The sequence below is a fragment of the Biostraticola tofi genome (assembly GCF_004343195.1).
GTDB classification, from domain to species: Bacteria; Pseudomonadota; Gammaproteobacteria; order Enterobacterales; family Enterobacteriaceae; genus Biostraticola; species Biostraticola tofi.
The window spans coordinates 230686-288356 of the sequence record NZ_SMCR01000002.1 but is presented as its reverse complement, the minus strand read 5'-3'; the positions used below and the strand labels follow the sequence as shown (position 1 = coordinate 288356).

Genomic DNA, 57671 nt, shown 5'->3' with positions numbered 1-57671 from the left:
CCAGGAGTGCGGACGCATGGCGGAAATTACGCCGACAATAAGCGCGATAGCCCAATAAAATACCATCGCGACCATCGCCAGCAGAAATGAATTCCAAATGTAGTGATTCAACAAGGTGCTGACCGGAGTTTGGTATTGCAGCGAATAACCCAGATCGCCGCGCAATAACTGGGCCAGCCAGCGGCCATAACGCAACCACAACGGCTGATCCAATCCGTACAGCGCTTTTAACTCGGCGGCACGCTCGGCGGTAAGGGTGATATTGCCGTCAATAAAATCCCCGGGCGTCAATGCGAAAATAAAAAAAATCAGCATCGACGCCAGCAACATCATCGGAATGGTCGCCAATAGTCGGCGCAGTATAAAATTTCTCATGGTGGATCCTTGCAGCCTCTGACGAGACGCGCCCTGTCACTGGGCGAGTTTGACCCGCGGCAGGCTGCCTACCAGTCCGTTGTAGATGTCCGGTGTGAACCCGTTGACCCGGGCGCTGCTGGCCGAAAGGATATAGCGGTAGCCAAGCAGAATGACCGGCGGATCCTGCGCCAATACCTGATAAAGCTGATGATAAACCGGGCGCCGCTGGGCGGGATCAAGCACGGCGTTGCCCTGGGCCACCAGCCGATCGACCTCAGGATTGCTGTAGCCGATTTTGCTTTCGCGGGTTTGGAACTCTCGCACACCATCATGAGGATCATTCAAGGTACTGGTGCTGTAAGAAGCCAAGTCATAATTGCCGCTTTTTTGCCGCGCCAGCAGCGCATTGAAATCTAATACCTCAGGTTTGAGGATGATGCCGAGCTGGCGGTAGTTTTCTTTGGCAATCGGCACCAGGGCATCATTGATGAGCTTCTTGGTGACCAAGAGCGTCAGCTCAAGAGGATGACCGTCTTTTTCGCGAATGCCGTTGGCGCCTTTTTTCCAACCGGCCTCATCGAGCAACTGGCCAGCCTTTTGCCGGTCATAGGCATATTCATTAATGCCTTGGGTATCATAAGCCCATGAAATCGGCGCGATAGGCTCATTGGCTACTTTACCGTAGCCCTGATACACCACATGGATCAATTTCTGACGGTCGAGCCCATAAATCAGTGCCTGGCGCACGCGGGCATCTTTCAGCGCCGGCCGTTTATGGTTGAAGGCCACCATGCTGTAATCGCTGGAGCCGTAAAGATTAATATTGGCAAATTCCAGCAGCTTGAGCTGCTCGATATCATCTGGTTTTGAGGTAAAACCGTCATAATCCGTTTCACCGGTCTGGAACAGTTGGAAATTGGTGGCCGGATTGGTCACGCGATAAATAAAGCGCGCCATTGCCGGCTGGCCAGCAAAATAATGCGGGTTGGCATGAAAACGAATTTCCTGGCCCGGAATGTATTTATCATAAATATAAGGACCATTGCCCAGCGGCTTGCCGTGCAGGGTGCGGATATAATCCAGTTTGCCGCGCTGGTATCCTTTGCCATAGTAGGCTTTGGACAGTATCGGCCCGCCGATGGTCTGCAAGGTGGTGGCGCCAGGTTCGGTGGTGGTTATTCTGACCGTGCGATGGTCCAGCACCTCAATACCCGAGATGCTGTCGGCCTTGCCTGCTTTATATTCATCCCCGCCGGCGATATGGGCCAGTGAGATATCAAATTCACCGTCGTAGGCCGGGTCATATAGTAGCGTTAAAGTAAACGCGATATCGGCAGCCGTCACCGGCGAATTATCGCTATAGACCAACCCTGGACGCAGGGTAATGGTATAGGTTTTATTATCGTCGCTGACCTGCCATGACTCGGCCAATTCAGGCACCAGCTTGCCGTGACTGTCCCAGCCGATTAAGCGGGCAAAAATGACGCTGGTGACGTTCTCATCCCAGCCGTTAGTAAAGAAATACGGGTTGAATATCCCCTGGGGCTCGGAGATGCCGGCTACCAGGGTATCTTTTCGCTGTGTGGCCGCGGTGGGTACGGCCGCAGGATTAGTGGCCGGAGTGATGCCTTCCTGCAATGCTTGCCCATGGACCGGCGTTAAAGCCAGGGTGAGAAATAATGCTGCAAATACCTTGGAAAATAGAAAGTGATGTCTGCCAGATGAGGTGTTCAAATCCCTAACCCTTATCATTATTTGAGTATAAAACGCCGGGTGAGTGCCGCAGGTATTTTATGCTTAGAAATAAGTTTAATTATAAGAACTATTAATAACGCCGAGGACTATATCAAAATCCCACACAGTCGGAATGGATATATTGTCATATCTATTTTCGTTATTTGCATATAAGGCAGAAATGGATAAATACAGGGTCGAAGTCAAATGAATTGCCATAAAACGGCTTCTAATACCCGCTTAACACGATCTCCAGGCAATGGCTGCTGACCACCCATTGCCGAAATCCAGCAAAAGTTATCCCTATTCGTTCGTTTACTCGCCGGTTGCGCCGCGATAACGTAAAAATGAATTTTGAATTCAATTTGACATTTTGTAACAACTCCATTGACTTCACTTAAGGGATAACATGAAACGCTTTTCATCACTTGCGCTGACGCTGTTTATTACTGCCAATGCGGCCACAGCGGCCGTATTGCCCCTTACCCAACCGTTACCGGCAACCGTTCCGGCCGGGACACAACTCAATGTCGCCGATCAGGATGAAGTACTGCAGACGCTGTTCAACGCGTCCGGCCAGATAGACCGGTTATCGGCTAAAGTGCACTTTGGTAACTTCAGCGATGGTCCTGAAATCCTGGAGGCCTTTCGGGCGGGCGCGGTTGATGTCGCCGTGGTCGGCGATGCCCCGCCGATTCAGGCTCAGGCTAATGGCAATGACGTACTGATCGTGGGGGTCCAGCGAAACAGTGACCGTGAATACCAGCTGGCCATCGCGCCAGAGGGCCAGATCCGCAGCCTGGCGGATTTACGCGGCAAGCGCATTGCCAATGCACCGGGTACCGGACGTGAAGCCTACCTGTATCGCGTCCTGGAAAAGGCGGGATTGCAACCGACGGAGGTTAAACTGGTTACCCTGCAGACCGGCACCTTTACCGATGCGGTTCGTTCAAATGAGGTTGATGCCGCCGCGCTGAAAGAGCCCAATCTGACACAATATGTCAACGCGTATAAAGACAAGGGCGGCACCGTACTGGGTACCGAGGTGACCGCCGGCGGTTCGACCGGATTGCGATATCTCTATGCCCGCCGCAGCGCGGTGGAAGACCCGGCTAAAGCGGCGGCCCTGCGTGAGTTTGTAGCGCATTGGGTTAAAGGCTGGCAATGGGCTAATCAACATCCTGCCCAGTGGGTGACCGACTATTATGTCAAGAATCAGGGGCTGACGCAGTCTGAGGGTGAATTGATTAACCGGGTTGCCGGCCCTACCGCCTTTCCGCGCATCGACCAGGCACTGTTTGCCGTCCAGCAGCATACGGCAGACCTGCTGCTTAAATCGGGCAGTATCGACCATAAAGTCGATGCCAAGGCTGAGTTTGACTCCCGTTTTGATGCGGTAATCCAGCAGGCGGCTCATGCACAGTAAGGCTACTCAGACTGACCCACGCAGAGTCCGGCGCCTGACGCCGGCGCGTTCAACCTGGCCCTGGCGTACGCTGGGGCCATTGCTATTACTGATTTTATGGCAATTGGCTTCTGGCTTCGGCTGGGTGGACAGTATGACCCTGCCCTCGCCTGCCAGGGTATTAACCACCTTTGAGAAACTGATAGAAGACGGCAGGCTGGGCCCGAGTATCCAGATTTCGGCCTGGCGTGCTTTCACCGCCCTGGCGCTGGGCGCCTTGATTGGCGTGGTACTGGCATTATGCTCCGGGCTGAGCCGCATCGGTGAATCGCTGATTGATGGGCCGATGCAAATCAAACGCGCCATTCCCACGCTGGCGATGATCCCGCTGTTCATTATCTGGCTGGGTATTGGCGAAGCCACGAAAATCACCCTTATTATGCTCAGCGTTCTCATCCCGATTTATATCAATACCCATGCTGCACTGCGAGGGGTTGATGCCCGCTTTATCGAGCTGGCGGAAACCCTGAAGCTCCGCCGGTGGACCTTTATCCGCCGCGTCGCCCTGCCGGGTGCAATGCCTGGATTTTTTACCGGCTTACGGTTGGCGGTCGCCCATTCATGGACATCGTTAGTGGTGGTTGAACAAATCAATGCCACCTCCGGTATCGGCTATCTGATGACGCGCGCCCGCGCCTATGGGCAAACAGATATCATTATGGTCGGACTGGTGCTGTACGCGTTGTTTGGCCTGGTATCGGATGGCGCGGTGCGGGCAATCGAAAGGAGAGTGCTGTCATGGCGCAACAGCCTGGGCAATTGAGCCCGGAAAAAAGTGAACCGATCGTCAGCATCTCAAGACTGGCCCGCAGTTTTGACGGCCGGCAGGTGTTGAGCAATATCAATCTGACTATCAAGCCTGGTGAATTCGTGGCGCTGCTCGGCCGCAGCGGTTCTGGCAAAAGCACCTTGCTCAAGGCGCTGGCCCATCTTGATAGTCAGGTAGCCGGCAGCGGAGCATTACGGGTACCTGAGAATTGTGCGGTGGCGTTTCAGGATTCTAGGTTGCTGCCGTGGCTGCGGCTGCTGGATAATATCGTGCTGGGGGAAAGATCCCGCAATAGCCGCTCTCGCGGCCTGCAGGCGCTGGCGGAAGTCGGGCTGGGCGGGCGTGAAAATGACTGGCCCAACACCTTGTCAGGCGGTGAACAGCAGCGCGCTGCGCTGGCACGATGCCTGGTTCGACAGCCCGCCCTGCTGCTGGCCGACGAGCCGTTCGGCGCACTTGACGCGCTGACCCGCCTGAATATGCAGGCCTTGCTGCAACAACTTTGCCTGCAGCATCAGCCGGCCGTGCTGCTGGTGACCCATGACGTGGATGAAGCGATTTCACTGTCTCAACGGGTTATCGTATTGGAAAATGGCGAAATTGCCCTTGAGCTGGCGATAGAACCGGATATTCACCAATTGCCTGAGGTCCGCCAGCAGCACCGGCAACGCCTGCTGAGCGCGCTCGGGGTATACAGTGTCGGTTCCTCCCCACCTGCCCACTGACAGTCAATGGAGTTTTGCATGAGTAATACTGTTCCTTTACGGGTTGCCAGAACCAGCCTCCATCAACAGGTGGCGGAACGGATCCGTACCATGATCCTGAATCATCAGTTGCTGCCGGGCGATAAAATTGACGAGTCGGCGCTGTGTCAGCAGTTTGATGTCTCCCGTACGCCGTTGCGTGAAGCCTTGAAGGTGCTGAGCAACGAGGGGCTGATTGAATTATTGAATCACCGGGGCGCGCGCGTTGCCGTTACTCGGCCGCACGAGGTTCGCCAGTTGTTCCCGATCATCGGCGCGCTGGAGGCGCTGGCCGGAGAGTTGGCCTGCGCCCATGTCACAGCAGGCGATATCAGTTATCTGCAATCATTGCATGATGACATGCTCCGGTGTTACCGGCAGCAGGATGACGCTGGCTACGCCCGGTTAAACCGCGAGATCCATCTCGGATTCTTTCAGTTGGCGGATAACCCTGCGCTGATGGCGCTGTATCAGCAACTCACTGCACGTACCCATGCCGTGCGGCATGTAGCGCGTAAAAGCCAGGCCGAGTGGCTGGCGGCCATCGATGATCATGAAAAAATGCTGATTGCCCTTCGCCATCGTGATGGTGCCTTGATGGCGGATATTTTGCGTCGGCATTTGCAGCACAAAGCGGAAATGGTGCTGGCTTTCTTGGCCGCTGCCGAAGCCTGAACCTGAACCTGAACCTGAACCTGAACCTGAGCCTGAGCCTGAGCCTGAGCCTGAGCCTGAGCCTGAGCCTGAGCCAGGGTTAATAGTCGGACGTCAAAGCGAAAACAAAGGATGTTATTACCTTAATTTGTGCATAATATATGCAAATCGACTCAAACAGAGAGGCCGAGTATGAAAGCAGCAGTGGTGTTACAAGCAGGCCAGACGCCGGTTTACCAGGAGTTCCAACAGCCGGTGCCGCAAGCCGGGGTAAAACGGGTTTCGGTAACCGCTGCCGCATTAAGTCAGCTCACCAGGAGTCGTGCTTCCGGGCTGCACTACAGTTCGGCTACGCAATACCCGTTCGTGCCGGGAGTGGATGGCACCGGACGGTTTGACGATGGAAGACGGGTCTATTTCTTTATGCCCATCGCCCCGTTCGGCAGTATGGCGGAACAGACGCTGGTAGCGGAACAGCAATGTGTGCTATTGCCTGACGATCTGGATGACATTACCGCAGCGGCCATTGTTAATCCCGCCATGTCTTCCTGGGCGGCAATGACGGCGCGCGCACAGCTGGCAGCGGGAGAAACAGTATTAATCAATGGCGCAACCGGAACGTCCGGCAAGCTGGCGGTGCAGATCGCCCGCTTCCTGGGTGCCAAGAAGGTGATCGCCACCGGCCGTAACCCGGCATCGCTTCAGCTGCTGACCTCAATCGGTGCAGACGCTGTGATTTCCCTGACTGACGATGAGCAGACCCTGCAGGAGGTCTTTCGCCAACACTTCAGCGCGGGTGTTGATGTGGTGGTCGATTATCTTTGGGGCGATAGCGCACAGTTGCTGCTCAAGGCTGCCGCCGCCAGTGCCGGAACGGGTGTAGCGCTGCGTTTTGTCCAGGTGGGGGCCATGGGCGGCAAGGAAATAACACTGCCTGCCGCCGTGCTGCGTTCCAAAGCCATCACCCTGATGGGTAGCGGACTGGGTAGCATAACCAATGACCGATTGATGGATGTTATGCGCCAGGTACTTGATGCCACCCGACCTGGCGGGTTTAATATTGCAACGCGGGCGATTCCCTTGAGCGATGTTGAACAGGGGTGGTCGCTCGCTGATGGCTCGCGTACCGTGTTCACCCTGTAAAAGAAGGCCGCCTGCGGGTTAACTCAGGTCGACTGCCGGCACGCGTATTTGACATGCTTGATGGCATCCCGCTACCGGGCATGTCCACCTTGGCTATCGATCAGTTGGTTTAGCGATTTATTGTACAAGACCTCCAGGCGCGTCGCGCCAGCAAGGGACAATATGGTTATGGTTACGTATTGAACGCATCGATAAATGATGTCGTCTGCCACGGCGTTCCCGCCGAACTTGTTGTGCTCCAGGCCGGAGATATCGTCAATCTCGATATTACGCTTGAAAAGAACGGCTATATCGCCGACTCCAGTAAAACCTATCCGGTTGGCGAGGTCGGTCTGAGCATCAGGAAGCGGGTGCGTACTGCCTATGAAGCGATGTGGAAGGGTATTCAGTCCGTTTGTCCAGGGGCGCGATTAGGTGATATTGGCTGGGCCATTGAGCGTCATGCCACGCGAGGCCGACGGATGGGCGGTGACGACCAGAGACGGGTCGCTTTCCGTTAGCCGCGCTTTGATTGCCCAAGCCTTTGCCGGCATTTCGTTCATTACTTGACCAAAGCGGATAACAGGGTTAAGCCACTCAGGCCGGCCCTATCCCGGGCAGGCCCCTAAACGGATTCAGCCGCTATCGGCTCAAGGGTATGCTGCAGCAATTCCATCAGGCCGGGAAGCCCGGCTTCGATTTCATCCCAGCGCAGCACCGCGACGGCGTAATTCCCTTTATCAACCACCGAAATCAGCCCCGCTTCCCGCAGCGTCTTGAAGTGGTGCGATCGCGTCGCCTTGGTGACGGTCAGCCCGAAAGTCGAGCAATGTCGCTCAGATCCCCGCTTATCCCTTAGCAATTCCCCAACGATCCTTCGACGTATCGGATCGGCCAATGCCTTAAAAACTTTATTGATATCAAATAGTCGTGATGTATCAGGTCGGTTCGGCGCCATGGGAAAAACCTTTTCAATTGTTTATCGGCATGAATACCGATTGACAATGGTGAAAGAAAAAACAATGGTATAGCAAGTTCGATACTTATCGAACGTATGATACATTCATAACCACCAACGGTTTACTAACGTGCGGTATCCATGATACTACGCCGCCGAGGCGGATACCAATCGACTGATCAGAGTCACATCAACTCAGCAAAAGCGGGATAATGCATTATGGAAAATCAGTTTAACCAGCCGAGGCAGACAGCGGGCATGATTTTGTTTGGTGTTCTGCTGGCGGTGTTTGTCGTTCCCACGTCTATTTCAGGAACGGCGATTATACTTCCGGCGTTAAGCGCTGAACTGAATACCGATGCGGCGACGCTGCAATGGGCGGTCAACGCCTTTAACCTGACATTTGCCTGCTTTACGCTGGTCTGGGGCAGTCTGGCTGATATCTTTGGCTGCAAGAGATCGTTTTTAACCGGTGCCGCTCTCTATCTCCTGGCTTCTTTAGCCTCTTGGGCAGCGCCGAATATTTATATACTCGATATCTGCCGTGCCATTGCCGGTATGGGTGGAGCCGCCCTCTTTTCTTGCGGCAGCGCGGTTCTGGTCAAGGCATTCACCGGCCAACAACGCACTAAAGCCTTTGCCCTGTTCGGCACCACGGCTGGGCTTGGCATCACTTTCGGCCCGACTATCTCAGGTTGGGTTCTGGCGATGTCCGACTGGAGAAATATATTCCTTATCCATGCTATCGCCCTGTTTTTGGTGTTAATTATCTCCTCCGGCTTGCCCGATGACAGCAAAAATAACGTTGCCCGAAAACTGGATGCCACAGGGACGGTGCTGTTCATCCTGTTGCTGTCGTGCCTGATGCTGTCGATTACCTATGGCGCACACGCCGGCTGGCTGTCAACAACGACGGTAAGTTTATTGATCGCCGGATCAGTGCTGATGGCTGTTTTTTGCTATGTCGAACGACACGCCCAAAACCCTATCATCAATATGCGCTTGATAAAAAATAGACGCTTCCTGGGAATGATATTAATCCCAGTGGTTGCAAGCTTTGCCTTTGTCCCATTACTCACTTATTTTCCTACCTTCCTGATGGCAGTGGAAAGTCTCAGTCCGTTAAAGGCGGGGCTGGTTATGCTTGCCTTAACCGGTCCGGTACTGCTGTTTCCGCTGCTTGCAGCGAAATGGGTAGCCAAAGGGAGGTCAGCTGATGGGGTGCTAAAAATCAGCCTGTTGCTATTGCTGGCGGGTCTGACCTTGCTATGGACGTTCAGCCATCATCATCTAGGCCTAGAGGCGATGATGATAAGCCTGCTGCTGGTGGGTGCCGGTATGGGATTATCGGCAGGGCTGGTCGATGGCATCGCGCTCAGCCTGGTCGATGAGCATCAGGTGGGACAGGCCGCCGGTATTCTTAATACTTTCCGCCTGGGCAGTGAAGCCATTGCCGTTGCGGTATATGGTTCCTTACTTGCATCAGGCATAGCCAAGGCAGTCAACGGCTATCCTGAATTGCACTTCACTAACCAGACTGCCGAGCGTCGATTTATAGCCGACATCATGTCCGGCCATGCTGACGGTAATGCCATTGGCACAATCCCGCTTTCCGTAACGGCGATATATCAGCACGCTTTTGAATTCACCTTGTCTGCGCTATTGGCTGTCTCTGTCATCATTTCGTTGTTCATTGTCTGGCTTATCAAACAGCGCCCCTTCCTCAATGCCAAGGCGGTTTGATGGTATCGAGGCATTGACCGTCCAGTTGAAGTAGCGCTGTCATGTTGCTGTCATCTGATTGCTATATAGATCTGACACCTGACAAAAACGGATATATAACAATGAAAATCAAACGCCTTGCTTTGGCGCTGAGCTGCTGCCTTCCCCTGATCGCCCATGGCGCCGAACCCGAAGTCAGCCGGTATGTGGTGACATTTCCTGAGGGATCCAGAGTCCCTTACTCCGGCGCCTGGTCCAGCGCGTTTCCCCATGGCCTGCCGGTCGGCGTAGGATCTGGCCTGCAGTTTGTGCGCAAAGAAGGCAATGACCTGATATTTGCCACCGTCACCGACCGCGGCCCTAACGCTGATTCGCCCAAAGCCGGCAAGCGAGAGTCCAAAATATTCGCCAGTCCGACGTTTACGCCGCTGTTGATGACCCTTCGCGTTTCGGGCGACAAGGCGGTGGCCATCGATGCCCGCCCACTGCACGATAACCAAGGTCCGATCAATGGTCTGCCGCTGCCGGAAGGATTTATCGGCGCCACCAACGAACTGGCGTTGGACGATACTCTGAAAACGCTGACCGGCGACAAACGCGGCCTGGATACCGAAGGCATTACGCCGGACGGTAACGGCGGCTATTGGCTGTGTGATGAATACGGCCCTTTTATCATTCGCATTGATGCTAACGGCAAAATTCTGGAGCAGCACGGTCCCGAGGCGGCGCAAGGGGAACAGAGTGTGGCGGGTGGCCTGCCCAATATCATCAAATGGCGCCAGGCCAACCGTGGTTTTGAGGGACTGACGCGCATGCCGGACGGCAGGATCATCGCCGCGGTGCAAAGTACGCTGGATATTGAAGGAAAGACCAAAGGCACTGCGCTGTTTACCCGCCTGGTGAGCTTTGACCCCGCCACCGGTAAAACGGCCATGTACGCCTATCCGATTGATGCCGACGTGTATAAAAAAACCGGCGACGCTAAAATCGGCGATATCGTTGCGCTGGATAACCACCGTCTGCTGTTGATTGAACAGGGCGGCGATAAGAATAAGACCATGCGTAATCGGATATACCGCGTAGACCTGACCCAGGCCACCGATCTGACTGAATTCGATAAAGAGCGGCCGGCCGAATTTGATGATGCCGCCAGCCTGCAACGTCGCGGTATCCACCTGGCCAAGAAACAATTAGCCGTGGATCTGCGCAGCCTGGGCTGGCGGCAGGAAAAAGCCGAGGGGCTGGCGCTGATTGATAACCGTACCATCGCGGTTGTCAATGACAATGATTTCGGCCTGGAAGCCATGCTGGAAAATCCGGCGGCTAAGGCGAAGAAAGTCAAAGATTATCAGGTCGATGGCCAGGGTCATCTGCTGCTGGACGGCAAGGCCACCCCGACGCGCATCGGTCTGCAGCCGCTGGCAGAGCCGGAATCGCTTAACGAGCTATGGGTCATCAAGCTGGCGCAGGCTCAATAAGGTTCAAGGCCGTTCCCCGACGAGAAGTACGATGTCGCATTAAGGAAGAACATCTTATCGGGGAACCCATCAGAGGTTGTTAAGCACGATCTTGCCCTGGATACTGCCCCGGGAAGCGCGCTGATGCGCGGCCGATGCGTCGGCCAGCGGATAGGTGCTGTCAACGACAACCCGGATAATGCCGTTGTCGAGCAGGTGACCGGCCTGAGCCAGTTGCCTACCGCTGGATCGCACCTGTGCCGATGACACACTGATGCCGCGGCTGGCGGCTGCAGTGTGTCCCGTAAAGCCCAGGGGGTTAACCAGGAACAGTGAGCCACCCCGTTTGATGACGCTCAGAAAACGCGCCATATGCCGGCCGCCGACAGCATCAATCACCAGATCGATATCCTGTGCGACCGTTTCGGCCGACGCCTTGGTGTAATCGATAAATTCATCCGCCCCGAGATTACCCAGCAGTGCTTCGTGTTTGCCGGAGGCAACCGCGATCACGTGCGCGCCTTTCCACTTGGCGATCTGAACCGCCAGATGTCCCACGCCGCCGCCGGCGCCATTGACCAATATTGTTTTGCCGTCAAGCGGGACGGGTTCATGTTGGAATGACTGAAAGGGGTTAGGTTCATCATGGCCGGGATCGATCAAAAATTGCCAGGCAGTCAGCAGCGACATCGGCGCTCCGGCTGCCTGGACATGATCTATACCCTGAGGTTTCAACGCCAGCTCGTGGGCAGGGACGCGGACATATTCGGCATAGGCACCGCTGCCCTTCATCAAATCCTGGGGGAAACGCACCATCGCATAGACCGCGTCTCCGACATTGAACCCGGCAACCTCATCGCCAATGGCGGCAACCTCACCTGAAATGTCGGTTCCCAGGATCAATGGAAAGACTGGACTTGGCTGCCATACAGGCGGCAGCGCCCGATAGCCGTCACGCAGATAGAGGTCCGGTGGGTTGATACTCGCGGCATGTACGCGAACCAGTACTTCGCCGGCTTCTGCGATGGGTCGGGGGATGTCTTGGTAATGCAGAACCTCCGGGCCACCGAATTCATGCAATTGTACTGCTTTCATCATCTGGGTCATCATCACCTCGTTGTCAGAAAAGTCTGTTGACCACAGACTATGCCGGTTATGCAAGGTTGATAATGGGTCTGTATTTCGCTTTAATAGTGCCATGAAGGAACAAATAGGTTTCGATAGACTGAACGGGTTGATCGCATTCGCCCGCGCTGGCTCGATGGGCAGCTATACCGCCGCCGCCCGTTCGCTGTCTATCTCCCCCTCAGCGGTCAGCAAAAGCATTCAACGGCTGGAGCGGCATCTTGGCGTTTCACTTTTCACCCGCACCACACGCTCGCTGACCTTCACCGCTGAAGGCCGCGATATTCATGAACGCGTGCTGCGGCTGCTGCGCGACGCCGAGGATATTGGTCAGGCGGCGAAAGCTGCCCGAGCCGAACCCGCAGGCATATTACGCATTGCAGCCTCACTGCCGATCGGCGTGCATATGATCGCCCCAGCCATCGCGCAATTTCGTAAGCTCCATCCAAAGGTGATGATTGACTTGCGGCTGAGCGACCAAAGGGTCGGCCTGGTTGAAGAGAGTATTGATATTGCAGTGCGAATCGGCGATCTGCCGGATTCATCCCTCCTGTCGCGTCGGCTCTCACCCTACAGGCTTTGCTGTTATGCTTCGCCAGATTATCTGACCATGCACGGCACTCCTGGGCATCCGGATGAACTGATAAGACACCAAACGGTCAATCTGCGCTATCAAAGCACTGGCCAGGCGTTTCGCTGGCCGTTCCAATTAGGGGATAAGGAGATTGAGATATTGCCATCATCTCACATCATTGCTGATGCAAGCGAAGCTGTCCTGGCGGCGGTTGCTGGGGGTGCTGGCATCGGAATGGCCACAAGTTTCATGGCTGCTCCCTGGGTCCGGCGCCAGGAGTTGATGCCGATTCTGTCCGATTATGCCGTGGACCGACACAACATCACCGCCATTTGGCCTGAGAACCGTCGCACCAACCCGGCCGTACGCGCCTTCCTGGATATGTTGATCCAGCAGTTCTGAATAACTGTTTTAAACAATAGTTAGCCTTGCGTCTGCTCAGTCCACATTAACCGATCGGTTCAATGACCAGACGTTTTAACCTATTCAGCGGGACACGTTCACCCGCCAGATGCCGACACACACCAGTAGAAGTGCTATCAAGTAACGCCATTCCAGAATGCTTTCCTGCAGGAAAATCGCCGACAGCACCGCCCCCGAGACCGGGATCAGGAAATTAAACGGCGCTATCATTCCTACCCGGTTGAATTTGAGCAGCAGACTCCACAAAGCAAAGGCAACAGAAGACAGCAGCGCCAGATAGCTCAAAATTGCTGCTGACTCCCAGGAGTGAAATGTCAACGTTCCCCCGGTCAGCCACCCGCCTATTGTTAACGCAACGCCGCCGATGCCCAACTGCCAGCCGGTCATGATAGTCGGGTCTACCGTCTGAGAAATACGCTTGCCATAAAGGGAAGCGGCTGAAACGATAAAGGCGGCCAAGACGACAAATCCTTCCCCAAGCCAGGTAAAGCTGAAATCCAGCGATGCGCTGTTCACATTCACCACCATGACACCGGCAAAGCCAAGCACGCAGCCCAGCACTTTATTAATACTCAGTCTGTCATTCTGGTAAATAAAATGCGCCAGCAATACGCTGAAAAAGGTGCCGGTGGCATTCATAATCGACCCTTTAACACCCGTGGTAAATGCCAGGCCGATATAAAAAAAGATATATTGCAGCGCCGTCTGGGTCAGGCCCAACACGCTTAATTGAGTAAACTGGCGGCCGGACAAACGGCAAATCGGCTTGCCCTGCAGCAGGGCAAATATCAGCAGCAGCAGGCCGGCAAAAATAAAACGGTAGCCGGCGAAGACGATTTTGCCAGGCAAATCATCGGCGGCAATTTCAAATATGTCATAGCCGTTTTTAATCGCCGGATAAGCGCTGCCCCACAGCAGGCAGCACAATGCCGCGCCCAGCAAAACAAATTTTTTATGGGTAAACAGACTGTCCTGGTTTTTCACGCCGTCATCCTTAACAAAAATAAAATAACGTTTCAGAATGTTCCCATTATCCCCAAACAGGAAAAAAATGCCCGCTCTTTCGCCCTCAATGACGTGATCTCAGTCGTAAGCAGGGCATTGGTCGTTATGGCAGCGACGCTGGCCCGATTTAATCAGCCCATGCTCTCGGCCGATGAAAGCCGCAGATGTCTCCCCTGCCGATGACCAAAATCCCGCCAATGTCCTAAAGTGTGATCTGGATTGTAGTACAATAATTTTAAATAGTGCTACGATAACCTCCAGCATCTGCCTGGCGTAGCGCCGCAGCGTAATCGCGCCCCAGAACCTGGCAACGTAGCCAGGCTGCCAAGGTTTGACCAAGTCGTTAAAGGAACCTAATTATGAAAGTAACCAAACTCACTACCTACCGGCTGCCGCCGCGTTGGATGTTTTTAAAGATTGAGACTGACGAAGGCATTGTCGGTTGGGGCGAACCGGTAATAGAAGGCCGGGCAAAGAGCGTCGAAGCCGCGGTACACGAGCTTGGCGAATATGTGATTGGCAAAGATCCGGCCCGCATCAACGACATCTGGCAGACCTTGTATCGGGCCGGTTTCTACCGTGGCGGCCCGATACTGATGAGCGCGATTGCCGGTATCGATCAGGCATTGTGGGATATCAAAGGCAAAGCGCTGGGCGTACCGGTGTATCAACTGCTGGGCGGCCTGGTTCGCGACCGTATCAAGGCCTATAGCTGGGTGGGCGGTGACCGTCCGGCAGACGTTATCGACGGCATGAAAAAACTGGCCGCTATCGGTTTTGATACGTTCAAGCTTAACGGCTGCGAGGAGATGGGTCTACTGGACAACTCGCGTAAAGTGGATGCCGCCGTCGCGGTAGCGGCCCAGGTTCGTGAAGCGATGGGCTACGATATCGAGTTCGGCCTGGACTTCCATGGCCGCGTCAATGCCCCGATGGCCAAAGTGCTTATCAAGGAGCTGGAGCCTTACCGTCCGCTGTTTATCGAAGAACCGGTACTGGCTGAGCAGGCGGAATATTACCCACGCCTGGCAGCCCAGACATCGATTCCTATCGCGGCCGGAGAGCGTATGTTCTCTCGCTTCGATTTCAAACGCGTGCTGGCCAATGGCGGCCTGTCGATTGCACAGCCCGACCTGTCTCATGCCGGCGGCATCACCGAGTGCATGAAAATAGCGTCCATGGCCGAAGCTTATGACGTCACCCTGGCGCCGCATTGCCCGCTGGGTCCTATCGCGCTGGCCTCCTGTTTGCATGTTGACTTCGCCTCCTACAATGCTGTGCTGCAAGAGCAAAGCATGGGCATTCATTACAATAAAGGCGCCGAGTTATTGGATTATGTCGTCAATAAAGAAGATTTCACCATGAACGATGGTTATTTCTATCCGTTGAATAAGCCAGGCCTGGGTGTGGAAATAAATGAAGAATTGGTTATAGAACGCAGTAAAAATACCGCTGACTGGCGCAATCCGGTATGGCGTTATCCCGACGGTTCCGTAGCTGAATGGTAATACGCTTTTTACTGCTGCGCCAAGCAGAGAAATAAAGACATTATCCTTATTGCGTTATCCCATATTAGTAGCGACTTATCATTAAGCCGCTACTTTTCTTACAAAAAAATCAGCTGCAGGTAGGTAGATAATATGGACACGGCCCATTCCACTCGCCCAACTAAAAGACGTTATGTCACGCTATTGATGATTTTCATCACCGTGGTTATTTGCTATGTCGATCGTGCTAACCTGGCGGTGGCGTCTGCCCATATCCAGGAAGAGTTTGGCATCAGCAAAGCGCAGATGGGTTATATTTTTTCGGCTTTCGCCTGGACTTATACCCTATGCCAGATTCCAGGGGGTTGGTTTCTGGACCGCGTCGGTTCCAAACTGACCTATTTTATCGCTATCCTCGGCTGGTCAATTGCCACCTTGGGACAGGGCTTTGCTACCGGTCTGGCTTCGCTTATCGGTCTTCGCGCCGTCACCGGTCTGTTTGAGGCGCCGGCCTTCCCGACCAATAACCGGATGGTCACCAGTTGGTTCCCGGAACATGAACGCGCTTCAGCGGTCGGCATGTTTACCTCAGGCCAGTTTGTCGGCCTGGCATTTCTGACGCCGCTGCTGATTTGGGTGCAGGAAGTCCTCAGTTGGCACTGGGTATTTATTCTCACCGGCGCTATCGGCATTGTCTGGGCATTGATCTGGTACGTCGTCTATCAGCCGCCACGGAAAAGCCGCGGTATCAACCAGGCTGAACTGGAGTACATTTCCAACGGCGGCGGGATGGTCGATGGCGATGCACCGCAAGAAAAGAAAAACCGTGTAGCCATGACCAAAGCCGATTGGAAACTGGTATTCAATCGTAAACTGGTCGGCGTTTATCTGGGGCAGTTTGCCGTTACTTCAACGCTGTGGTTTTTCCTGACCTGGTTCCCTAACTACCTGACTCAGGAAAAGAATATCAGCGCCCTGACCGCCGGCTTCATGACCACTGTGCCTTTCCTGGCAGCCTTCTTCGGCGTCATCTTGTCGGGCTATTTCGCCGACCGCATGGTCCGTGCCGGTAAATCACTGGGGTTTGCCCGTAAAACGCCGATCATTTTCGGTCTGCTACTGTCAACCTGCATTATGGGGGCAAACTATACCAATGATCCGATGTGGATCATGATCCTGATGGCGCTGGCGTTCTTCGGTAACGGCTTTGCATCGATCACCTGGTCACTGGTGTCCTCCCTGGCCCCGCTGCGGCTGATTGGCTTGACCGGCGGTGTTTTCAACTTTATCGGTGGGCTGGGCGGTATTACTGTGCCGCTGGTGGTCGGTTACCTGGCCCAGGATTACGGGTTTGCACCGGCATTGATTTATATTGCTGCCGTGGCGCTGGTGGGCGCGCTGTCCTACTTGCTGCTGGTCGGTGAAGTTAAACGGGTCGGCGAATAACCGCCCTTGCCGATTAAGGGCTGATGCATACTCTATGTCAGCCCTTCGGCCGAAACCTCAGCGGCCATTGGCCAGCATCTTTTCAAGCGCTGCCATGACCTGCGGCCGATGGTCTTCTTTGCGTACGCCGATATAGACATCGATATTCAGTTTTTTGGCGCTGGCCGCATCCAGGGGGCGATAACACAAACCCTGATGCATCGATACGCACATGGACTCAGGCATCAGCGCCATTCCCTTGCCGCGGGCGACATTAGCCAGGGTCAACAGAGAATCATCCGGTTCAGGTAGTCGTTTCAGGCTCACCGGCAAACCGCGGAACACCGATTCGCACTTATCATTGAATGCCGGGTTCGCCCTGCGGTTAAACCAGTAGAGCGGCAATGCTTGGTACCGGGAATAGGTACCATTTGTTCATACCGCGCCAGTAGCCAGGCCAGGGATAATTGTCCTGGCGTGCACTGGTATTTTTTAGCCAAGGGTGCAATAAAATCAATAATTCGGCGGTTAGATTGCAGATTACTGTCACTGAATACCTTTTCTATAGTCAAAAAGGCTGATTCAATTCAGCCTTTTTGATTTATTTTTTTTGATGCGAGCTATAGCGCTACATCTGGGTTGGTTTTATCACGCTACATCAGAACTGATAAACCAGACCGACAGCGACTACATCATCATCGTTCAGCGACAGTTTATTGTCATCACTCAGTCGGTTGATTTTATAGTCAACAAACGTGCTCATGTTTTTATTGAAATAATACGTCGCGGCTAGATCTATATATTTCACCAGATCTACGTCACCGATACCGTTTTCGATATCTTTTCCTTTGGTCTGCACATAACCGATGGAAGGACGCAGGCCGAAATCAAACTGATATTGAGCAATCAGTTCAATGTTCTGCACTTTATTGGCCGCCCCGCTGACCGCCGTCCCGGTAGCATTCGAAGTACCGCTTATCGGTGTCATATTACGCGTCTGAGTATAAATAGCGGCAAGATAGAGATTGTTGTCATCGTACTTGATACCCGTTCCCCAGGCTTCGGCTTTGTCGCCGGTACCATAGGCTCGGGCAACCTGCGCGTTGGTACGATCCGAACTGGTATAGGCACCATTGATGCTCAAGCCGCTATCGCCCAGAGCATAACTGATAGAACCCCCATAACCATCGCCATTCTGGCGGGATACATCGGCGCGGGAATTGGCTGAATCGGCATCGTTTTTGCCCTGATACTGCAGCGCAAACTTCAGGCCGTCTACCAGGCCGAAAAAGTCGCTGTTGCGGTAGGTGGCCACGCCAGTGGTGCGCTGAGTCATGAAGTTGTCGGCCCGAGCAGTACCGTCACCGCCAAATTCAGGGAACATATCGGTCAGGGCATGGACATCGTAAAGCACGCCGAAGTTACGGCCATAGTCAAATGAACCCAGATCGCCAAATTTCAGCCCGGCAAATCCCAAACGGGTTTTATTACCATTATTGGCATCGCTGCCTTCCGAATTACTGGCATTAAACTGATATTCCCACTGGCCAAAACCGGTCACCTGGTCATTGATTTGCGCCTGTCCTTTAAAACCAATACGGACATACGTTTTGTCGCCATCACTGCCGTCATTGTCACTGAAATAATGCATGCCTTTAGCGCGACCGTAAAAATCAACTTTATTGCCATCTTTATTGTAGACTTCAGCGGCTTGGGCCGCCGAACAGAACGCCAGCGCGGCGGCGATCATTGCCAGTGTGTTTGTCTTCATTTGTTATCAATCCCGAAAGAATAAAATGTCTTTGCCCGAGGGCTTTATAAGCCAGAAACGTTTTACTCTGCGAAGATGGATTTTTTATTACAGTGAGGTTCATTTTTTTCAGGCGCAAAATAACTACCCCGACTGGACGAGCCGGTATCGGTGGGGTGTCACGAACTTCTGTTGCTTATTTATCAGCATTCAACTTATCGGTTTATCAGCACTTCTCTACTGGCCCATATGGGGCACTGACTTGATGACGCGGCAGGGATTGCCGCAGGCGACAGAATCAGCCGGAATCGACCGGCTAACGACGCTGCCGGCGCCGATGGTCGTGCCATCACCCACAGTAACGCCCGGCAGAATTATCGCCCCGCCACCTATCCAGACATTATTGCCAATGGTAATCGGCAGGGCACTGCCCAGATGCAGGTTACGCTCGCGTGGATCCAGCGGATGAATAGCGGTATAGATCTGCACGTCCGGGCCGATAAACACATTGCTGCCAATCTGTACCGGCGCGCAGTCCAGCAGCACGAAATTGAAGTTGATAAACACATTACTGCCAATGCGGGTGTTGCGGCCATAATCAACCCGCAGTCCTTTTTCAAAATGAACATCTTCGCCGACATCGGCAAAAATCGAGTTGATCAGTTGACGCTTGGCAGCCGTATCCCTGGCGTTCAGGGCATTAAACTGGTCTACCCGGTCGCGGGTAGCGAAGCGGATCTGGCACAGTTCTTCATCGTTGATAAAGTAAGGTCTTCCGGCTCTCATCTCGTCAAAAGCACGCATAGGTTCTGTTCTCGCCGCTTGCAGTTTGCAGTTTGCCACTTACTTTAGCAAAAACGCCAAGCTAGCGAACAGCATGCAATAACTGCATTCATGGACGGATAGGCTGTATTCGGGATGTGCTAGGCACGCTGTGGCTGAGAGGCTACCGATCAATCCCTGTTGCCGCCCGGATTGATAAGCATAATTCCCACCACGATGAGCATGGCGCCCATCGATTTCAACAGGGTGGCGTGCTCATTAAACATCGGTAGCAAAATAGCCGTCAGATAAACCAGCACATAGCTGAGACTGACCAGGGAGTAGGCGCGATTGAGCGGAAGACAGCGTAAAGCCATAAACCAGCATCCCATCGATACCAGATAAGCGACGCTGCCGGCCAATACCGCCAATAGCGGCAATGGATACTGCGGCAACAGCGCGGGTGCAATCATGGAGACAGACAGTAAGGGCAGTTGGGACATGCCCCATTTCATCATCAGTTGCGCCAGCGTCACCAGAAACGCGCTGAATAAACCCCAGCCATAACCGTTCAATCAGGCCAGCACATCAAAAGTATGCCTGAGATTATTGTCCCTACCCCTGCCCAGTGTCGCCAGGTTGTCGTCTCGCCAAAAAACCACTTGGCACACAGGGTTATCAGTACAAAGTTGAGGCTTAACAGGGGATAGGCAATGCTTATCGGCAGACGCTGCAGCACCGCCAACCACAACACCATAGCACTCGCCAGCAGCACCAAGGCGGCTGCCAGCCAGCGCAGCACCTTTTTTGTGCCCGGCCATACCCGCCAGCTTTCAGCCGCTTGCTTTTGGCAAAGCTGGCCCGCACAGGTCAACAGGCTCACCAGCACCAGCAATACATAGCCCGTCATGGCAATTGACGATACCAGACCAGGACTGAGCGATAATTCCAGTAAATCTTATCTGCGGCCCGGAGATCGCAAGGGATACGCTGATCGCGGGCCAGCAGCAGCACCAGAGAGACATTGCCCTTTTTACGCGCCTCGGCAAGCCATGGCATAAACTCGCTGTCGGAGATAAAACGTCCCTGGGCATCAGGATAAGACAAGCCATATTGCAGCTCCCCGGTTTGCCGATACATCAGCACGTCAGTTCGCTTGAGCTCCCAGGCAAGTGCCGTCGCCACGCCTACGCTGTTGCTCAGCACCTGATGACTCTGGCTTAGCATTTCGCGGTGATCGGCGATAAAGGATTGCGGTTGCTTGGAGTCAATCACCTGTTGGGGAATCGCCTGCCCCACCAGCAGGCTGAGCGCAACCGGGCAAGCCGCAGCCCAGGTCCAGCAGCGTGACTTTTCGCGCCAGGCGATAAGCCCAAACAGCACCCAGCCGACGAATGAAGCCGCACCGGCGGCGAAGGTCGCCCCGCGAACTTCAACCACATCCTTCACCATGCCGGTATTCAGCACAATCAGCGCGGCGAGACAGATCAAACCAAAAGCAACATTGATGACCGCGTTGGTACGAAACACCCGCCAATGCCCGACAGCCTGGCAACGTTGCGCATAAGCGGCCATCAGCAGCGCCAGCGGCGCCATGCAAGGCAGAATGTAGGTCAGTAGTTTGCCCTTGGCGACACTGAAAAACAGCAGCGGCATGACCACCCAGCAGAGCAGATAAAGCAATTCGGGAGCGTGCCGGCGATTGCACCAGCCCGACCACAGCGCCCCGGGCAACAAGGCTAGCCAAGGCATACAGCCTAGCAGCAGTACCGGCAGGTAATACCAGAAAGGTTGCTTATGCTGGGCGTCTTCATCAGCAAAACGCTGAATATGTTCGACCCAGAAAAAATAATGCCAGTAATCCGGCTCCAGCCGATGGATCGACACGATCCACGGGAGTGAAATCATCAGCGCCGACATCACCGCCAGCGGGCCATAAATCAGCAACTGCCGAAAACGCCCTTGCAGAATCGCTGCCGGTAATACCGCGATGACCGGCACCGCCAGCGCCAAAAATCCCTTGGTCATGAAACCCATGCCGCAGGCCAGGCCCAGCAGCAAGAAAGCCGTCACGCGCCCCCGGATGCCACAAGCGCGCACTGACAGGTAGTAGCTGGCCATGGCGGCGACCAGCCAAAGGCTTACCATCGGATCCAGCACGCTGTAGGTACCGACACCGAACACCAGCAGCATTGACAGAAAGATCAGCGACGCCAGCATGGCCGTGCGACGGTTACGCCACATCAGCATGGCCAGCGTAAAGACCAGCACCGCTGCCAAAGCGGTGCTGAATACCGAACCAAAACGCACCGCGAAATTGTTATCGCCGAAGATCCATTGGCTGATGTTGTTAAACCAATAGCCGGCGACCGGTTTTTCAAAGTAGCGTACGCCCAGCAGATGAGGCACCAGCCAGTCCGAGCGCTCAAGCATTTCCCGGCTTATTTCGGCATACCGTGTTTCATCCGGCTGCCATAAATCCCGGCCATTCAGCGGTATCAGATAGACAAGGCCGAACAGCAATGAGAGTGCTAGCGCCCAATATTGTTTCAATAATGTCATCGGTTATTCCGCGTTGGCCTGGCATCCCAGCCACCCTTCCCTGCCGGGAAAAGGCGACCGGAGGATTCGCCCGGCGGGAAGAGAAGAGATATCTGCCGGTAACAATTCGCCAAGGGGGCAAAACCGGATGTTTTCACGGACAGCCCGCTCAAGCAGTGACTCGAACAGGGGAGATTGAGACATGCCTTCAACTTCAGCGTGAATGGTATATACCGGCACATCAGACTGATGATGTATAAGGCTCAGAATGTAATCGTTGAAGTCAGCGCTTTTCACCTCACGGCCGATGACCTCGTCGAAGGTCGGCAGAGTCACCGGGATCTGCACTGCGCCGAAACGGCCGTCCGCCAGCAATGGCCGAAAAGGGTGTGTTCCTCGACAGTCGCTGTTGTAGCGAAAACCGAATGCCTGCTTGGCGGCCACCACCCGCTGGTCGGCGCGCCATCCAGGCGATGCTGAACAGCTGACAGGCATATCAAGCACTTCACCAAGTTTATCGACGCCAAAACGAATCTGTTGTTCCAGTTCACTAGCAGACCAGCGGCCAGCCATGCGCTGCCAGCCATGATGATCCCAGGCATGGAGGCCTACTTCATGTCCGGCCTGGACAGCCGCTCTCATTAGCGGCCCGAGCGTGGCGCTTATCTGCCGGCCTGGCCAGGCAGTGCCGGCCAGCAGAATATCCCATCCATAAAGCGATGGCGCACGGGAGCGCAGCATTTTCAGCAAGAAACGGGGCCGGGCAAGACGCCATAAATGGCGTCCCATATTGTCAGGCCCGACGCTCAGGAAAAAACTGGCTTTGATACTGTGCTTATCCAGTAGATCCAGCAGTTTGGGTAAACCGTACTGCGTGCCGCTGAAAGTATCTACATCGACCCGCAGACCTGCCTTTTTCATATGCCGTTTCCGGACGTCACCGTTTCATGCAGGAAGTAATCCAGCGTATCTTCAATGGTCTGGCGCATCGGCACCGTAGGTTGCCAGTCGAGCAGACGCTGAGCGTTTTTGATGCTGGGCGTGCGATGTGCCACATCCTGATAGCCTTTGCCGTAGTAGCTATTGCTTTCCACATTCTTGAAGCCGGCAAACGGGGGGAAATATTGGCGCAGCGGGTGCTTGTCAAAGCTTTCAAGCAGAATTTCAGCCAGTTCACGGATGCTGGCTTCGTTATCAGGATTGCCGATATTCACAATCTGGCCGTCACAAAGGCCATCGCGGTTTTCGATTACCCTGAACAGCGCTTCAATACCGTCATTGATATCGGTAAAGCAGCGTTTCTGTGCGCCGCCATCCATCAGCTTGATAGGCGAGCCTTCTACCAGATTCAATATCAACTGGGTGATGGCGCGAGAACTGCCGATGCGTGCGGCATCCAGATTATCCAGTCGGGGTCCCATCCAGTTGAACGGACGGAACAGGGTAAACCTGAGGCCTTCTTTTTCACCATAGGCCCAGATTACCCGATCAAGCAACTGCTTGGAGACCGAGTAAATCCAGCGCTGCTTATTAATCGGGCCGACGATGAGACGGGAGTTGTCCTCATCGAAATGTTTGTCATCGCACATCCCATAGACTTCAGAAGTAGACGGGAAAATGATGCGTTTTTTATACTTGACGCACGAGCGTACGATTTTGAGGTTTTCTTCAAAATCCAGCTCGAATACCCTCAGTGGATTGCGGGTATATTCAATCGGCGTGGCGATGGCCACCAGCGGCAGCACCACGTCACATTTCTTGATGTGATATTCAATCCATTCGGAATGAATGCTGATATCTCCTTCGACGAAATGGAAGCGGGGGTTGTCGAGGAAGCGGGTAATCGCATCCGATCCAATATCCAGCCCATAGATATCATAGCGGTCGTCACGCAGCAGACGCTCGGTAAGGTGGTTACCGATGAAGCCGTTGACGCCCAGAATCAATACCCGGGTCCGGCGCTGCTTGGCCGGCTCTAACCGGGCACCCAGCTTCACGCCGGCGACCATGCCCATCTCCAGCGCCAGGCGAGTGCCATGCATGTATAAACCGGAATCGCTCTGGCCGGCTAGAATCTCGAGTGCGCCTTTGCCGCACGCAATAACCAGCGGGTCGGTGGATAGGATCGTGCCGGCTGCCTCGCCGTGTTGCCATTCTATGACCCGCGTACGCCACAGGGTGACGCTGCGTTGGCAAAGATGGGTGAAAGCGCCAGGATATGGCTCGGTCACACCACGCACCAGGTTATCAATCTGAGCCGCCGTCTGCTTCCAGGTTATCTCACCATCAGCGGCAGTGCGGCGGCCAAAGTAGCTGGCCAGCTTTTCATCTTGCGCGGTAAAGGTCGCATTGCCGGTCCTGATTGCCGGCAGCAGATCGTCCAGCAATTCTTTAGCGGCGCCGCGGATTTTGGCATGCAGCGTCAGCGCTGTATCGTCGCGATCGATGGCCACTGCCTGGCTTCCGACAATGTCGCCCGCATCCGGGCGCTTGACCATGCGGTGCAGCGTAACGCCGGTTTCAGTCTCACCCTGGATAATTGCCCAGTTTACCGACGCACGCCCGCGGTAGCGCGGAAGTAGCGATCCGTGGAGGTTAAATCCGCCGTGCGGGGCCAGGCTGAGGATTTCTTCACTTAACATGTTGCGATAATAGAAGGAAAAAATCACATCAGGCTTCATATCACGGATCATGTCGACCCACAGCGGATGGTTGACATCATCAGGCGCATAGACCGGCAGCCCATGTTCGGCGCCAAGGCGCGCTACTGACGAAAAGAAGGTATTTTCGGCGGGATCGTCAGTATGGGTAAATACGGCCTGAACATCATATCCAGCGCTTTTCAGTGCGTTAAGACCCGCACAGCCTATGTCATGATAGGCAAATACAATAGCTTTCATTCTTCTTCCTGATTACGTTGGACCTGCTCTGCGCCGATCACTTTCTGAACAAAATAACGGGGACGTGCGCGAACATCGTTGTAGATCCTGCCGATGTATTCACCCAGCAGTCCTATCCCGACAAACTGCGCGCCGATAAAAGTAAACAGCACCGCAAACAAAGTGAATACGCCATCGGCGGCCCACTCCGGCCCTAATACCAGCCGCAAAATTATCAATACCACCGCCAGCACAAAGCCGGAGACGGCAATCACACTGCCCAGCACGCTGAGGAGCCGCAGTGGCGTGGTGGTCACGCAGGTAACCAGGTCATACATCAGGTTTATCAACTGCATCAGGCTGTACTTCGAGTCGCCGAACTTGCGTTCAGCGTGGCTGACTTCGATTTCTGTCGTGCGGCGGGCGAAACTGTTGGCCAGAATGGGGATAAACGTACTGCGTTCATGGCAATTGAGCATGGCCTGGACGATATGGCGCCGATAGGCCCGCAGCATGCAGCCGTAATCCCCCATCACCTGGCCGGTCGCCCGATGGATCATCAGATTGATCAACCGCGATGCAGACTTGCGGAACCAGGAATCCTGGCGATTGGCGCGAAGGGTGCCCACCACGTCATAGCCGAGCTCAGCAATGCTTACCAAACGCGGAATTTCTTCCGGCGGATTTTGCAGATCAGCATCAAGAGTGATGATCAGATCACCGCTGGCTTGGGTAAATCCGGCCATAATGGCCGAATGCTGGCCATAATTACGGTTCAGCAGCACTGTGATGATGCAGTTTTCCGGCTGCTCGGCGGCTTGCGTCAGCAGATCAGGCGAACGATCGCTACTGCCATCATCCACCAGAATAATTTCGTAAGGCTGGGATAATTGCTTACAGGATGCCGTAATTCTGCCGATGAATAGCGGCAGGCTTTCCTGTTCATTAAACACCGGCACCACCAGTGAGACTTTTTTTATAACGTCATCGTGAGACAATTAACGGCTCCACAAGAGAAAATAAGGCATGGACGACGCGATCAACATCGCTGTCGGCCATAGCCGGGAACAGGGGTAATGAGCAGAGGCGCGCAGAGTTCCATTCTGTATTGGGCAGCGATAATGCCGGATAGCGCTCGCGGTAATAATGCTGGGTGTGGGCTGCCCGAAAATGCAGTCCGCTGCCGATACCCAGCGCATTGAGTCCGGTCATCAGTTGGTCGCGATCTATACCGCACCGCGTTTCATCAACCCTGATGATAAAAAGATGCCAGGCATGAAGGTGGTCGTAGTTTGGCAACCGGAGCGGTTGAAATACCGACCCTTCCAGCGCAGCGAGGTATCGCTCGGCCAGATGCCGTCGCCGGGCGTTTATCGCTTCGAGCCGCGCCAGCTGCACAACGGCAATCGCCGCATGGACATCTGACAGATTGTATTTAAAACCGGGCGTTATCACCTGAGCCTGCGGCTTGCGTCCTTGCTGCCGGCGATCAAAGGCATCGGCCCCCAGTCCATGGAATCTCAACATCCTGACGCGCTCGGCAAAAGCGTCATTGTCGGTGGCAATCAGGCCGCCCTCGGCACAGGTGACGTTCTTGATGGCATGAAAAGAAAATATCGCGGTGCCGCGCAGACCGATCAGCTCGCCGTTATAACGGCTGCCTATCGCATGGGCCGCATCCTCCACCAGCGGGATGTCGTGCCGTCTGGCCACGTCGCGCAACCGATCCAGTTCCAGTGGAGCACCGGCATAATGCACCGGCACAATAGCTCTGGTACGAGGGGTAATGGCGGCTTCCACTGCCGCGGCCTCTACCATCAGCGTGTGGCGATCCACATCCACCATTACCGGAGTAGCGCCGAGCAGTTCAATCATATTCAGCGTCGATACCCAGGTCTGCGACGGGGTGATGACCTCATCGCCCGGCCCGATGCCCAGTGCAAGCAGGCTGATATGCATGCCCGCGGTGGCTGAGCTCACGGCGATAGCGTGCCTGCAGCCAATGCGTGCGCAGAAATCCTGCTCCAGCTGTTGATTCTGTGGACCGGTGGTTATCCACCCTGATCGCAGCACCTTTTCAACTGCGGCAATCTCTTCCTCGCCGATATCAGCGCGCGAGAAAGGCAGGAATGCTTCCATATTTGCTACCAAAATGTATTTAACTAATATAGTCGGAAATATAGGCCTGCTTTTATCAACAGTTATTAAACGCATTGGGGTTTTCTACTTTATATTCTCATTATTATCTGAGAATTACTGAACGAAGTAGCTTTAATGAATGCACCATATATCATAACTAAGTACATTTATTTTATTATATGAATATATATTGTCACGGTGATATATTGCACTCACGTTCATAGAGTGAACAGGATCATCGGTATTCTGCTGAGATATAATGGGGCCAAGGTTCATGGTGGCAATATTACCGTCATCGGTCAATGTGCGGGTAAGTTTCAGCCAGGTTCTTTTTTACTTGTTCGGCATCTTAATGGAAAAGCGGTAAGGAAAGGGTCATTCACTCTACCATAAATATTTTGTTAAACCGTCGCGACACTGGGCAGGCGCCGCAGACGGATGGCGCTGCCTGTGGGAAGGCGCGACATGGCAGGCAGCTTCAGGGTCTCAGGGTTGCTTCTGTTTAAGTTCTTCGAGCTGTTGGGAAATAATGACCAATTGTTGTTTTATAGCACTGACGACGTCCCCTTCCAGGTGGCCGATTTTATCGTGCAGCGCATATATTTCCAAATCAGCCTTAACATTCACGTTTGACGCTATCTCCGCCCGATAGTGATCGACCTCGCCTTTCCGCTTCTGACTCATCATGATTGCCGGGGCGGTGTAGGCGGCCTGAAATGAAAGGAACAGGTTAAGCAATATGAAAGGATAAGGATCGAAGCCATTTTTGCCTATCAACAGGTTATAACCAGTCCAACCTAAAATAATTATTGTTTGAATTATAATAAAGGTCCAGGTACCGATAATCGTGGTTATTTTATCCGCCAGGCGTTGGCCAAGCGTGCGGGGAGCAATGGATTGCCACACTGACGCCGGAAGATCAAATGCCGCCCAGGTAGGCTTTACGCACCTCAGGATCCCCCAGCAGTTCCGCGCCGGTGCCGTTCATACAGATCTGTCCATTGACCATGACATAGGCGCGATCAGATAATTTAAGTGCATGGTGAGCATTCTGTTCTACCAGGAAAATGGTCATGCCGGTGGCGGCAAGCTCGCGCAGCGTCTGAAAAATCTGTTTGACCACAATAGGCGCAAGACCCAGGCTGGGCTCATCCAGCAGCAGCAGCCTGGGACGGCTCATCAGCGCCCGGGCGATGGCCAGCATCTGCTGTTCGCCGCCTGACATGGTCATCGCCCGTTGAGTGCGGCGCTCCTGCAGCCGGGGGAAAAGCGTATACATCCGTTGCAGATCCTCGGCTTGATGTTTGCTACCGATTGGAATGGTGCCCATCATCAGATTTTCCTCGACCGTCATGTCGGGAAACACCCGCCGTCCTTCCGGCGACTGGGCAATGCCATTGGCGGCGACAAAGTGGGTCGATTTGCGGCTGATATCTTCCCCCTGGTACAGAATCTGGCCGCTGGCGATGCGCGGCTGGCCAAAAATCGACATCAGCAGCGTCGATTTTCCTGCGCCATTGGCGCCGATAAGCGATACCGTCTCGCCGGCATTGACCTGAAGTGAGACGTTTTGCAGTGCCTGGATCGGCCCGTAGAACACATCCACATCGCGGAACTCAAGCATAGGCATGCTCATAGGGCTACCTCGTCTTCATTAGCACCCAGATAAGCGGCTATCACCCGCTCGTCATTCTGGATAGTGTGTGGCGAGCCCCGGGCGATGACATCGCCGTGGTCCAGCACGATAATATGATCCGAGATGTCCATTACCATCCCCATGTCATGCTCAATCAGCAGGACGGTGACGCCGTGGTGATCGCGCAGGAAGCGGATGATGTTGCTCAGGGTCCGGGTCTCTACCGGGTTAAGCCCGGCAGCCGGTTCATCCAGACAAATCAACTGGGGATCGGTACACATGGCCCGGGCAATTTCCAGGCGCCGCTGCTGGCCATAGGACATTTCTCCGGCCAGGCGATTGGCGCAATCGACCAGATCGACCACTTCCAGCCAATAGAATGCCCGCTCCAGGGCTCGTTCTTCCGCCTGCCGATAGCCGCTGGTATTAAACACCCCGGCCAGCAGGTTGCGATTGATCTGCCTATGCTGAGCTACCAGCAGGTTCTCTACCACTGACATTTCACGAAACAGCCGGATATTCTGAAAGGTGCGCGCCAGGCCGGCACGATTGACCAGGTGCGTTCCACCGAACATTTTATAAAACACCCGCTTTGCCAACGCTTGTGGGTTTATACAGTCGGCAGCCTTGAATTTTTCCCCCAGGACGCTGATGATATCGGTTGTCTGCTGCCGGGTTTTCAGCAGAATGCTGCCGCTGCTCGCCTGGTAGAAACCGGTCAGGCAGTTAAACACTGTCGTTTTGCCTGCGCCGTTGGGGCCAATAAGCGCGGTAATCGAGCCGCGATCCACATCCAGGTTAACGTCATTGAGCGCCCGGATACCGCCAAACCGCATCATCAGATGACTGATGGTCAGGATTTTATCGTTCATGGCGCGACTCCTTTGCGTACCGCAAAGCCTGAACGGCTGATACGGATCAGCCCGCGCGGTCGCCATATCATCATCACTACCATCAGCATGCCGAACAGCAATACCCGGTACTCGGCAAAGCTGCGCAGCAGCTCGGGCGCCACCGTCAGTACGAAGGCGGCGATCACCACACCGATGGTCGACCCCATACCGCCCAGTACCACAATCGCCAGGATCAGCGCCGATTCAAAAAAGGTAAATGAGGTCGGATTGACAAAACCCTGGTATGTGGCGAAGAACACCCCGGCCAGGCCAGCGGTCGATGCGCCAAGCGTGAAAGCAGACAGTTTGACCAGCACATGATTGAGCCCCAGGGCCCGGCAGGCGATTTCATCTTCGCGCAGCGCTTCCCATGCCCGTCCTATCGGCATTCTGGTGAGACGGTGCTTGATATACAATACCAGCAGCACCACCAGAAACAGTACGGCATAGATAAAAATGAATTTAAGGTTCGGGTTATAGCTGATATTAAAAAATTCATGGATCGGTATGCCGCCTTCCCGCGCCCGGCGGCCGAATTCAAGGCCAAAAAAAGTGGGCGACGGCACCGATACACCGTTAGGCCCGCCGGTAAACGCCAGCCAGTTATTAAGCACCAGACGAATGATTTCACCGAATCCGAGCGTAACGATCGCCAGATAGTCGCCATGCATGCGCAGGACCGGGAAACCCAGCAATGCGCCGGCTGCGGCGGCCATCAGTGCGGCCAGGGGCAGCATGGACCAGAAACCGAGGCCGAGATATTGATAGCCCAGCGCCAGACCATAGGCGCCAATGGCATAAAACGCCACGTAGCCCAGATCCAGCAATCCGGCAAGCCCGACGACAATATTCAGACCCAGGCCGAGCAGGACATAAATAAGCCCGAGAATCGCCACCGTCAGCAGGTATTTGCTGCCAAAGAAGGGAAACACGATGGCCAGCGCTATTATTAACGGTAAAATCCAGCGCAGGGGGCTTTTATAGTCGGTTGGCAGGACATATACGCCGCCTTTATCGGCATCAAAATGGGTCTGCAGCCTTTTACCCGGCACGGTTTGAAGCAACAGGCTGAGCAGCAGCCGACCCCCCATCACTGTCGCCACCATCCCGGCCAGCCGGGATGCATGGAAATCAAAGCTGTAGCCATCCAGCACTACCCCGGCGACCGGCCCGAACACAATCAGAGCAATCAGTCCGGCAAGTACGGTGTCGAGCAGGCTTTGCCTAAGGTCGATTGCATTACGCGCAGTGGTCTGTGACATGCTGTCTCCCTTCACACCTTAGCCACCAAAGGACGCCCCAGTAGGCCCTGAGGACGGAAAATAAGAATCACCACCAATAAAGAAAACGAGAACACGTCTTTGTAATCCGAATTGACCATCCCGGCGAACTGGGCCTCGGCGATACCCAGAATCAATCCTCCCAGCATGGCGCCCGGCAGGGATCCAATGCCGCCAAGTACGGCTGCAGTAAAGGCTTTGATGCCGATGACAAAGCCGGCATAAAAATCAAAAGTACCGTAATTCATGGTGATAAGCACTCCGGCCAACCCGGCCATGGCCGCACCGATAACAAATACCATAGAGATGACCCGATCGGTATTGATGCCGAGGATTGACGCCATTTTGCGATCCTGCTGGGTTGCCCGACACATGCGCCCCAGCCGGGTGTGATGGATAATCCAGGTAAGCAGCAGCATGCCGGCGAAAGATGCGATCAGAATAAACACCTTGGTGTAAGTGAGTTGGACGAAGCTATCGCCGATACTGAATTTGAATACGCCGTCCAGCATGGTAGGGATACCCTGCTGTCGCGGTCCCTGTGCTATCTGGGCATAGTTTTGCAGTATAAGAGACATGCCGATTGCGGAAATCAATGGAGCTAGGCGGGTCGAGTTGCGCAGCGGTTTGTAGGCGATCCGTTCTATCACCCAGCCATAAACAGCCGTTACTACGATGGTGAAAACCAAGGTACCGAGAATCAGCAGTGGAAAGGATTGCAGTCCGAAGAACGACAGCAGGGCCAGACCGATGGCGCACAGGTAGGCTGAGATCATATAGACCTCCCCATGAGCGAAGTTAATCATGCCGATAATGCCGTAAACCATGGTATAGCCTATGGCGATCAGGCCATATACCGAACCCAGGGTCAGACCATTGAACATCTGTTGCAGGAAGAATGAATCCATAGCATAGCAGTCCCATCAGAGGGCCATAAACGAGGATGCGAATGCCTGGCGAAAGCCGGATCCTGTCGATGCAGCACGCCAGTCCGGTCAATAACATGGCACCGGACCGGGCGTTGAGCTTCATACCCGGTCCGTATCGCCGGCAGCATTAGGGCGTCAGAGGTTAAGGAACTTCGTGGTACTGGCCTTTATCATCCCATTGATAGACTACATAATCAGACACCTTGAGATCGCCCTTGCCATCCCAGGCTTTTTTGCCCATGACGGTATCGACGCTGTGGGCTTTCAGCCATTGGCTGGCTTTGGCCGAATCGGTGCCGCCGGTAGCTTTGAAGGCAGCGGCTATCGCCTGGACCGAGGCATATGAATACAGGGTATAGCCTTCAGGTTCGAATTTGCTGGCCCGGAATTTTTCTATGACCGCTTTGCCTTCGGCGATTTGACGAGGATCTTTACCAAAGGTCATTAATACGCCTTTGGTATATTGAGCGCCGCCGGCGGCAGTGACCATTTCCTGGTTGACGATACAGTCGCCGGAGAAAAACCTGGCGGTCACGCCCTGCTCGCGCATTTGGCGAACCAAGGGGCCAGCCTCGGGATGGCAGCCGCCGAAATAAACCACCTCAGGATTGGCCGATCGTATTTTGGTGACCAGGGCGTTAAAGTCTTTCTCACCCCGCGAAAGCCCCTCATACAACACTTCCTTGACTCCACGTCGATTCAGCTCTCCACGGGTGGCATCGGCCAGCCCCTGTCCGTAGGTATCTTTGTCATGGATGATGGCGATCCTTTTGGCTTTCAGTTTATCAATAATGTAGTTGCTGGCGATGAGGCCCTGCTGATCGTCCCGTCCACACATGCGGAATATACCGGGCATATCGCGTTCGGTTATCTGTGGGTTAGTTGATCCGGGGGTCATGGAGATGATGCCGGCATCGTCGTATACCTCTGAGGCCGGCATGGTCGATGATGAACAGAAATGCCCCACGACTGCGGCAACGTGGGATTGGTCGACCAGGCGATTAGCCACTGCCACCGCCTGCTTGGGTTCACAAGCGTCATCGCCCTGAACCAGAGTGATTTTTTCACCATTGATGCCGCCCGCGGCATTAATGTCCTGTGCGGCCTGGGTGGCTCCACGCCAGTATTGATCGCCATAGGTGGCATTGGGGCCAGAGAACGGGCCGCCGACGCCAATCACCACGTCAGCATGAGCGGCAAACGCGGTTCCCAGGCAGCCGATGATTAAAGCGGAGAGCGGGTTTCTTAGCAATTTAATGGACATCATCTTGTTCCTTTTTGCTATGTAAGCGAAACGCCAGAGGCGTGGACAATCAGGTGTGCCTGCAGTCAATAGGTGATATATGTTATGAAACCTTAGGTTACACGGGGTCAAACCCAGTAACGACCATGCTATCCAAGCAATAATTCTGCCATTGTTGCAAATTTTCTCTCTCTGCTCCCTCTCATCGCGCTGCCTGCCGGAAAAATGCCCGGTGGCCATCAATACATTGCACCGAATGAGGTCGTAATTTTTCCAAAATCAGATAAATATTCGGTATGCCGCACCCTTTTGGCGCAAAAATGTTATGCCGATATGTTTGAAATGTAGGCGAAAAGCGCGCAATTAGCCGGACATATATCACAGAGTTGACAAGCCAGGGGCTAAATAATGTGACGGGTGATCCCCTTGCCGCCTGGGCTTAGGGATAGCTGCAGGGTCAGCCGACCTACCCTGCCGAAGGGCGCGGCCAGGCTTTCGCTAATTCCCCCTTTCGGCATGGCAGGCCTTTAATAGGTGATCATATCAACCCTTTGGCATGGCCCCCCTTTTACCGGACAATCATCTCGGCTTGGTGCTTGCGATACGCCGTGCGCCGAGCAGGCGGTAGCTGCCGGAGACCCCGACCAGGAATAGGCAGCCCACGATAAGCGACATCCTTGTTTCCGGGCTTAGCGCCATGCCGACCAGCACGCAAATAAGGAAAGCCATGGTCAGGTAGTTGGTCCAGGGGAACAGGATCGAACGAAAAGGGTGGCTTGTCAGGGCAGCGGCATGTGTTTTGCGAAAGCGTATCTGGCTTATCAGCACCACGAACCAGGGCACCATGCCTGGCAGGACGCTGGCGCTGTAGACATAGACGAAAACCTGCTGTGGGTTGGGTATCAGGTAATTGAGGCCTGATCCCAGCAGCAGCACAATAATGGAAAGCATGACGCCGTATGCCGGCACGCCATTACGCGATACCCGGGCGATAAAAGCCGGAAGCTGTCGATTGTGCGCCAGAGAGTAAAGCATGCGACCACAGCTGTACATGCCGCTGTTGCAGCCGGACAGTGCAGCGGTCAGCACCACGAAGTTGATTACGCCGGCGGCGGCGGTAATGCCGACTTTGGCAAAGGTAAGTACAAAGGGGCTGCCGGTAGTGCCTATCTGGTTCCAGGGGAAAATGGTGACAATCACAAAGATGGCGCCGACGTAGAAAATCAGGATCCGCCAAAGGATATTGCTGATCGCCCGGCGCAGGGTGACCTGCGGATTGCGCGCTTCGCCCGCGGCGATGCCCACCAGTTCTACCCCCTGATAAGAGGCGACGACCAGGCAAAGGGCGAACAGGAATCCTTTCCAGCCGCCGGCGAAAAATCCGCCATGGGCGGTGAGGTTAGCCAGGCCGGTTGCCTGCCCTTGATTGCCCAAACCATAAAATATCACGCCCAGACCCACCACTATCATGACGATGATGGTCGTGATTTTTATCATCGCGAACCAGAATTCAATTTCGCCATACAGCCGGACCGCCGCCAGGTTGGCGAGACCGACCAGGCCTACGGCCGCCAGTGCCGGGATCCACTGGGGCAATTCAGGGAACCAGTACTGTACATAGACGCCGATGGCGGTGATTTCCGAAATGCCGACCGCTATCCACATAAACCAGTAGCTCCAGGCCGTCAGATAGCCAAAAAAAGGATTCATGTAGCGGTGGGCATAAACGGCGAATGAGCCAGTGACAGGCTCGAGGTACAGCATTTCGCCCATGGAGCGCATGATAAAAAAGACAAACAGACCGGCAATGATATAAGCCAGCAGAACCGACGGGCCGGCCCATTTCAGCGTGCTGGCGGCGCCCATGAACAGGCCTACGCCAATGGTGCCGCCCAGGGCAATGAGTTCGATGTGTCGGGCTTCGAGGCCGCGCTGAAGTCCCTTAGGTGTTGTGGTCATATTCCCTCATGTTCAGACAAAGCCTGTGACGCAGACTGGGTTTTTCAAGGGAAAAGAGGGTACCGCATTTTTAGCGCCTTTTTGCCCTTTTGCAGCAAAAACAATAATTATCCGGTTGTAGGTTTATCATCAGAATGCTGTGCGGTCTCGAACACCTGCCGCAGCGCATTGTATTGCATCGGCCACGCGTCCTATTTCATCAGCCCCGTGTCGTATTGCATCAGCCACGCGTCGTACTTCATCTGCCCCGCCTCGTATTGCATCAGCCCCGCGTCAGGGTAAAGACATCGGTCAATCAGCTTTGGCGCTGTTGTTGTCAGCCCTTCGCAGCGATGCGGCGGTTCAGCGATCCGGCAGTAGAGACAGCACCCGTTCTTTGGGCCGGCATAGGCGCGTTCCGGCAGGTGTTACTACTATCGGGCGATTCATCAGGAGCGGATTGGCAAGGATAAAATCGATCAATTGATCGTCAGTCCAGTGCTGATTTGCCAGATCCAGTTGAACATAGAGATCGTTATTAGTACGAATCAGCGCACGAACGCTTATCCCCATATCGGCTATCAGTTTTACCAGGGTAGCTTTTGATGGCGGGGTTTGCAGATAGTCAATAATCTCCGGTTCAATGCCTTGTTCGCGGATAAGCGCGAGAGTAGAGCGTGAGGTTCCGCAGGCCGGATTATGGTAGAGGGTGACGGTGCTCATGGCGATGCCTTATTGCTGACGGAACGGATGAGCGCCATTATGGCCTTTTCTAGGGCCAGTTGCATGTGCAAAAAAATCCCTCTGCAGCTCAGGAAAAGCCAAAAAGGGATTAAGCAGTGCGGTTCAAGTGAAACCGCCGCTAGCGTCAGGATTCCGCGGCGGGCTTTCTGCCTCCGCCATGGCTGTTGCGGCCGCCTTTTTCGCCGGCCTTGGATGCTCTCTGGGGATCATTCTTGAAATTTCCCCCACTGTTCTGCCCGCCCTTTTTCCCTGCGGCAGACGCTTTTTCCCGATCTTCAGCAAAATTACCTGAACCACCACGATGTTTCGTCATTTGGAGCCTCCGATCTGTCTGTACAAACATTGTGTGAACTGGAGCATTGCCATCTCCGAGGTTATCAACACCCTACATGGCCGCTATTTCGCCGTGTGGCAAGTCACCGGATGGCAACCTGAATATATAAGGATAGTGGTCAAATTATAATACGCCACTGGTATTAACGCCTTGATACACATTGTTTCGTTAATATTATATTTTTTCTAAAGAGTTGATTAAAATAAGTCTTTCCTGCGTGATAAAGTTAATTACGCAGCTATCTATCTCTGCGAAAAATTAAGCAACATTTTCCCCGAAAAAATGGCAACAGATTGATGTATAGCAATAATAAAATAAAAATGAATATTACCGGTTTATAAATATCGGCAGGGATCACCTGGATTTTACCCGTGCCGTTACCGCATTGTGTCGCGCTCCGCTTTACCAAAAGCGAAATATCCATCGGCGGCGACCGCTTTGGGCTATGCTTAAATAAAAGGGCAATTAGCTGAAATAGCGAAAAAAACTTTACAGGATCCGCAGTGAATGCATAGACCTTCCCCGATTATTCCCCACAGAGATAATGGCTATGAAACATTGGGCAATTATGCTGCGATTGGCGAAGGGCGTTCAGTCGCGCTGATTGCTTCAGATGGGTCTATCGATTGGTGGTGTGCGCCGGGTATCGACTCGCCGCCGCTGTTCGACCGCATTCTCGATGCCGGTAAAGGGGGGTATTTCCAGATTGAGCCGACGGGCCGTTATCATATTGAACGAGCTTATCGGGATAACAGTAACGTACTTGAAACGCGATTCATCACCGACACCGGCATAGCCTTAATGACTGAATCGATTAACAGTACCCTGGCTGGTCGACTGCCCTGGAACGAGCTGGCTCGCCGAATTGAAGGTATTGAAGGTGAAGTACCGTTCCGGCTGTCGCTGCGCATAGGTACCTTTGCCGACACCATTAATGCCTGGCATCAGGATACGTCGCTGGGTAAGGTTTATCATATCGGTCAGCTTATGGCGATGATCCATGCCTCTGACGATGTCAACTTCGATTCGTATCGGGATCAAGGCGCCGAGGCCCACTTTATCACCCGCCCCGCCTCGCATACATTGTTGGCGCTGCTGGTCACAGAGAACGAACCGTTGGCCATTCCGCCGCTTGAAAAAATTGATCAGCGGATTGAAACCAGCCATACCGGCTGGTGCGACTGGGTGGAAAACCTCAGCTACCGGGGAGAATACCGGCAGCAGGTCATCCGTTCAGCGCTGTCGCTTAAGTTTCTCTGGTACTCGCCTAGCGGTGCCCTGGCTGCGGCGGCAACGACATCAATACCAGAGGGCATCGGCGGCGATAAAAACTATGACTACCGCTATGCCTGGATAAGGGATGCCTGCCTTATCATCAAATCCTTTGTCTATCTGGGTGCGCTGGAGGATTGTAAAGCCGCTTTTTCCTGGCTGGCGGCCACCATTATGAAGCACGGACCTGAGTTGCAAACCTGTTACACCCTGTCAGGGGATCCGGTGCCGGAAGAACGGTTTCTTCCCCTTGAGGGATACCAGGGTTCCCAGCCGGTGCGCGTGGGCAATAATGCCAGCGCCCAGTGCCAGTTAAGTATGTATGGCGATATGCTCGGTACCGCGGTGCTGTTTATCGATGCCGGCCATCTGATTGATATCGGCACTTCCCGGATGCTGGGCGAGCTGGCTAATCAATGTGCCGACCGCTGGCGGTCAACTGACTCAGGAATTTGGGAGCTGGGGGAGCTTCGCCACTACACCCATTCCAAGATGGCCTGCTGGCTGGCGCTGAATCAGGCGGTCAGCCTGGTGGAGCGAGGACATATTGAACCGACCTGGAAAGATCGCTGGTCCAGGGAGCGGGACAGGATCCGGGACTGGATTGAAGCAAACTGCTGGTCGGAGTCCAGGCAATCCTATACCTTCTTTGCCGGTAGTGAGAAGCTGGATGCATCGGTAACTCTGATGCATCGCTATGGCAACGACGTCAATCCACAGCGGATGCGCGCCACCTACCGTGCCCTGCGCCATGAGCTGGGACACGGCAGCGCCATGCTGTATCGCTATTCCGGTGTCGAAGAGGATGAAAGTACTTTTATCGCCTGTTCATTCTGGATGGTAGAGGCGCTGGTCGCGCTTAATGAGCCAGACCTTGCCCGGGCATCAATGGAAGAAATCCTCGGGCAGATTAACCCCACCGGCAATGTGCAGACCCTGAATGAAATGTTTGATGTCCGCAGCGGAACCTGGCGAGGCAACCTGCCCCAGGGCCTCAGCCATTTATCGCTTATCTGCGCCGCCAATGCGCTTTCCGGACATCGGCTTGAAGATCGCGATTATTGAACCTGCTGGCGCAGGGTGGACCGGCTTATCGCGGTTTTTCCCCGACCAGCAGTCTCAGTCTTTAGTGCCCTTTACCCAGCATTTTCTTCACCAGTGTCACCACCGCCACGATAATGATACCGGCGACCAGGCCCAGGGCCATGTCGGTCAATGCAGTCAGAATCGAGGCGACCCAGCCGCTGTGCCCGGCAGCCAGACTGTCCAGCAGACTGTGAGTCCAGGGGAAGCCGTGAGCCAGTATGCTGCCGCCGACCAGGAACATCGCGATAGTGCCAATAACCGATAAGGCTTTCATCAGCATCGGAGCGGCAGCAACCACGCCACGCCCCGCGGAACGCAGCATGGTACGCAGCCCGCCATCGCCGGTAAGGCGGCTCATATAAAGGCCAAGGTCATCCATTTTTACGATGCCGGCCACCAGCCCGTAGACGCCCACGGTCATCACCAATGAAATGACTATCAGCACCAGCACCTGATCCAGCAACGGAACGGTCGCCACGGTGCCGAGGGAAATGACGATAATTTCAGCTGACAGGATAAAGTCGGTCTTTACTGCGCCTTTGATTTTCTGATTCTCAAGGGCAACCAAATCGGTCGATGCATCAATTTGCTTGCCATCTAGGTACACATCTTCACCATTTCCCGCCAGCGTAGACGTTGTGGCTGCAGAGGATGCTGGCGGGACCGCGGTGCCGGGAGCCGGTGTACCGCCCGTCGGTATGCCGCCAGTAGTTATGCCGCCAGTCGGTATGCCAGGAGTCGGGGTACCGGCATAAGCAGTAGTGGACGGGTCAGATAATTTTCGGCGCTTTTTCTCTTGGCGCTTGTGCCAGCTTTCAATGAGCTTTTCTACCCCTTCATAGCTCAGGTAAGCACCGCCGATCATCAGCAGCGGGGTGATAGCCCAGGGGATAAATGCGCTTATCACCAGCGCCAGCGGTACCAGGATCGCCTTATTCAGCAACGACCCTTTGGCGACTTTCCACACCACCGGCAGCTCGCGATCTGCATTGACGCCGGAAACCTGTTGCGCATTCAGCGCCAGGTCGTCGCTCAGGACGCTGGCGGTTTTACGAGCGGCGACTTTGCTCATCGCCGCGACGTCATCAAGAATCGACGCGATGTCATCAATCAATGCCAGCAGGCTGGTTCCGGCCATATCTACTTCCTTATTGTTCTATAACACAAAGTGATCGTTATCATTAAAGCAGGGTATTATCATAATAGTAATAAAACACTTAACCTTTCTTCTTAACCGTACCCAGACCGGCGCAATATCGTTTCCACGCGTCTACTGGTGCTTCCACAAGGGTCAGAAAATGTCTAATGATATTCATGTAGTTGCAATCGTTGAAGGTAAACCCGGCAGTTCAGAGGCAATAAAAGCGCTTCTCAAGAGCTGTGTTGAGGCAACGCGCAAAGAAGAAGGATGTCTGCAGTATCAGGCCCATCAAGACCAGCAACGTCCGGATCATTTTATCTTTGTCGAGCACTGGTCCAGTGAAGAAGCGTTGCAGCAGCACAGCCAGACGCCGCATTTGCGGGCATTGGTCGATGGATTGTCCACCTTGACCGTAAGACCATTGGAAGTCTCGGTACTGAAAAACCTGTACTGAGGAATTTGCCATCAATGGCAAACTGCACACAGCAAAACGGCGCCACAGGCGCCGTTATCGTTTCAGGGTAAATTCGCCTGAACAGGCTGTTAAGCCCTTGAATTAAAACATTGCACCTGGCGGCACATGTTTGTATGCATTGATATAAGAAATCAGGATTTTCTTGAAAAATTTACGCATGTTAATTTCTCTTGGCTGGGATGAACACTCTGTTACCTTCTGGAAACGATTGTACAAAGAACTGCCACCCGAGACAAGTTTTTTGTGACGAACATCACATAAAATCCTTTCAGCCAACGCTGGCTGTCCGTTTATCCTGTCGTTTCATGCCCCCCGCCAGCATGCTTTTTACGGTACTGCAGCGGAGTCAATCCGACCATTTTTTTAAAACATACAATAAAATAGGTGTCGTAGGAAAAGCCGCAGGCATGTGCCACCTGCTCAATATCTATCCCCTCAGCCCGCAGCAACTCACTGGCCTGACGAATGCGGCGGGTTAACAAATACTCATGGATCATGCCGCCTGTTTCCATACGGAAACGCCGCGAGACATAGCTTTTCGACAATTGCAGATCTGCGGCCAGTACCTCCAGGCTGAATTTCTCCTGATAGTGTTCCTCAATCCACTGCATGATCCTGACCGACAAGGTTATCTCCCCCAATTCGGTTGACAACGCCTTTTCCGGCAACAGCGTTAATAGTTGCAGCATCAGGCAGGCAATGTCTTCCATCAAATAACCTTTGCGCTCAAAAAGCTCGCCGTAGCAGCCGAACAAAGGGTCCAGAGCAGCATTTTTATCGCTTAAATCATATATTGCCGCCGGGCTATCCCTGTGGCAAAGGCGCTCCAGCTGTGCACGCCGAAGGGGGAAATCCCGTAAAAAATGGTGTAGGGCGACATTATCCAGATGAATGATAGTGCGTCGATAACATTCACACTGGCTCTGTTCGACCGACACTTTATGCAGCTTAAACGGTGGGAAAATAAACAGCCGCCCAGGTTTCAACGTATACTGCTGATTATCAACAATAATAACCCCATAGCCTGCTTCAATGAACAGTAATTCCAGACACTGATGCCAGTGATAATAGCGAATAGCGTTTGCAAACAGTCGACTGAAAGAAATGTGGTGTTCGCTAAGAGGAATACCTTCCAGAAATTCGCTGGGATTGTTTTTCATTGGATGACAATAAAATGCAATTTTCTATTCAGAATATCTTGATTTGAACAACCGTTTTGTTTTTTATCAACCGACATATCAATAATGATGAAATTCTGTGACATCGATAACACTTCACCCCGTTTATTACCCGCTACTCTGCCGGTCATCGAAAGAAGAGGGTGGTTAGTCACCGGCTTCCATGGGTAATACAATCCGTTAATTTTGCAGTTGGCGGCATTGCATTGCTCGGCCCCTACCCGGTATCAGAGGCAACGCCATGCAAAGTGAAATGAATAACTCTTGTCATGCTCTAGAGGGGCGCGAGGATGTTATCCGCTGTCTGAACACGATGCTTGATCCAGTGGACAGGCTGTTCAACACCGGAGAGACCGGCATCATCTTTGGCCAGACCTGCGCCCATTACCCGCCACAGGTCGCTCAGATGGAAGGCCTGTCGCGCCTGCTGTGGGGCATATTTCCCCTTATCGCCGGCAACGGGCCCTGTCCTTACTGGGATAAATACCTGACGGCCATCCGAAACGGCACCGACCCTCAACACCCCGGCTACTGGGGCATCACTACTGCCTATGATCAACGTCTGGTGGAAATGGCCGTCTATGGGTTGGGATTAGCGCTGCTTAAAAATACCCTGACCGATCACTTTACCCCCCAACAATTGCAAAATTTATTCCGCTGGCTGGACCAAATCAGTTCGGCTGAAATGCCCGACAGCAACTGGAATTATTTTGCGATTATGGTGCAGCTGGGATTTCGACAGGCCGGACTGCCCTGGGATCAGGCAGCGGTCGACGCCAGGTTCGAAAAGATGGAAGCTTATTATCTGGGCGACGGCTGGTACTCTGATGGTCCAGGCCGGCCTAAAGATTACTATATCTCCATGGCATTTCATTATTATGGCCTGATCTACGCCACCTTGATGAAAGACAGCGACAGCCAGCGATCTGCATTACTGATTGCCCGTTCTGAACGTTTTGCTGAGGATTTCGTTTATCTGTTTGCCGCTGATGGCGCCGCCGTGCCTTTTGGTCGCAGCCTGACGTATCGTTTTGCTGAAGCCGCCTTCTGGAGCGCCGCCGCTTTTGCCAACCTGCAAGTGCTGTCGATGGGCGAAATCAAAGGCATTATCCTGCGCCATCTGCGCTGGTGGTTTTCGCAACCGATTTTTGATCGCGACGGCATACTGACTATTGGCTATGCCTATCCCAATCTGGTCATGGCCGAGGATTACAATTCTCCCGGATCCCCCTATTGGGCATTCAAAATATTTCTGGTGCTGGCGCTGCCTGCAGAGAGTGAGTTCTGGCAGCAGCCTGAGCAGCCGCTGCCCGCGTTGTCACCCCGACGCACCCTGAGCAAAGCGGGACAGATTCTGGTTCACAGCCCTGACTCCCAGCATGTGTATATGCTGACCTCAGGCCAGCTGGAACTGAACAACTACGTTAATACCGAAGCCAAATACACTAAATTCGCTTATTCCAGCCGCTATGGTTTTACCGTCGAACGCGGTCGCTACGGCATCAAGCATGCGGCCTGCGATTCGATGCTCTTGCTGGCTGACCAAGACAATTATTATCGCGGACGCCGAGATTGCAGCGAGGTACAGATCACCGATACCTACATTCGCTCGGTATGGCTACCCTGGAAAGATGTGCGCATCACCACCTGGCTGGTGCCGTTTTCCGACTGCCATATACGGATTCACCACATCGACAATCACCGATCGCTCGATACGGTAGAGGGGGGGTTTGCCGTGATTTGGGATGCCCAGACCCGCATCGAAGCAGATGATCGCACCTGTCTTATTAGCGCCAGCAATGGCGTGAGCCGTATCAGCCAGGTCGATATGGGCAGTAAGCGTCAGGCGGACAAAGTGATCACGCCGCCGAACAGCAGCATCATGTTTGCCGCCTGCGCCGCCATACCGGTGCTGACTAGCCAGCTGGATCCCGGCGAGCATTGGCTATGTTGCGCGGTCAGTACGCAAGGCTTGCACCTGCCGGAACCTGAAGTCAGGCGTGATCCTGGCGGCAACCGGCTGACAGTGGTGTGTGGACCGGAAAGCCGGCACTTTTCCCTCAATTGACCCCGGTTGATTGACCGTTTTGTTAATGACTCTTCCCAGAGGTCGTCATGAAATTCATCACAGCTGAAAACAAATCAAGCTACTACAAAATAAGTACTTTTATTTTCCTCTATTTCTTTACCTGGTCCGCCAGCATCGGCCTGCTGGCAATCTGGCTCGGGCAGCGGACGCATCTGAGCGGCGCCATGATAGGCACGGTGTTTGCCGTTAATGGCGTCTTCGCCGTTATCCTCAAACCGATATACGGCTACATCATGGATAAAATCGGCATGAGTAAATCGCTGCTCTATTTCGTGGTGGCCATGTCGGCACTGATGGCGCCCTTCTTTATCTATGTTTATCAGCCTTTGCTGGTAAGTCATACCATGATAGGTATCGTTGTCGGGGCTATCTACCTTAGCTTTGCCTGGTATGCCGGCGTCGCCGCCAGTGAGTCCTATGCTGACCGTTTCAGCCGACTGAACGGCCTTGAATTCGGCCAGATAAGAATGTGGGGATCGCTGGGCTGGGCTACCGCGGCCTCGTTTTCCGGCGTGCTGTTTAATCTTTCTCCGGCTTACAATTTCATTCTCGGCAGTATCGCTTCGCTGGTTATGCTGCTGGTACTGCTGACCCTGAAAGTGGACCCGGCCAGTGTCCAGAACAACAACGTCATTGCCAAAGATAAAATCGCCCTGGCTGACGTCGCGCTGCTGCTGCGTAATCGCAAATTCTGGGCATTCTGCCTGTATGTGGCAGGCGTGGTGTGGATGATGTTCATTGCCGAGCAGCAATTTTCCCGCTACTTCGTCTCGTTCTTCAAAGATGTCCATCAGGGCAATGCCATCTACGGTTATCTGAGCACCGTACAGTCAGCGACCGAATTCCTGATGATGATGGGGATACCGTTATTGGTGAATTATGTCGGTGCCAAGACCGGCCTGTTATTGACCGGTCTGGTTATCGGGCTGCGGCTGATCGCCTCAGGACTGACCGATGATCCACTGCTGATTTCCATTATCAAACCGCTGTACGGATTGGAAATGTCGCTGCTGCTGATTTCAGTGTTCAAATACATTGCCGAGCATTTTGATAAGCGCGTTAACGCGACCATGTACCTGCTGGGTTACCAGGCGATGCTTTACGTCGGTTCTATTGCGATTGCCTCACCGGTGGGCATGCTGTACGAAAAAATAGGCTTTGAACATACCTATCTCATTATGGGGACCACCGCGCTGGTATTTACCCTGATTTCCGCCTTTACCCTGTCGGCCTGCACCAGTAAACGCAACGGGCCGCCGATCGCCCGCTCCAGTAATGCCAGCGATTCGCTTCAAACTGTTAAAAACTGAGTTACTTGAATAAATACGGGAGTCACCATGTCCATAGATATTGTTAAAGAGCCCTTGCGGTCGTTATCGCCAGAAGAATTCACTATGGAATCTCTGCAACAAGAATTGCAAGAATCGCGTCAACGGGTGCTTGACATTATTGACCGCAATATGAGCAGTTTTGGCGAGCGTTTCCCTGCCGAGGCCGCCAAAGAGGGTTATTATCCCCTGACGGACAACGTGGAATGGACTACCAGCTTCTGGACGGGACAGCTGTGGTTAGCCTGGGAACTGACCGGCCAGGATAAATACCGGCAGTTGGCCGAGCGCCATGTCCGATCATTTGGCCTGCGCATTGCTGGCCGGCAAGACGTGCAGACGCATGACCTGGGGTTTCTGTATAGCTTGTCTTGCGTTAGCGCATGGCGTTTAACCGCAAACCGGGATGCCAGAAGTTTTTCTTTGATGGCCGCAGAACTGCTGCTTGAACGCTATCATCCGAAGGCCAGGATTATTCAGGCCTGGGGCGATCTCAACAGTCCTACCGAGGCCGGACGCATGATTGTTGACTGCAATATGAATCTGCCGCTGCTGTACTGGGCGTCGGAGCAGACCGGCGATGCGCGTTTTGCCGATGCCGCCAAAGCACATATCAGGCAGGCCGCAAAATATCTGGTACGGCCAGACGCCTCCACCTACCACACCTACTATATGGATACCGTCAGCGGCGAACCGCGCTATGGTAATACTCAGCAAGGTTATGCTGATGATTCATGCTGGTCGCGAGGCCAGGCATGGGGCATTTATGGCTTTTTACTGAGCTACCTGCATACCGGTGATGAAGAGATGATAACGCTGTCAAAATGCCTGGCTAATTACTTTATCAATCGGCTGCCGGCAGATTACGTTTGTCATTGGGATTTGGCGTTGCTGGGTACAGATGCGTTGCGCGACAGCTCATCCGCAGCTATCGCCGTTTGTGGTTTGCTGGAGCTGGTTAAGCATCTGCCGCTGACCGATCCCGACCGCAGCAGCTATGAACAGATCGCATTGCGAATTATGTCTTCGCTTAACAAGAACTATCTGGCGAAGGAAGGTGATGACTGCGATGGCGTGTTAAAGCATTCGGTATATCATCTGGCCAGTGATAAAGGCGTTGATGAATGCTGCAGTTGGGGAGACTATTTTTATGTTGAGGCGCTGGTGCGACTAACCAAGCCCTGGAAACTTTACTGGTAGTTGCCGGGACTCAGCCGGGCTGCAGTTGACGCCGGATATACGCTATGCCTGACGACGAGTCTTGGCAAACGGCAGTTCACAAATGGGCTCTCAACCATTCGATTTCCTGAGCCGCCACCTCAGGCAGGTGTGGCGGCCGGAACATGTCATAGTGGGAAGCATTGAGCTGGATCCGGCATGATTTTTCTGCGGTGATGGCCTGGTACAGGGCAATACCGTTGGCGACCGGCACCACCTTGTCTTTTTCCGCAAGCATTACCAGGGTAGGTTGAAGGACCTGTGCTGCGGCTTCAGCTGGACGGTAAAGAATAGCCTCCAGCACCGTCAGATAGGGAATAGCGATATCTGATGCCGGATAGTCCTTTTTTAGCTGCTTGAAGAAAATTCGTGACTCTTCATCGGTCATCACTTTGATAATAGGAACCAGCAGCTCCTCTCCGGTCAATTTCTTCTTGCGTGCCATCCGGGTAAGGGTTGCCATAAAGCGTTTCTTTTCACTCAGTTCCATATCCTGAGTGACCAAAAATTCACCGTCGGCGAATGCCATCTGACTGATAATGCATTTCACATCCGGATGGCGCACCGCCACCTCGAATACATGACATCCACCCAGTGAGGTTCCCCATAAACCGATACGTGCCGGATCGATGAATTCCTGAGACTGGCACCATTGCAGAACCGAGATGATATCCTCGATCTGACACGCTGGAACCACCCTGCCCGGTTCGCCTTCACTGTCGCCAAATCCCCGATAATCAAAGGTTATAGCATGATAGCCCGCCTGGACAAACTGGGCGGCGATGTCTGGCAGCAGCACATCCTGAATAGAGCAAAAGCCATTGCACAGCAGCACTGCCGGTGACTGTGTCATCTCTTGGGAACGATATACTCTGACGGCCAGCTTTTCCCTTTGATTTGAAACAGCGTATCGTTCAAAATCCATCGATTTTTCTCCGAAAGTTACCATAAACACGTCCTGATCCGAACACCATTAATTAATCCTTTTAGTTAATAAGTAATAATGCAGATAATATCAACACCAATGATGCTAACCATTATTAAATTAAGAAACCAGACATTACTATCAATTTATACGGTGAAAAACTAATTAACCAGCTATATTAATCAACAATAAAGAAAAAACAAAAAAACACCAGGGTTTATTTTCACCGCCGTTATACTCCCAACGACGCCGCATCAAGCACTTATTACCAACAAGGGAAACAGGGTAAGAAAGCTGGGCATGCTTATATATTGTATAATAATCAATGAAATTATTATTTCATGAATGACTTCTGTTAGCTTAACGCCTATTAGCTCTTGGACATTAAATAATGAATATCGATTACCTGACTGTGATGCAACTCTCAAGTCGGGCAACTATTACTGCCTGGCTCAGTGATCAGATTGGACCTGGCGCGGCAGAGGGGGGGGCATTTGAGCAGGCTGATGGGTGTTTTCGGCCTGCCACCAGCAGGAAAATGAAAGCATCGGCATAGGTCGCGCAAACAGATAGCCCTGTTGATATTGTACGTTCTTTGATAACAGATAATTTTGCTGGTAAGTATTTTCCACGCCTTCAGCCACTACCTCAATATCAAGCTGGGACGCTAGATTTATCACTACATCAACAATTATTTTTGCTGTATTTCCTTTTTCTATCATTGCCACAAATGATTGATCGAGTTTTATGGTATCGATATTCATTTTATTGAGGTAAGAAAGCCCGGAATATCCAGTGCCGAAATCATCCATCGCGACACCGATATCCAACGCTTTCAACTCCTTCAATACGCCAAGAGTCGTATCGTTGACGTCAATAAACTGGCGTTCCGTCAGTTCCAGAATGAGTTTAATTCGTTTCCCTTGTACCACGCTCAAGAACACTTTACTGTCTTCCACAATCTGCCTGCTGGCGAGATGCAGCGCAGTGATATTGAACGCCACATGCAGCTCATGCCGCCAGCTGACGGGCGTAGTGGAGATAATGGATGCCACATCACGCATCAGTTGCTGTGTCAGCGGAATAATCAGCCCGGATTTTTCCGCCAGGGGGATGAAAATATCCGGTGAAACTGTGCCATCTGTCGGATGACACCAGCGCGTCAGGACTTCAATACCCGAGCAATAACCTTCCCGTGCATTCATGATCGGTTGAAAATAGGCTTTAAACTCTTTGCGCTCCAGCGCCTGACGCATATTAAAATACAATGAGGAAGATGCCTGCAGCCAGTGATGAATCAGCAGCGAGATGATAATGGCAAGACAGAAGCATAAAAGCATGACATAGCCATAAATATCAATCACAGAGTGAATGAATTCATTCAACGTCATATCTAACCGAAGCTTGAAAGGATAATCCGCGGACGGTACTTTCAGCGATACAAAGCCGCGAGACAGACTTTTAACCGGTTCAACTTCCCCTAGGGGAGTAAGGTACATATTATTCACTACCAGCAGCATCCGGCTGCCGGACCCCAGCAAATTCATGGTATGGCGAATATATTGGGTGTCGATCACCACTCCAGCAGTGAAATCGCCACTCCTTTTGCGCAGGACGATAACTGCAAAATCGGGGAACAGCACCGTTCCACGATTAAGTCTGATATCGGAAGCGGAATCATCACTGAGCGAAGGCACTCGATGCGGGAATGACAAGGGTTGAAGAGGCACCGGTGTGCAGTACAGTAGGCCGTGCAACGACAGGTTAACTGACCTGACCAGGGGGTATTTGAGGCTCATGAGCTGTAGTGGACCGACAATATCCCTGCAGGGACGATCAATAAGCGTTAACGATCTCAGGGCGGTATGATCGGCATTAACCATGATTTTATCGATAAACGCGACCATGCTGTTCATATCATGGCTCGCTTTGGCAATGATGCTGTGATGGGCAACGACCGTCACCAGACTGATAGATGCAATCAGTAAAACCAGCGGAATAAACATCCACAGCACGAAGCGGTAGTGGTTGGCAATCCTGGACGGTACCAAAGCTTCGAGTTGAGAGCGCATGGACTTATCCTAAGTAGTTTCCTACTGCGCAGAGAAAAATGCATTGCCCGGCTTCATCAGCTGCAAAAGCTGGCCAATTCTGAACAGGCCCACCGGGCATTCTGGGACAGGTCGCGGACGACATATTAGCGGCGGCCCAAACCCCTTATCCTTTCGCGGCCATTAACCACCTGTGACCATCGGCTTCAAGCTGACGCCGAAAATAAAACATCCGCGTAAAACACCACCGCTTTCCTTAAAATAGGTATAGACCAATTTAGCCACAAACGTAATAGCCGGCAGCGAATAAATATGGCGCAGAACAGAACCTGGCTTTCCGCAAGATAAATTGCAGGCCCATACATAGTTAGCAAGTTAACTATATTTAAGTAAACATACGCAGCCAGTTAGTAATTAGAGAAGTCAATTATCACGTGCCACAACAGATTAATCATATCCCAAAACCACGACGATTAACGTTTCACGTTGACGAAACATGTTAATTGCTTTATTCTTTCGACGTTTTATTTAAATCATCTTTCTATTAATAAAAAATATATGTTCCATCCCTTAGAATAAGAAAGAGTGAAGAGGGAATAAGTCTGTTTTTATGTTATAGCCTCAGTCGCCTGTCGACACTAATCTACCATACAGGTGTGAAGCAACATGCTGACCACAGCGCACGGCATTGATAAGAATGAACGCTTACTTATTGTGGATGAAATCCATGAACGTATTAAACTTGAATTAAACTCTAAAGATAAAATTTATTTTTCTTACAGCATATCGAGTAAGCGCGTCAACTCTCCTCCGACGATCTTTACCAATTACCCGCCAGAGTGGATCAATAATTATTTCGAAATGGCGTTATATAAGATCGACCCAGTGCTTATAATGGCCCAGAGCCGAATTCTGTCATTTTCATGGAACGAAAGTATCTCTACACACACCGGCAACGACGCCTGTAACCTTTTTGATAAATCGAGAAAATACAACATCGTCCGTGGCTACTCATTTCCACTCCATGATTACCAAGATAATGTAGCGACCCTCAGTCTTTATGCTGAAACGAACAGTGAAGCCTTTGAGCGCCAGGTGATCAGCCACAGCAGTAACCTCCATTCACTGTTGCTGGCGGTTCATAATCGGTATCTGTCTGAGAAGGCCATGCTCAGCAGAACTCATGATGCCTCCCGCGAAAAAAAACTGACTAGCCGTGAAATTGAAGCGCTGCATTGGGCAAGTATTGGCAAGACTTACCGTGAAATTGCCATCATCATGGGTATTACCGAAAGTACGGTTAAGTTTCATATCGGCAACCTGAGAGTCAAACTTGATGTGGCCAATGCAAAACATGCGATAAAAAGAGCGTCAGACCTGCGTTTATTTCCTGCTGCCAATGGAAGATAATCAACTCAGTGTGATTACGGCCCGAGCAGTGTATGCCAGTGAGACAAGACTGTTGTCTCCTGTCATCAGCCTGCTTTCGCTATTTCACCCGCATGCTTACGCATTTTCCGACTGGTTATCATATCAGCCTATTGATCAGGCTATAATATCGACATGCTACCCGGCGTGATTCCCCTATGGGATAGGCTAAAGATGCAGTGGCCATTTCTTGAGATAATCATCTTCGCAATAATGATGGCGTTTTATATACTTCATGAGATTTTCCTGGCTTTTATCGTCAATACCCAAGTTTAACAGATAGACCGGCTCGTTTTTTTCTGACATGCCGATACTTTCTATTTTAATAATCCATCCACTCCGCTTCAATATGATGTACATTGACTTACTGCATACAGTCAGAATGCCTTTTTTACCTATACTTCTGGCATAATTCACCATACCGAGGAAAAGTAAGTGGCAAAAGGGTAATTTGGTGTCGGTCAGACTCTTCACTCGCTGTTTATCAACAAAAAATCGGCTCGACTCCATTAGTCGATGATCCTCGGGTGCGCTATAGTCAAAAAATTCATTGAAAGGGCCGGTGATCATATTGGGATGATTCATATTGATGAAACGTACGCTGCATATCAAATCTCCCTCATAGCAGCCCAGCAGGTAATGGGTATTTTTATTGTCGTATTGATCGAACTCCCGGTCACCTATGCAGGAAACGCGCCAGTCCAACCGGTCTTTGAATGTCTTTTTCCTGAGTAGATATAATTCCTCCAATTCGTCATTAACAATATCCTCATACCCTACGTTAATTAGATTAAACATAGACAATCCCTTAGTCTTATTGATTAGCAAACTGGCAGTGGAAATATAAGATTTAATTATCGTATCAGTAAAAAATATGGGTAACAACCTGTACTAAAGTTCAGGGTATTACTGACCTTAATGCCAGCTATAAATTGAATAAGTAACGGGGTAGATTAGATAAGTGAATTATGTCCGGTTTTTTACGATTATAATGATTATTATTAATAAGGAAAAATATGAGTAATTTATTCTACATCTTCGCTGATAAGTGCGATAAAAACCCGCCTCTTTTGCATCATACTTACCAACGTGTTTACCGGCTCAAATTAGGATACCTTCTGCTAAATGAAGAAATCAACTACGTATGCCATCAACAAGATAATGAAACATGGCACATTATCGGCCAGATAGAAAACTTACCCTTATTGAATTATTTAATCTTCAGCCATTTCCCCTCAAACAAAGAGCTGATCAGTGGGGAACTGATACCCAGAGCCATCCGGCGTTATGGTTATAACATCATAAAAATTCTCCATGGTGACTTTTGCATCATCAATGAAGACGCCGCCGGGAAGCTATTGGTTATCAGCGATGAAAGACACAGTAAGACCATTATTCAGGGTATTCAGCTACTCTCGGCCACCTGCGGCAATACGCCTAGTGCATTACAATATCGTAAAATCAACGCTGATCACTGACATGCAAGGGACTATAATTCTCCCCTAGCAAGCAATGCATTTTGCATGTTTAAGATAAATAGTTTCTATGATACCGGGCAGTTCGATCCGACTCTAGTGAGTGTATATCTACATTAGAAAGCGTTATTTTTAACACAATTATATTATAATTAATAAATATATAGTTATTCCATCAGTTGCGGATATAACGCATGATAGGGTGTAACCGTCGCTTAATTCGACAAATCAGTAAACTCGTCTACCCTTAAATGACGTAAAGTGTATTTCAGGAGATAAATATGGCTGAGTATGATCAATATAAAATGCAGAATCCGCTTACCCAATATACCCGCGACGAATTCCCAAAGCAGAAGCAAACCCCCCCTGGTCTGCAGTCAGAAATGAATGTAGTCCCGGATTGTGGGGAAAAAACCTATCGCGGGACCGGCCGGCTGGAAGGACGCAAAGCGCTGGTGACCGGCGCCGACTCCGGTATCGGGCGCGCGGCAGCCATTGCTTACGCCCGGGAGGGTGCAGACATCGCCCTGGCGTATCATCCTGATGAGCATAAAGATGTACAGCAGGTCGCCGACCTGGTTAAAGAAGCAGGACGCAAGGTGGTATTACTGCCCGGTGACCTGAGTGATGAATCGGTCAATGTGAAAGTGGTCGAGGATGCGGTTAACCAGCTCGGCGGTCTGGATATTCTGGCGCTGGTTGCAGGGAAACAGACCGCCGTCGAAGATATTGCTGAACTGACGACTGAACAGTTCCGCAAAACCTTCGAGACCAATGTGTTTTCCTTGTTCTGGATAACCAAAGCGGCGATACCTTACTTGCCGGCTGGCGCATCGATTATCACCACCTCATCCATCCAGGCCTATCAACCAAGTCCTACATTACTGGATTATGCCGCAACCAAGGCGGCGATCCTCAACTATACGCGCGGTCTGGCAAAACAGGTGGCATCTAAAGGTATCAGGGTCAACTGCGTCGCTCCCGGTCCGATCTGGACCGTGCTGCAGGTAGCGGGCGGTCAGCCAACGGAAGATCTGCCATCCTTTGGCTCAAGCACCCCGCTGGGGCGTGCCGGTCAACCTGCGGAACTGGCGCCGATTTATGTCTATCTGGCGTCGCAGGAATCCAGCTATGTCACGGCTGAAGTCCACGGCGTGACCGGTGGTAATCATCTGGGTTAAGCCGCTAAAACAAAAAGCCCCCACATTGAATGCAGGGGCTTGATGGCAGCATACCAGGCTGGCTGCGTGAGGTCTGCCGGCATTATTGCTGGCCCGGCGTTTCCATGCCGACCAATCCTACCTTGAAGTACCCTGCCTTACGCAAATTATCCATTACCGACATCAGCGTACCGTAATCAACGCTTTTATCCGCCTGGAAAAAAATAACGGTTTCCTTGTTACCTTGAGTGGTGGCGGCGAGCATGGTGGCCATCGTCTCAGCAGTAGTCGGTTCTTCGCCAATGTAGAGCTGCTTGTCAGCTTTAATAGACAGATAGACCGGTTTGTCGGGCCGGGGCTGGGGCGTGGCTGAGGAATTAGGTAAATCAACGCGAATATCAACCGTCGCCAACGGTGCGGCAACCATAAAGATAATCAGCAACACCAGCATGACGTCGATAAATGGCGTCACATTGATATCATGCATTTCACCATCGTTATCCGCATCTTCGTTCAAATGTATCGCCATGACTTAACCAACCCGGAACTTGGGAACGTTTTTGCTTGAGCGGCTATCGACCAAATCCAGATCTCGGCTCACCAGCAGCAGTACCTGTGCGGCACAATCTCCCACCATTGCTTTGTAACTGGCAATGGTTCGGGCGAAGATATTATAGATGACTACCGCAGGAATCGCGGCGAACAGGCCGATAGCCGTCGCCAGCAAGGCTTCGGCGATGCCTGGTGCGACCACTGCCAGATTAGTTGTCTGGGTATGCGCGATACCAATGAAGCTGTTCATGATGCCCCATACGGTGCCGAACAGGCCGATAAACGGCGATATGGCACCGATAGTCGCGAGAAAACCGTTACCCTTGCCCATCTCACGACCGGTGGCAGTCACCCGACGCTCAAGACGAAACGCCGCACGTTCTTTGATCCCGTTGTTGTCAGGCGATTCAGCGGACAGTTCAAGCTCGTCTCGTGCTTCACTGATTAAACGCGAACCGATGCTCGGGCCGGAAAACGACGAGGCGGTATTGATGGCTTCATCCAGGCTGCGTGCATCTCTGAGCGCGGCCAGTTCACGGCGCAGGCGACGCTTGGCAGACATCAATTCAGCGCTCTTGCCGAAAAATAGCGCCCAGGTGATAACGGAAGCGATGAGCAGGCCGATCATGACGGTTTTTACCACCACGTCGGCGTGTTGATACATGCCCCAGACCGACAGGTCCATCTGCATGAACTGCTGCTGTGCCGGCGACAATGGGGTACCTGCCGCAGGCGCAATCGGTACCGCAGCTTGAGCGGCAGTCGGAGACTGGGCAGGTACGCTGGTGGCTACCGGCTCTGAACCCGGGGTTGCCGCGGTCTGAGGCGCGGCCAGGACCGGAACGCTGATAATGAGCATTGCCGTAACGCAAACAGCGCCCAGCGCAGCGGAAAGTGAGAATGAGCGGCGCTGGCGCGCGCTGAATTCATTCTGGGAACATTGTATGACAGCCGTCTTCATGCTGTGCCTCCAACCAAGAGCTATTTTGAGTTTTTTGCAGCAAGAATAATAGCAAACACGGCAGGAATTGATAGTGGTTCTCATTATTATTTGTGCAAATCGCCAGGCTGAGCGCCCCTGCGCCGCGAGCCGGCCGGCTGACCGTTGAAGCCGCTTTTGGCCGAATTGGGTCAATCATCTATGATGATTAATTATCAAAATATCTTTTCAAAGTTTTAGTAATATCATTTCATATCCGTTTCGCTTTTGTGATTTTGCTCAATGTAATGAGCCCCACAATAGATTACCTTTCATATCAGGGTTGAGATCCCTCAGCCGAAACCCTCACAATATGTTATTTCACTTATCATTAATTTATAAAACTCAATATACAAAAATATTATTATATTTCTCACAAATCAGTGCCTCTGGAGAATCTATGCTAATGTCTCGTGGAAAATTAGCCGGTGCTGTACTCTGCGCAGCCGGAATATTATTAAGCCCCCTCTCTCACGCCGTACAAATCAAAGCAGCAGATGTTCATCCTGAAGGATATCCCAATGTCGTTGCCGTTCAGCATATGGGTGAAAAACTCAAAGCTGCAACTAATGGACGCCTGGAAATTAAAACCTTCCCTGGCGGGGTGCTGGGAGATGAGAAACAAACCATTGAGCAGGCTCAACTTGGCGCCATAGATATTATTCGCGTTTCCATGGCACCCGTCGCGGCCATATTGCCTGCGGTAGATGTATTTACCCTGCCCTATATATTCCGCGATGAAGAACATATGCACAAGGTGCTGGACGGAAAAATTGGCCAGGAAATTGGCAATGAAATCAGCGAGAACAAACGTTCCAGGCTGATATTCCTTGGCTGGATGGACGGGGGAACCCGTAATCTTATTACCAAGACCCCTGTTATCAAGCCTGAAGATTTAAAAGGAATGAAAATTCGCGTACAGGGCAGCCCGATTGCTATCGCTACGCTTAAAGCCATGGGAGCCAATGCGGTGGTAATGGGTGTCAGCGAAGTGTTCAGCGGAATGCAGACCGGCGTCATCGATGGTACTGAAAACAATCCGCCGACGTTCGTTGCCCATAACTATCTGCCGGTAGTCAAAAATTACACCCTCAGTCGCCATTTCATCATCCCTGAACTGTTCCTGTATTCCAAAGCGCGTTGGGACAAGCTCGATAAAGCCGATCAGGAACTTCTGCTTAAGCTGGCCAAAGAAGCTCAGACCGAACAGCGTCAATTGTGGCAAACCTACAATCAGCAGTCCCTTGACAAAATGAAAGCCGGCGGCGTTCAGTTCCATGAAATTGATACTGACTATTACTATAAGGCAACTCAGCCGGTCAGGGATCAGTTTGGCGCCAACCATAAAGAGCTGATTAGTCAAATCGAAGCGGTTCAATAATATCTGCGTCAGTTGTAGCCTAGGCGTAATGTCGGTTGCAGCCAAGGCATAATAAAGAAGGATGCAATGATGGGTCATATTTATAGCACGGTCATGGATGCCATATATCTCGCCGCGATGTGGATTGCCGGCCTGGCATTGATTGTAATGACGCTGATTATCCCGGTAGGTATCTTTGCCCGTTACGTATTGAATGACGGTCTATCCTGGCCTGAGCCGGTGGCTATCCTGTGCATGGTGACCTTTTCATTTGTCGGCGCGGCGGTAGGTTACCGCGCCCGTTCTCATATTGCGGTAAACATGCTGACCGATCGTCTGTCGCCGGCAATGAAAAAGCTGTGCGCCAAACTGGCCGAACTGATGATGATGGTCATCAGTCTGTTTATCTTTTATTACAGCCTGCAGCTGTGCCTTGAACTCTGGGAACAGCCGGTGGCTGAATTTCCACTAATAACCGCAGGCCAAACCTATCTGCCGATGCCCATCGGCTCTCTTGTTACTCTGCTGTTCATTGTGGAAAGCCTGTTTCGCGGCACACAGGAGCATCGCCCTATCGTCATGTTGGGTAACACCGACTAACTACCCGGGAGTAAATCATGGATGCACTGGTGTTACTGTTATCACTGGCAATTCTTCTGGCGATTGGCGTGCCGGTGGCGTTTGCTGTAGGTCTGAGCGCCATTGCCGGCGCACTGTGGATTGATTTACCACTGGAAGCGGTAATGATCCAGATTACCAACGGCGTTAATAAATTCTCCCTGCTGGCCATCCCGTTTTTTATTCTGGCGGGCGCGATTATGGCCGAAGGGGGAATTGCCCGACGGCTGGTCAACTTTGCCTATATTTTCGTCGGCTTTATTCGCGGCGGCCTGTCGCTGGTGAATATCGTTGCTTCTACCTTTTTCGGCGCTATTTCAGGATCCTCGGTAGCGGATACCGCCTCTATCGGATCGGTGATGATCCCGGAGATGGATAAAAAGGGTTATCCCCGGGATTTTGCCGCAGCGGTGACCGCCAGCGGTTCAGTCCAGGCGATCCTTACTCCTCCAAGCCATAACTCGGTTATCTATTCGCTGGCAACCGGCGGTACCGTTTCTATCGCCGCGCTGTTTATCGCCGGCATCATGCCGGGCCTGCTGCTCAGTCTTACGCTGATGATTATGTGTGTCTGCTTTGCCCATAAACGCGGCTACCCCAAAGGCGAGCGTATTCCGTTTCGCCAGGCGCTGAAGATTTTTATCGATGCGCTCTGGGGGCTGATGACGGTAGTTATCATCATGGGCGGTATTCTGAGCGGCATTTTCACCGCGACCGAGTCAGCGGCGATCGCCTGCCTATGGTCATTCTTCGTCACCATGTTTATCTATCGCGATTATAAATGGTCCGAACTGCCCAAACTGATGTTCCGGACGGTAAAAACCGTCACCATCGTCATGATACTTATCGGTTTTGCCGCTGCCTTCGGCGGAGTCATGACATTTATGCAACTGCCATCGCGAATTACCGACTTTTTTACCACCCTTTCCGATAATAAATACGTCATCCTGATGTGCATTAATATTATGCTGTTGCTGATCGGCACGCTGATGGACATGGCTCCGATCATCCTGATTCTGACGCCGGTGCTGATGCCGGTAGTGCACAGTATTGGCGTTGATCCGGTCCATTTCGGCATGATCATGCTGGTTAACCTGGGCATTGGTCTGATTACGCCGCCGGTGGGATCGGTACTGTTTGTTGCCAGCGCCGTCAGTAAACAGAAAATGGAAGCGGTGGTCAAAGCGATGCTGCCGTTCTATGGCGCGCTGTTCCTGGTGCTGATGATGGTGACCTACATACCGGCGA

At 52.6% G+C, this 57671-nt stretch carries 53 protein-coding genes and 1 pseudogene (2 of these 54 only partly in view); 22 read left to right on the top strand and 32 right to left on the bottom strand.

Annotated features, from left to right (window positions below; all coding sequences use genetic code 11):
- Together EDC52_RS05485 and EDC52_RS05480 are read right to left on the bottom strand one after the other, a co-directional pair.
- On the bottom strand, positions 1 to 375 hold the 5' end (the start) of the coding sequence (locus EDC52_RS05485; protein WP_131864333.1) for an ABC transporter permease. It extends 582 nt beyond the left edge of the window; only the first 375 of its 957 coding nucleotides appear in the window; its start codon is at positions 373 to 375; its stop codon lies beyond the left edge, outside the window.
- A gap of 36 nt (positions 376 to 411) precedes the next feature.
- A complete protein-coding gene (locus tag EDC52_RS05480; RefSeq protein WP_230467974.1) occupies positions 412 to 2025 on the bottom strand; it encodes an ABC transporter substrate-binding protein in 1614 nt (537 codons plus the stop codon).
- A gap of 475 nt (positions 2026 to 2500) precedes the next feature.
- Here EDC52_RS05480 and EDC52_RS05475 point away from each other — a divergent pair, with 475 nt between their 5' ends.
- From EDC52_RS05475 to EDC52_RS05450, 6 genes are all read left to right on the top strand, one after another.
- A complete protein-coding gene (locus tag EDC52_RS05475) occupies positions 2501 to 3517 on the top strand; it encodes an ABC transporter substrate-binding protein (RefSeq protein WP_131864331.1) in 1017 nt (338 codons plus the stop codon).
- Positions 3507 to 4319, top strand: coding sequence for an ABC transporter permease (locus EDC52_RS05470; protein WP_131864330.1), 813 nt, complete (start codon positions 3507 to 3509; stop codon positions 4317 to 4319). The genes EDC52_RS05475 and EDC52_RS05470 overlap by 11 nt, the downstream gene beginning before the upstream one ends.
- Positions 4295 to 5050, top strand: a complete 756-nt coding sequence (locus EDC52_RS05465; protein ID WP_131864329.1) for an ABC transporter ATP-binding protein — start codon at positions 4295 to 4297, stop codon at positions 5048 to 5050. The genes EDC52_RS05470 and EDC52_RS05465 overlap by 25 nt, the downstream gene beginning before the upstream one ends.
- Positions 5051 to 5068: 18 nt before the next feature.
- A complete protein-coding gene (locus EDC52_RS05460) occupies positions 5069 to 5743 on the top strand; it encodes a GntR family transcriptional regulator (RefSeq protein WP_131864328.1) in 675 nt (224 codons plus the stop codon).
- Between the two features lie 171 nt (positions 5744 to 5914).
- Positions 5915 to 6865: a quinone oxidoreductase family protein gene (locus EDC52_RS05455; RefSeq protein ID WP_131864327.1), complete on the top strand. Its 951-nt coding sequence runs from the start codon at positions 5915 to 5917 to the stop codon at positions 6863 to 6865.
- A gap of 119 nt (positions 6866 to 6984) precedes the next feature.
- Positions 6985 to 7365, top strand: a complete 381-nt coding sequence (locus EDC52_RS05450; RefSeq protein ID WP_407924204.1) for a M24 family metallopeptidase — start codon at positions 6985 to 6987, stop codon at positions 7363 to 7365.
- Between the two features lie 104 nt (positions 7366 to 7469).
- Here the strand turns inward: EDC52_RS05450 and EDC52_RS05445 are convergent, their stop codons facing one another.
- A complete protein-coding gene (locus tag EDC52_RS05445; RefSeq protein WP_131864326.1) occupies positions 7470 to 7802 on the bottom strand; it encodes an ArsR/SmtB family transcription factor in 333 nt (110 codons plus the stop codon).
- 219 nt (positions 7803 to 8021) lie between these two features.
- On the opposite strand from EDC52_RS05445, the gene EDC52_RS05440 reads away from it, so the two are divergent.
- Together EDC52_RS05440 and EDC52_RS05435 are read left to right on the top strand one after the other, a co-directional pair.
- Positions 8022 to 9545: an MFS transporter gene (locus EDC52_RS05440; protein ID WP_131864325.1), complete on the top strand. Its 1524-nt coding sequence runs from the start codon at positions 8022 to 8024 to the stop codon at positions 9543 to 9545.
- Positions 9546 to 9646: 101 nt separating this feature from the next.
- Complete coding sequence (locus tag EDC52_RS05435; RefSeq protein ID WP_131864324.1) at positions 9647 to 11002, top strand: esterase-like activity of phytase family protein; 1356 nt, start codon at positions 9647 to 9649, stop codon at positions 11000 to 11002.
- A gap of 69 nt (positions 11003 to 11071) precedes the next feature.
- Here the strand turns inward: EDC52_RS05435 and EDC52_RS05430 are convergent, their stop codons facing one another.
- Positions 11072 to 12088 carry an NADP-dependent oxidoreductase gene (locus EDC52_RS05430; RefSeq protein WP_131864674.1) on the bottom strand — a complete coding sequence of 339 codons (1017 nt, stop codon included), beginning with the start codon at positions 12086 to 12088 and terminating at the stop codon, positions 11072 to 11074.
- Positions 12089 to 12179: 91 nt separating this feature from the next.
- Between EDC52_RS05430 and EDC52_RS05425 the strand changes: the two genes are divergently transcribed.
- A complete protein-coding gene (locus EDC52_RS05425) occupies positions 12180 to 13082 on the top strand; it encodes a LysR family transcriptional regulator (RefSeq protein WP_131864323.1) in 903 nt (300 codons plus the stop codon).
- A gap of 84 nt (positions 13083 to 13166) precedes the next feature.
- Here the strand turns inward: EDC52_RS05425 and EDC52_RS05420 are convergent, their stop codons facing one another.
- Entirely contained in the window at positions 13167 to 14087 is a 921-nt protein-coding gene (locus EDC52_RS05420; protein WP_131864322.1) for a DMT family transporter, read from the bottom strand.
- A 380-nt stretch (positions 14088 to 14467) separates the two neighbouring features.
- Here EDC52_RS05420 and dgoD point away from each other — a divergent pair, with 380 nt between their 5' ends.
- Together dgoD and EDC52_RS05410 are read left to right on the top strand one after the other, a co-directional pair.
- Positions 14468 to 15616: a galactonate dehydratase gene (gene dgoD / locus EDC52_RS05415; protein WP_131864321.1), complete on the top strand. Its 1149-nt coding sequence runs from the start codon at positions 14468 to 14470 to the stop codon at positions 15614 to 15616.
- Positions 15617 to 15748: 132 nt separating this feature from the next.
- Entirely contained in the window at positions 15749 to 17041 is a 1293-nt protein-coding gene (locus EDC52_RS05410; RefSeq protein ID WP_131864320.1) for an MFS transporter, read from the top strand.
- A 57-nt stretch (positions 17042 to 17098) separates the two neighbouring features.
- On the opposite strand, the gene EDC52_RS05405 is transcribed toward EDC52_RS05410, so the two are convergent.
- The 19 genes and pseudogenes from EDC52_RS05405 to EDC52_RS05310 all read right to left on the bottom strand — a co-directional run bounded on the left by EDC52_RS05405 (position 17099) and on the right by EDC52_RS05310 (position 36067).
- A complete protein-coding gene (locus EDC52_RS05405; RefSeq protein WP_165911664.1) occupies positions 17099 to 17347 on the bottom strand; it encodes a type 2 periplasmic-binding domain-containing protein in 249 nt (82 codons plus the stop codon).
- A 331-nt stretch (positions 17348 to 17678) separates the two neighbouring features.
- A complete protein-coding gene (gene ompC, locus EDC52_RS05395; protein WP_131864318.1) occupies positions 17679 to 18791 on the bottom strand; it encodes a porin OmpC in 1113 nt (370 codons plus the stop codon).
- Between the two features lie 216 nt (positions 18792 to 19007).
- Positions 19008 to 19574 carry a sugar O-acetyltransferase gene (locus EDC52_RS05390; RefSeq protein ID WP_131864317.1) on the bottom strand — a complete coding sequence of 189 codons (567 nt, stop codon included), beginning with the start codon at positions 19572 to 19574 and terminating at the stop codon, positions 19008 to 19010.
- 149 nt (positions 19575 to 19723) lie between these two features.
- Complete coding sequence (gene arnF, locus EDC52_RS05385; protein WP_131864316.1) at positions 19724 to 20107, bottom strand: 4-amino-4-deoxy-L-arabinose-phosphoundecaprenol flippase subunit ArnF; 384 nt, start codon at positions 20105 to 20107, stop codon at positions 19724 to 19726.
- A complete protein-coding gene (arnE, locus tag EDC52_RS05380; RefSeq protein ID WP_131864315.1) occupies positions 20104 to 20442 on the bottom strand; it encodes a 4-amino-4-deoxy-L-arabinose-phosphoundecaprenol flippase subunit ArnE in 339 nt (112 codons plus the stop codon). Before arnE ends, arnF begins: the two co-directional genes overlap by 4 nt.
- Complete coding sequence (arnT, locus tag EDC52_RS05375; RefSeq protein WP_131864314.1) at positions 20439 to 22094, bottom strand: lipid IV(A) 4-amino-4-deoxy-L-arabinosyltransferase; 1656 nt, start codon at positions 22092 to 22094, stop codon at positions 20439 to 20441. Before arnT ends, arnE begins: the two co-directional genes overlap by 4 nt.
- 3 nt (positions 22095 to 22097) lie before the next feature.
- On the bottom strand, positions 22098 to 22994 hold the full coding sequence (gene arnD / locus EDC52_RS05370; protein WP_131864313.1) for a 4-deoxy-4-formamido-L-arabinose-phosphoundecaprenol deformylase: 897 nt from the start codon (positions 22992 to 22994) through the stop codon (positions 22098 to 22100).
- Entirely contained in the window at positions 22991 to 24973 is a 1983-nt protein-coding gene (gene arnA, locus EDC52_RS05365; protein ID WP_131864312.1) for a bifunctional UDP-4-amino-4-deoxy-L-arabinose formyltransferase/UDP-glucuronic acid oxidase ArnA, read from the bottom strand. The genes arnD and arnA overlap by 4 nt, the downstream gene beginning before the upstream one ends.
- Entirely contained in the window at positions 24970 to 25950 is a 981-nt protein-coding gene (gene arnC / locus EDC52_RS05360) for an undecaprenyl-phosphate 4-deoxy-4-formamido-L-arabinose transferase (protein WP_131864311.1), read from the bottom strand. Before arnC ends, arnA begins: the two co-directional genes overlap by 4 nt.
- On the bottom strand, positions 25937 to 27091 hold the full coding sequence (gene arnB, locus EDC52_RS05355; RefSeq protein ID WP_131864310.1) for a UDP-4-amino-4-deoxy-L-arabinose aminotransferase: 1155 nt from the start codon (positions 27089 to 27091) through the stop codon (positions 25937 to 25939). The genes arnC and arnB overlap by 14 nt, the downstream gene beginning before the upstream one ends.
- A 486-nt stretch (positions 27092 to 27577) precedes the next feature.
- Positions 27578 to 27997, bottom strand: coding sequence for a DUF1003 domain-containing protein (locus EDC52_RS05350; RefSeq protein ID WP_165911663.1), 420 nt, complete (start codon positions 27995 to 27997; stop codon positions 27578 to 27580).
- Between the two features lie 13 nt (positions 27998 to 28010).
- Complete coding sequence (locus EDC52_RS05345) at positions 28011 to 28727, bottom strand: ABC transporter ATP-binding protein (RefSeq protein WP_131864308.1); 717 nt, start codon at positions 28725 to 28727, stop codon at positions 28011 to 28013.
- Positions 28724 to 29599 (bottom strand): ATP-binding cassette domain-containing protein, encoded by an 876-nt coding sequence (locus tag EDC52_RS05340; protein WP_131864307.1) that lies wholly within the window; start codon positions 29597 to 29599, stop codon positions 28724 to 28726. Before EDC52_RS05340 ends, EDC52_RS05345 begins: the two co-directional genes overlap by 4 nt.
- Positions 29596 to 30882 carry a high-affinity branched-chain amino acid ABC transporter permease LivM gene (gene livM / locus EDC52_RS05335; protein WP_131864306.1) on the bottom strand — a complete coding sequence of 429 codons (1287 nt, stop codon included), beginning with the start codon at positions 30880 to 30882 and terminating at the stop codon, positions 29596 to 29598. The genes EDC52_RS05340 and livM overlap by 4 nt, the downstream gene beginning before the upstream one ends.
- Positions 30883 to 30893: 11 nt before the next feature.
- The gene (locus EDC52_RS05330; RefSeq protein WP_131864305.1) at positions 30894 to 31808 is read right to left on the bottom strand and encodes an ABC transporter permease subunit; all 915 of its coding nucleotides are present in this window, start codon (positions 31806 to 31808) and stop codon (positions 30894 to 30896) included.
- Between the two features lie 163 nt (positions 31809 to 31971).
- The gene (locus EDC52_RS05325; RefSeq protein WP_131864672.1) at positions 31972 to 33093 is read right to left on the bottom strand and encodes a branched-chain amino acid ABC transporter substrate-binding protein; all 1122 of its coding nucleotides are present in this window, start codon (positions 33091 to 33093) and stop codon (positions 31972 to 31974) included.
- A gap of 558 nt (positions 33094 to 33651) precedes the next feature.
- Positions 33652 to 35031: a bifunctional threonine/serine APC transporter ThrP gene (gene thrP / locus EDC52_RS05320; RefSeq protein WP_131864304.1), complete on the bottom strand. Its 1380-nt coding sequence runs from the start codon at positions 35029 to 35031 to the stop codon at positions 33652 to 33654.
- 348 nt (positions 35032 to 35379) lie between these two features.
- Positions 35380 to 35733, bottom strand: a pseudogene (arsC, locus tag EDC52_RS05315) (arsenate reductase (glutaredoxin)); the annotation flags it as partial.
- Between the two features lie 145 nt (positions 35734 to 35878).
- Positions 35879 to 36067: a con-10 family general stress protein gene (locus tag EDC52_RS05310; protein WP_131864302.1), complete on the bottom strand. Its 189-nt coding sequence runs from the start codon at positions 36065 to 36067 to the stop codon at positions 35879 to 35881.
- 528 nt (positions 36068 to 36595) lie between these two features.
- Between EDC52_RS05310 and EDC52_RS05305 the strand changes: the two genes are divergently transcribed.
- Positions 36596 to 38425, top strand: coding sequence for a glycoside hydrolase family 15 protein (locus EDC52_RS05305; RefSeq protein ID WP_131864301.1), 1830 nt, complete (start codon positions 36596 to 36598; stop codon positions 38423 to 38425).
- A 61-nt stretch (positions 38426 to 38486) separates the two neighbouring features.
- Here the strand turns inward: EDC52_RS05305 and EDC52_RS20235 are convergent, their stop codons facing one another.
- Complete coding sequence (locus EDC52_RS20235; protein WP_407924203.1) at positions 38487 to 39518, bottom strand: DUF808 domain-containing protein; 1032 nt, start codon at positions 39516 to 39518, stop codon at positions 38487 to 38489.
- Positions 39519 to 39744: 226 nt separating this feature from the next.
- Here EDC52_RS20235 and EDC52_RS05290 point away from each other — a divergent pair, with 226 nt between their 5' ends.
- Positions 39745 to 40041 (top strand): putative quinol monooxygenase, encoded by a 297-nt coding sequence (locus EDC52_RS05290; RefSeq protein ID WP_131864300.1) that lies wholly within the window; start codon positions 39745 to 39747, stop codon positions 40039 to 40041.
- 102 nt (positions 40042 to 40143) lie between these two features.
- Here the strand turns inward: EDC52_RS05290 and azuC are convergent, their stop codons facing one another.
- Both azuC and EDC52_RS05280 read right to left on the bottom strand, forming a co-directional pair.
- A complete protein-coding gene (azuC, locus tag EDC52_RS20400; RefSeq protein ID WP_407924202.1) occupies positions 40144 to 40221 on the bottom strand; it encodes a stress response protein AzuC in 78 nt (25 codons plus the stop codon).
- A gap of 131 nt (positions 40222 to 40352) precedes the next feature.
- Complete coding sequence (locus tag EDC52_RS05280) at positions 40353 to 41222, bottom strand: AraC family transcriptional regulator (protein WP_131864298.1); 870 nt, start codon at positions 41220 to 41222, stop codon at positions 40353 to 40355.
- Positions 41223 to 41481: 259 nt separating this feature from the next.
- On the opposite strand from EDC52_RS05280, the gene EDC52_RS05275 reads away from it, so the two are divergent.
- From EDC52_RS05275 to EDC52_RS05265, 3 genes are all read left to right on the top strand, one after another.
- Complete coding sequence (locus EDC52_RS05275) at positions 41482 to 43308, top strand: DUF2264 domain-containing protein (RefSeq protein ID WP_230467962.1); 1827 nt, start codon at positions 41482 to 41484, stop codon at positions 43306 to 43308.
- 47 nt (positions 43309 to 43355) lie between these two features.
- Positions 43356 to 44639: an oligosaccharide MFS transporter gene (locus EDC52_RS05270; protein ID WP_131864297.1), complete on the top strand. Its 1284-nt coding sequence runs from the start codon at positions 43356 to 43358 to the stop codon at positions 44637 to 44639.
- Positions 44640 to 44723: 84 nt separating this feature from the next.
- A complete protein-coding gene (locus EDC52_RS05265; protein ID WP_407924201.1) occupies positions 44724 to 45857 on the top strand; it encodes a glycoside hydrolase family 88 protein in 1134 nt (377 codons plus the stop codon).
- A gap of 76 nt (positions 45858 to 45933) precedes the next feature.
- Here the strand turns inward: EDC52_RS05265 and EDC52_RS05260 are convergent, their stop codons facing one another.
- Both EDC52_RS05260 and EDC52_RS05255 read right to left on the bottom strand, forming a co-directional pair.
- A complete protein-coding gene (locus tag EDC52_RS05260; RefSeq protein WP_230467961.1) occupies positions 45934 to 46824 on the bottom strand; it encodes an alpha/beta hydrolase in 891 nt (296 codons plus the stop codon).
- Between the two features lie 428 nt (positions 46825 to 47252).
- A complete protein-coding gene (locus EDC52_RS05255; RefSeq protein WP_131864295.1) occupies positions 47253 to 48872 on the bottom strand; it encodes an EAL domain-containing protein in 1620 nt (539 codons plus the stop codon).
- Between the two features lie 645 nt (positions 48873 to 49517).
- On the opposite strand from EDC52_RS05255, the gene EDC52_RS05250 reads away from it, so the two are divergent.
- Positions 49518 to 50261: a helix-turn-helix transcriptional regulator gene (locus EDC52_RS05250; RefSeq protein ID WP_131864294.1), complete on the top strand. Its 744-nt coding sequence runs from the start codon at positions 49518 to 49520 to the stop codon at positions 50259 to 50261.
- A 186-nt stretch (positions 50262 to 50447) separates the two neighbouring features.
- On the opposite strand, the gene EDC52_RS05245 is transcribed toward EDC52_RS05250, so the two are convergent.
- Positions 50448 to 51077: an acyl-homoserine-lactone synthase gene (locus EDC52_RS05245; RefSeq protein WP_131864293.1), complete on the bottom strand. Its 630-nt coding sequence runs from the start codon at positions 51075 to 51077 to the stop codon at positions 50448 to 50450.
- A gap of 218 nt (positions 51078 to 51295) precedes the next feature.
- On the opposite strand from EDC52_RS05245, the gene EDC52_RS05240 reads away from it, so the two are divergent.
- Positions 51296 to 51757, top strand: a complete 462-nt coding sequence (locus tag EDC52_RS05240; RefSeq protein WP_131864292.1) for a carbapenam-3-carboxylate synthase domain-containing protein — start codon at positions 51296 to 51298, stop codon at positions 51755 to 51757.
- 278 nt (positions 51758 to 52035) lie between these two features.
- A complete protein-coding gene (locus EDC52_RS05235; RefSeq protein ID WP_131864291.1) occupies positions 52036 to 52935 on the top strand; it encodes an SDR family oxidoreductase in 900 nt (299 codons plus the stop codon).
- 82 nt (positions 52936 to 53017) lie between these two features.
- Here EDC52_RS05235 and exbD read toward each other — a convergent pair whose 3' ends face one another.
- Together exbD and exbB are read right to left on the bottom strand one after the other, a co-directional pair.
- Positions 53018 to 53443 (bottom strand): TonB system transport protein ExbD, encoded by a 426-nt coding sequence (exbD, locus tag EDC52_RS05230; RefSeq protein ID WP_131864290.1) that lies wholly within the window; start codon positions 53441 to 53443, stop codon positions 53018 to 53020.
- 3 nt (positions 53444 to 53446) lie between these two features.
- Positions 53447 to 54427, bottom strand: a complete 981-nt coding sequence (gene exbB / locus EDC52_RS05225; protein ID WP_131864289.1) for a tol-pal system-associated acyl-CoA thioesterase — start codon at positions 54425 to 54427, stop codon at positions 53447 to 53449.
- Between the two features lie 418 nt (positions 54428 to 54845).
- On the opposite strand from exbB, the gene EDC52_RS05220 reads away from it, so the two are divergent.
- The 3 genes from EDC52_RS05220 to EDC52_RS05210 all read left to right on the top strand — a co-directional run.
- Positions 54846 to 55826, top strand: a complete 981-nt coding sequence (locus EDC52_RS05220; RefSeq protein WP_131864288.1) for a TRAP transporter substrate-binding protein — start codon at positions 54846 to 54848, stop codon at positions 55824 to 55826.
- A 69-nt stretch (positions 55827 to 55895) separates the two neighbouring features.
- A complete protein-coding gene (locus EDC52_RS05215; RefSeq protein WP_131864668.1) occupies positions 55896 to 56405 on the top strand; it encodes a TRAP transporter small permease in 510 nt (169 codons plus the stop codon).
- A 17-nt stretch (positions 56406 to 56422) separates the two neighbouring features.
- Positions 56423 to 57671: the 5' portion of a TRAP transporter large permease gene (locus EDC52_RS05210; protein ID WP_131864287.1), read on the top strand. Its footprint extends 44 nt past the window's final position; the window shows 1249 of its 1293 coding nt (coding positions 1–1249); it begins with the start codon at positions 56423 to 56425; the stop codon falls past the right edge of the window.

Coding starts and splice junctions, on each gene's coding strand:
- EDC52_RS05345 (WP_131864308.1), bottom strand. CDS start 28,727: ATGAGCATGCCTATGCTTGAGTTCCGCGATGTGGATGTGTTCTACGGG.
- EDC52_RS05410 (WP_131864320.1), top strand. CDS start 15,749: ATGGACACGGCCCATTCCACTCGCCCAACTAAAAGACGTTATGTCACG.
- EDC52_RS05330 (WP_131864305.1), bottom strand. CDS start 31,808: ATGGATTCATTCTTCCTGCAACAGATGTTCAATGGTCTGACCCTGGGT.
- arnB (WP_131864310.1), bottom strand. CDS start 27,091: ATGGAAGCATTCCTGCCTTTCTCGCGCGCTGATATCGGCGAGGAAGAG.
- EDC52_RS05390 (WP_131864317.1), bottom strand. CDS start 19,574: ATGCGTGCTTTTGACGAGATGAGAGCCGGAAGACCTTACTTTATCAAC.
- arnT (WP_131864314.1), bottom strand. CDS start 22,094: ATGACATTATTGAAACAATATTGGGCGCTAGCACTCTCATTGCTGTTC.
- arnE (WP_131864315.1), bottom strand. CDS start 20,442: ATGACGGGCTATGTATTGCTGGTGCTGGTGAGCCTGTTGACCTGTGCG.
- EDC52_RS05310 (WP_131864302.1), bottom strand. CDS start 36,067: ATGACGAAACATCGTGGTGGTTCAGGTAATTTTGCTGAAGATCGGGAA.
- EDC52_RS05240 (WP_131864292.1), top strand. CDS start 51,296: ATGAGTAATTTATTCTACATCTTCGCTGATAAGTGCGATAAAAACCCG.
- EDC52_RS05325 (WP_131864672.1), bottom strand. CDS start 33,093: ATGTCCATTAAATTGCTAAGAAACCCGCTCTCCGCTTTAATCATCGGC.
- EDC52_RS05290 (WP_131864300.1), top strand. CDS start 39,745: ATGTCTAATGATATTCATGTAGTTGCAATCGTTGAAGGTAAACCCGGC.
- dgoD (WP_131864321.1), top strand. CDS start 14,468: ATGAAAGTAACCAAACTCACTACCTACCGGCTGCCGCCGCGTTGGATG.
- EDC52_RS05465 (WP_131864329.1), top strand. CDS start 4,295: ATGGCGCAACAGCCTGGGCAATTGAGCCCGGAAAAAAGTGAACCGATC.
- EDC52_RS05470 (WP_131864330.1), top strand. CDS start 3,507: ATGCACAGTAAGGCTACTCAGACTGACCCACGCAGAGTCCGGCGCCTG.
- EDC52_RS05220 (WP_131864288.1), top strand. CDS start 54,846: ATGCTAATGTCTCGTGGAAAATTAGCCGGTGCTGTACTCTGCGCAGCC.
- EDC52_RS05255 (WP_131864295.1), bottom strand. CDS start 48,872: ATGCGCTCTCAACTCGAAGCTTTGGTACCGTCCAGGATTGCCAACCAC.
- exbD (WP_131864290.1), bottom strand. CDS start 53,443: ATGGCGATACATTTGAACGAAGATGCGGATAACGATGGTGAAATGCAT.
- EDC52_RS05280 (WP_131864298.1), bottom strand. CDS start 41,222: ATGAAAAACAATCCCAGCGAATTTCTGGAAGGTATTCCTCTTAGCGAA.
- EDC52_RS05235 (WP_131864291.1), top strand. CDS start 52,036: ATGGCTGAGTATGATCAATATAAAATGCAGAATCCGCTTACCCAATAT.
- EDC52_RS05435 (WP_131864324.1), top strand. CDS start 9,647: ATGAAAATCAAACGCCTTGCTTTGGCGCTGAGCTGCTGCCTTCCCCTG.
- arnD (WP_131864313.1), bottom strand. CDS start 22,994: ATGAAAAAGGCAGGTCTGCGGGTCGATGTAGATACTTTCAGCGGCACG.
- exbB (WP_131864289.1), bottom strand. CDS start 54,427: ATGAAGACGGCTGTCATACAATGTTCCCAGAATGAATTCAGCGCGCGC.
- EDC52_RS05460 (WP_131864328.1), top strand. CDS start 5,069: ATGAGTAATACTGTTCCTTTACGGGTTGCCAGAACCAGCCTCCATCAA.
- EDC52_RS05215 (WP_131864668.1), top strand. CDS start 55,896: ATGGGTCATATTTATAGCACGGTCATGGATGCCATATATCTCGCCGCG.
- thrP (WP_131864304.1), bottom strand. CDS start 35,031: ATGACCACAACACCTAAGGGACTTCAGCGCGGCCTCGAAGCCCGACAC.
- azuC (WP_407924202.1), bottom strand. CDS start 40,221: ATGCGTAAATTTTTCAAGAAAATCCTGATTTCTTATATCAATGCATAC.
- EDC52_RS05440 (WP_131864325.1), top strand. CDS start 8,022: ATGGAAAATCAGTTTAACCAGCCGAGGCAGACAGCGGGCATGATTTTG.
- EDC52_RS05425 (WP_131864323.1), top strand. CDS start 12,180: ATGAAGGAACAAATAGGTTTCGATAGACTGAACGGGTTGATCGCATTC.
- EDC52_RS05340 (WP_131864307.1), bottom strand. CDS start 29,599: ATGAACGATAAAATCCTGACCATCAGTCATCTGATGATGCGGTTTGGC.
- EDC52_RS05445 (WP_131864326.1), bottom strand. CDS start 7,802: ATGGCGCCGAACCGACCTGATACATCACGACTATTTGATATCAATAAA.
- EDC52_RS05275 (WP_230467962.1), top strand. CDS start 41,482: ATGCAAAGTGAAATGAATAACTCTTGTCATGCTCTAGAGGGGCGCGAG.
- EDC52_RS05250 (WP_131864294.1), top strand. CDS start 49,518: ATGCTGACCACAGCGCACGGCATTGATAAGAATGAACGCTTACTTATT.
- EDC52_RS05455 (WP_131864327.1), top strand. CDS start 5,915: ATGAAAGCAGCAGTGGTGTTACAAGCAGGCCAGACGCCGGTTTACCAG.
- arnA (WP_131864312.1), bottom strand. CDS start 24,973: ATGAAAGCTATTGTATTTGCCTATCATGACATAGGCTGTGCGGGTCTT.
- EDC52_RS05260 (WP_230467961.1), bottom strand. CDS start 46,824: ATGGTAACTTTCGGAGAAAAATCGATGGATTTTGAACGATACGCTGTT.
- EDC52_RS05430 (WP_131864674.1), bottom strand. CDS start 12,088: ATGACCCAGATGATGAAAGCAGTACAATTGCATGAATTCGGTGGCCCG.
- EDC52_RS05305 (WP_131864301.1), top strand. CDS start 36,596: ATGCATAGACCTTCCCCGATTATTCCCCACAGAGATAATGGCTATGAA.
- EDC52_RS05270 (WP_131864297.1), top strand. CDS start 43,356: ATGAAATTCATCACAGCTGAAAACAAATCAAGCTACTACAAAATAAGT.
- EDC52_RS20235 (WP_407924203.1), bottom strand. CDS start 39,518: ATGAGCAAAGTCGCCGCTCGTAAAACCGCCAGCGTCCTGAGCGACGAC.
- EDC52_RS05265 (WP_407924201.1), top strand. CDS start 44,724: ATGGAATCTCTGCAACAAGAATTGCAAGAATCGCGTCAACGGGTGCTT.
- livM (WP_131864306.1), bottom strand. CDS start 30,882: ATGTCACAGACCACTGCGCGTAATGCAATCGACCTTAGGCAAAGCCTG.
- EDC52_RS05245 (WP_131864293.1), bottom strand. CDS start 51,077: ATGTTTAATCTAATTAACGTAGGGTATGAGGATATTGTTAATGACGAA.
- EDC52_RS05475 (WP_131864331.1), top strand. CDS start 2,501: ATGAAACGCTTTTCATCACTTGCGCTGACGCTGTTTATTACTGCCAAT.
- ompC (WP_131864318.1), bottom strand. CDS start 18,791: ATGAAGACAAACACACTGGCAATGATCGCCGCCGCGCTGGCGTTCTGT.